The 57150-nt window shown below is 52.9% G+C and carries 55 protein-coding genes (1 of these 55 cut by a window edge); 28 read left to right on the top strand and 27 right to left on the bottom strand.

Annotated features, from left to right (window positions below):
* The first annotated feature begins 46 nt into the window (after positions 1–46).
* From sucC to lpdA, 5 genes are all read left to right on the top strand, one after another.
* Positions 47–1276: an ADP-forming succinate--CoA ligase subunit beta gene (gene sucC, locus HCZ99_RS19920; protein ID WP_368484293.1), complete on the top strand. Its 1230-nt coding sequence runs from the start codon at positions 47–49 to the stop codon at positions 1274–1276.
* Between the two features lie 2 nt (positions 1277–1278).
* On the top strand, positions 1279–2154 hold the full coding sequence (gene sucD / locus HCZ99_RS19915) for a succinate--CoA ligase subunit alpha (protein WP_167448779.1): 876 nt from the start codon (positions 1279–1281) through the stop codon (positions 2152–2154).
* 69 nt (positions 2155–2223) lie between these two features.
* Positions 2224–5136: a 2-oxoglutarate dehydrogenase E1 component gene (locus tag HCZ99_RS19910; RefSeq protein WP_167448778.1), complete on the top strand. Its 2913-nt coding sequence runs from the start codon at positions 2224–2226 to the stop codon at positions 5134–5136.
* A 105-nt stretch (positions 5137–5241) separates the two neighbouring features.
* Positions 5242–6513, top strand: a complete 1272-nt coding sequence (gene odhB / locus HCZ99_RS19905) for a 2-oxoglutarate dehydrogenase complex dihydrolipoyllysine-residue succinyltransferase (RefSeq protein WP_167448846.1) — start codon at positions 5242–5244, stop codon at positions 6511–6513.
* A 24-nt stretch (positions 6514–6537) separates the two neighbouring features.
* Positions 6538–7944 (top strand): dihydrolipoyl dehydrogenase, encoded by a 1407-nt coding sequence (gene lpdA, locus HCZ99_RS19900; RefSeq protein WP_167448777.1) that lies wholly within the window; start codon positions 6538–6540, stop codon positions 7942–7944.
* Between the two features lie 80 nt (positions 7945–8024).
* Here lpdA and HCZ99_RS19895 read toward each other — a convergent pair whose 3' ends face one another.
* Positions 8025–9263: a glycosyl hydrolase family 8 gene (locus tag HCZ99_RS19895; protein WP_167448776.1), complete on the bottom strand. Its 1239-nt coding sequence runs from the start codon at positions 9261–9263 to the stop codon at positions 8025–8027.
* Between the two features lie 123 nt (positions 9264–9386).
* Between HCZ99_RS19895 and HCZ99_RS19890 the strand changes: the two genes are divergently transcribed.
* Positions 9387–9833 carry a methylglyoxal synthase gene (locus HCZ99_RS19890; RefSeq protein WP_167448775.1) on the top strand — a complete coding sequence of 149 codons (447 nt, stop codon included), beginning with the start codon at positions 9387–9389 and terminating at the stop codon, positions 9831–9833.
* 100 nt (positions 9834–9933) lie between these two features.
* Positions 9934–10860, top strand: a complete 927-nt coding sequence (locus HCZ99_RS19885) for an AEC family transporter (RefSeq protein WP_167448774.1) — start codon at positions 9934–9936, stop codon at positions 10858–10860.
* On the opposite strand, the gene HCZ99_RS19880 is transcribed toward HCZ99_RS19885, so the two are convergent.
* Positions 10807–11595: an RluA family pseudouridine synthase gene (locus HCZ99_RS19880; RefSeq protein WP_167448773.1), complete on the bottom strand. Its 789-nt coding sequence runs from the start codon at positions 11593–11595 to the stop codon at positions 10807–10809. The genes HCZ99_RS19885 and HCZ99_RS19880 overlap by 54 nt on opposite strands.
* A gap of 153 nt (positions 11596–11748) precedes the next feature.
* On the opposite strand from HCZ99_RS19880, the gene HCZ99_RS19875 reads away from it, so the two are divergent.
* From HCZ99_RS19875 to HCZ99_RS19865, 3 genes are read left to right on the top strand one after another with little or no spacing between them, the layout of a single operon-like run.
* Positions 11749–12543: a DUF6134 family protein gene (locus HCZ99_RS19875; RefSeq protein WP_175581596.1), complete on the top strand. Its 795-nt coding sequence runs from the start codon at positions 11749–11751 to the stop codon at positions 12541–12543.
* Positions 12540–13307 (top strand): SDR family NAD(P)-dependent oxidoreductase, encoded by a 768-nt coding sequence (locus HCZ99_RS19870; RefSeq protein WP_167448772.1) that lies wholly within the window; start codon positions 12540–12542, stop codon positions 13305–13307. Before HCZ99_RS19875 ends, HCZ99_RS19870 begins: the two co-directional genes overlap by 4 nt.
* Positions 13304–13750 (top strand): nuclear transport factor 2 family protein, encoded by a 447-nt coding sequence (locus HCZ99_RS19865; RefSeq protein WP_167448771.1) that lies wholly within the window; start codon positions 13304–13306, stop codon positions 13748–13750. The genes HCZ99_RS19870 and HCZ99_RS19865 overlap by 4 nt, the downstream gene beginning before the upstream one ends.
* On the opposite strand, the gene HCZ99_RS19860 is transcribed toward HCZ99_RS19865, so the two are convergent.
* Genes HCZ99_RS19860 through HCZ99_RS19840 form a run of 5 tightly spaced genes read right to left on the bottom strand, consistent with a single transcriptional unit; the run spans position 13713 to position 19085 of the window.
* Positions 13713–14261, bottom strand: a complete 549-nt coding sequence (locus HCZ99_RS19860; RefSeq protein WP_167448770.1) for a DUF3833 domain-containing protein — start codon at positions 14259–14261, stop codon at positions 13713–13715. The genes HCZ99_RS19865 and HCZ99_RS19860 overlap by 38 nt on opposite strands.
* 34 nt (positions 14262–14295) lie before the next feature.
* Complete coding sequence (locus HCZ99_RS19855; RefSeq protein WP_167448769.1) at positions 14296–15630, bottom strand: MFS transporter; 1335 nt, start codon at positions 15628–15630, stop codon at positions 14296–14298.
* Complete coding sequence (locus HCZ99_RS19850) at positions 15617–16894, bottom strand: SAM-dependent methyltransferase (protein ID WP_167448768.1); 1278 nt, start codon at positions 16892–16894, stop codon at positions 15617–15619. The genes HCZ99_RS19855 and HCZ99_RS19850 overlap by 14 nt, the downstream gene beginning before the upstream one ends.
* Positions 16891–17745 (bottom strand): DUF1365 domain-containing protein, encoded by an 855-nt coding sequence (locus tag HCZ99_RS19845; RefSeq protein ID WP_167448767.1) that lies wholly within the window; start codon positions 17743–17745, stop codon positions 16891–16893. Before HCZ99_RS19845 ends, HCZ99_RS19850 begins: the two co-directional genes overlap by 4 nt.
* Entirely contained in the window at positions 17742–19085 is a 1344-nt protein-coding gene (locus HCZ99_RS19840; RefSeq protein WP_175581595.1) for an NAD(P)/FAD-dependent oxidoreductase, read from the bottom strand. The genes HCZ99_RS19845 and HCZ99_RS19840 overlap by 4 nt, the downstream gene beginning before the upstream one ends.
* A 166-nt stretch (positions 19086–19251) precedes the next feature.
* Here HCZ99_RS19840 and HCZ99_RS19835 point away from each other — a divergent pair, with 166 nt between their 5' ends.
* Together HCZ99_RS19835 and HCZ99_RS19830 are read left to right on the top strand one after the other, a co-directional pair.
* A complete protein-coding gene (locus tag HCZ99_RS19835; RefSeq protein WP_368484291.1) occupies positions 19252–19890 on the top strand; it encodes a sigma-70 family RNA polymerase sigma factor in 639 nt (212 codons plus the stop codon).
* Entirely contained in the window at positions 19887–20591 is a 705-nt protein-coding gene (locus HCZ99_RS19830) for a ChrR family anti-sigma-E factor (RefSeq protein WP_167448766.1), read from the top strand. Before HCZ99_RS19835 ends, HCZ99_RS19830 begins: the two co-directional genes overlap by 4 nt.
* 89 nt (positions 20592–20680) lie before the next feature.
* Here HCZ99_RS19830 and HCZ99_RS19825 read toward each other — a convergent pair whose 3' ends face one another.
* From HCZ99_RS19825 to HCZ99_RS19815, 3 genes are read right to left on the bottom strand one after another with little or no spacing between them, the layout of a single operon-like run.
* Complete coding sequence (locus HCZ99_RS19825) at positions 20681–21568, bottom strand: 23S rRNA (adenine(2030)-N(6))-methyltransferase RlmJ (RefSeq protein ID WP_167448765.1); 888 nt, start codon at positions 21566–21568, stop codon at positions 20681–20683.
* Positions 21569–21574: 6 nt separating this feature from the next.
* Entirely contained in the window at positions 21575–22384 is an 810-nt protein-coding gene (locus HCZ99_RS19820; RefSeq protein ID WP_368484290.1) for an rRNA large subunit pseudouridine synthase E, read from the bottom strand.
* A 48-nt stretch (positions 22385–22432) separates the two neighbouring features.
* Positions 22433–23167 (bottom strand): SIMPL domain-containing protein, encoded by a 735-nt coding sequence (locus HCZ99_RS19815; protein ID WP_167448764.1) that lies wholly within the window; start codon positions 23165–23167, stop codon positions 22433–22435.
* A 250-nt stretch (positions 23168–23417) separates the two neighbouring features.
* Here HCZ99_RS19815 and HCZ99_RS19810 point away from each other — a divergent pair, with 250 nt between their 5' ends.
* Entirely contained in the window at positions 23418–24092 is a 675-nt protein-coding gene (locus HCZ99_RS19810; RefSeq protein WP_167448763.1) for a D-lyxose/D-mannose family sugar isomerase, read from the top strand.
* A gap of 98 nt (positions 24093–24190) precedes the next feature.
* Here HCZ99_RS19810 and HCZ99_RS19805 read toward each other — a convergent pair whose 3' ends face one another.
* A complete protein-coding gene (locus HCZ99_RS19805) occupies positions 24191–25132 on the bottom strand; it encodes a TPR end-of-group domain-containing protein (RefSeq protein WP_254869776.1) in 942 nt (313 codons plus the stop codon).
* A 230-nt stretch (positions 25133–25362) separates the two neighbouring features.
* On the opposite strand from HCZ99_RS19805, the gene HCZ99_RS19800 reads away from it, so the two are divergent.
* Together HCZ99_RS19800 and HCZ99_RS19795 are read left to right on the top strand one after the other, a co-directional pair.
* Positions 25363–26547: an NAD(P)/FAD-dependent oxidoreductase gene (locus HCZ99_RS19800; RefSeq protein WP_167448761.1), complete on the top strand. Its 1185-nt coding sequence runs from the start codon at positions 25363–25365 to the stop codon at positions 26545–26547.
* Between the two features lie 144 nt (positions 26548–26691).
* Positions 26692–26877 (top strand): PLDc N-terminal domain-containing protein, encoded by a 186-nt coding sequence (locus HCZ99_RS19795; protein WP_167448760.1) that lies wholly within the window; start codon positions 26692–26694, stop codon positions 26875–26877.
* 133 nt (positions 26878–27010) lie between these two features.
* On the opposite strand, the gene HCZ99_RS19790 is transcribed toward HCZ99_RS19795, so the two are convergent.
* Both HCZ99_RS19790 and HCZ99_RS19785 read right to left on the bottom strand, forming a co-directional pair.
* Positions 27011–28768 (bottom strand): TRAP transporter permease, encoded by a 1758-nt coding sequence (locus HCZ99_RS19790; RefSeq protein ID WP_254869775.1) that lies wholly within the window; start codon positions 28766–28768, stop codon positions 27011–27013.
* A gap of 96 nt (positions 28769–28864) precedes the next feature.
* The gene (locus tag HCZ99_RS19785; RefSeq protein WP_217701535.1) at positions 28865–29827 is read right to left on the bottom strand and encodes a TAXI family TRAP transporter solute-binding subunit; all 963 of its coding nucleotides are present in this window, start codon (positions 29825–29827) and stop codon (positions 28865–28867) included.
* Positions 29828–30270: 443 nt separating this feature from the next.
* On the opposite strand from HCZ99_RS19785, the gene HCZ99_RS19780 reads away from it, so the two are divergent.
* Both HCZ99_RS19780 and HCZ99_RS19775 read left to right on the top strand, forming a co-directional pair.
* Entirely contained in the window at positions 30271–31734 is a 1464-nt protein-coding gene (locus HCZ99_RS19780) for an MFS transporter (RefSeq protein ID WP_167448758.1), read from the top strand.
* A 343-nt stretch (positions 31735–32077) separates the two neighbouring features.
* Entirely contained in the window at positions 32078–34270 is a 2193-nt protein-coding gene (locus tag HCZ99_RS19775) for a malate synthase G (protein WP_167448757.1), read from the top strand.
* A gap of 125 nt (positions 34271–34395) precedes the next feature.
* Here HCZ99_RS19775 and HCZ99_RS19770 read toward each other — a convergent pair whose 3' ends face one another.
* The 5 genes from HCZ99_RS19770 to HCZ99_RS19750 all read right to left on the bottom strand — a co-directional run bounded on the left by HCZ99_RS19770 (position 34396) and on the right by HCZ99_RS19750 (position 39846).
* Positions 34396–35244 carry a sugar phosphate isomerase/epimerase family protein gene (locus tag HCZ99_RS19770; protein WP_167448756.1) on the bottom strand — a complete coding sequence of 283 codons (849 nt, stop codon included), beginning with the start codon at positions 35242–35244 and terminating at the stop codon, positions 34396–34398.
* 13 nt (positions 35245–35257) lie between these two features.
* Positions 35258–36250 carry an ABC transporter permease gene (locus tag HCZ99_RS19765; RefSeq protein WP_167448755.1) on the bottom strand — a complete coding sequence of 331 codons (993 nt, stop codon included), beginning with the start codon at positions 36248–36250 and terminating at the stop codon, positions 35258–35260.
* Positions 36247–37248 (bottom strand): ABC transporter permease, encoded by a 1002-nt coding sequence (locus HCZ99_RS19760; RefSeq protein ID WP_167448754.1) that lies wholly within the window; start codon positions 37246–37248, stop codon positions 36247–36249. Before HCZ99_RS19760 ends, HCZ99_RS19765 begins: the two co-directional genes overlap by 4 nt.
* Positions 37241–38758, bottom strand: a complete 1518-nt coding sequence (locus HCZ99_RS19755) for a sugar ABC transporter ATP-binding protein (protein ID WP_167448753.1) — start codon at positions 38756–38758, stop codon at positions 37241–37243. The genes HCZ99_RS19760 and HCZ99_RS19755 overlap by 8 nt, the downstream gene beginning before the upstream one ends.
* Positions 38759–38856: 98 nt before the next feature.
* Complete coding sequence (locus tag HCZ99_RS19750; protein WP_167448752.1) at positions 38857–39846, bottom strand: autoinducer 2 ABC transporter substrate-binding protein; 990 nt, start codon at positions 39844–39846, stop codon at positions 38857–38859.
* A 254-nt stretch (positions 39847–40100) separates the two neighbouring features.
* Here HCZ99_RS19750 and HCZ99_RS19745 point away from each other — a divergent pair, with 254 nt between their 5' ends.
* A complete protein-coding gene (locus tag HCZ99_RS19745) occupies positions 40101–41159 on the top strand; it encodes a substrate-binding domain-containing protein (RefSeq protein ID WP_167448751.1) in 1059 nt (352 codons plus the stop codon).
* A gap of 22 nt (positions 41160–41181) precedes the next feature.
* Here HCZ99_RS19745 and map read toward each other — a convergent pair whose 3' ends face one another.
* The gene (gene map, locus HCZ99_RS19740) at positions 41182–41931 is read right to left on the bottom strand and encodes a type I methionyl aminopeptidase (RefSeq protein ID WP_167448750.1); all 750 of its coding nucleotides are present in this window, start codon (positions 41929–41931) and stop codon (positions 41182–41184) included.
* Between the two features lie 272 nt (positions 41932–42203).
* Here map and HCZ99_RS19735 point away from each other — a divergent pair, with 272 nt between their 5' ends.
* Positions 42204–42839, top strand: a complete 636-nt coding sequence (locus tag HCZ99_RS19735) for a trimeric intracellular cation channel family protein (protein ID WP_167448749.1) — start codon at positions 42204–42206, stop codon at positions 42837–42839.
* A 42-nt stretch (positions 42840–42881) separates the two neighbouring features.
* On the opposite strand, the gene phnF is transcribed toward HCZ99_RS19735, so the two are convergent.
* Positions 42882–43595: a phosphonate metabolism transcriptional regulator PhnF gene (phnF, locus tag HCZ99_RS19730; protein ID WP_167448748.1), complete on the bottom strand. Its 714-nt coding sequence runs from the start codon at positions 43593–43595 to the stop codon at positions 42882–42884.
* Positions 43596–43726: 131 nt separating this feature from the next.
* On the opposite strand from phnF, the gene phnG reads away from it, so the two are divergent.
* From phnG to phnN, 8 genes are read left to right on the top strand one after another with little or no spacing between them, the layout of a single operon-like run.
* On the top strand, positions 43727–44215 hold the full coding sequence (gene phnG / locus HCZ99_RS19725; RefSeq protein ID WP_167448747.1) for a phosphonate C-P lyase system protein PhnG: 489 nt from the start codon (positions 43727–43729) through the stop codon (positions 44213–44215).
* Positions 44212–44820, top strand: a complete 609-nt coding sequence (gene phnH, locus HCZ99_RS19720; RefSeq protein WP_167448746.1) for a phosphonate C-P lyase system protein PhnH — start codon at positions 44212–44214, stop codon at positions 44818–44820. The genes phnG and phnH overlap by 4 nt, the downstream gene beginning before the upstream one ends.
* Before the next feature lie 2 nt (positions 44821–44822).
* On the top strand, positions 44823–45956 hold the full coding sequence (locus tag HCZ99_RS19715) for a carbon-phosphorus lyase complex subunit PhnI (protein WP_167448745.1): 1134 nt from the start codon (positions 44823–44825) through the stop codon (positions 45954–45956).
* A 5-nt stretch (positions 45957–45961) separates the two neighbouring features.
* Positions 45962–46900, top strand: coding sequence for an alpha-D-ribose 1-methylphosphonate 5-phosphate C-P-lyase PhnJ (locus HCZ99_RS19710; protein ID WP_303047871.1), 939 nt, complete (start codon positions 45962–45964; stop codon positions 46898–46900).
* Positions 46900–47682: a phosphonate C-P lyase system protein PhnK gene (gene phnK / locus HCZ99_RS19705; RefSeq protein ID WP_417805514.1), complete on the top strand. Its 783-nt coding sequence runs from the start codon at positions 46900–46902 to the stop codon at positions 47680–47682. The genes HCZ99_RS19710 and phnK overlap by 1 nt, the downstream gene beginning before the upstream one ends.
* Positions 47683–47697: 15 nt before the next feature.
* Positions 47698–48402, top strand: coding sequence for a phosphonate C-P lyase system protein PhnL (gene phnL / locus HCZ99_RS19700; RefSeq protein ID WP_217701534.1), 705 nt, complete (start codon positions 47698–47700; stop codon positions 48400–48402).
* Complete coding sequence (locus tag HCZ99_RS19695) at positions 48395–49537, top strand: alpha-D-ribose 1-methylphosphonate 5-triphosphate diphosphatase (RefSeq protein WP_167448744.1); 1143 nt, start codon at positions 48395–48397, stop codon at positions 49535–49537. Before phnL ends, HCZ99_RS19695 begins: the two co-directional genes overlap by 8 nt.
* The gene (phnN, locus tag HCZ99_RS19690; RefSeq protein WP_254869773.1) at positions 49534–50199 is read left to right on the top strand and encodes a phosphonate metabolism protein/1,5-bisphosphokinase (PRPP-forming) PhnN; all 666 of its coding nucleotides are present in this window, start codon (positions 49534–49536) and stop codon (positions 50197–50199) included. The genes HCZ99_RS19695 and phnN overlap by 4 nt, the downstream gene beginning before the upstream one ends.
* A gap of 70 nt (positions 50200–50269) precedes the next feature.
* On the opposite strand, the gene HCZ99_RS19685 is transcribed toward phnN, so the two are convergent.
* The 6 genes from HCZ99_RS19685 to HCZ99_RS19660 form a co-directional block, all read right to left on the bottom strand.
* Positions 50270–50968 carry a DUF1045 domain-containing protein gene (locus HCZ99_RS19685; protein ID WP_167448743.1) on the bottom strand — a complete coding sequence of 233 codons (699 nt, stop codon included), beginning with the start codon at positions 50966–50968 and terminating at the stop codon, positions 50270–50272.
* 136 nt (positions 50969–51104) lie between these two features.
* Positions 51105–51719, bottom strand: coding sequence for a chloramphenicol acetyltransferase (locus HCZ99_RS19680; RefSeq protein ID WP_167448742.1), 615 nt, complete (start codon positions 51717–51719; stop codon positions 51105–51107).
* A 36-nt stretch (positions 51720–51755) separates the two neighbouring features.
* Positions 51756–52568 carry a phosphonate ABC transporter, permease protein PhnE gene (gene phnE, locus HCZ99_RS19675; protein ID WP_167448741.1) on the bottom strand — a complete coding sequence of 271 codons (813 nt, stop codon included), beginning with the start codon at positions 52566–52568 and terminating at the stop codon, positions 51756–51758.
* 69 nt (positions 52569–52637) lie between these two features.
* Positions 52638–53654, bottom strand: a complete 1017-nt coding sequence (gene phnD / locus HCZ99_RS19670; protein ID WP_167448740.1) for a phosphonate ABC transporter substrate-binding protein — start codon at positions 53652–53654, stop codon at positions 52638–52640.
* Positions 53655–53724: 70 nt separating this feature from the next.
* Complete coding sequence (gene phnC / locus HCZ99_RS19665; protein WP_167448739.1) at positions 53725–54570, bottom strand: phosphonate ABC transporter ATP-binding protein; 846 nt, start codon at positions 54568–54570, stop codon at positions 53725–53727.
* 298 nt (positions 54571–54868) lie between these two features.
* Complete coding sequence (locus HCZ99_RS19660; RefSeq protein ID WP_167448738.1) at positions 54869–55864, bottom strand: Ldh family oxidoreductase; 996 nt, start codon at positions 55862–55864, stop codon at positions 54869–54871.
* A gap of 273 nt (positions 55865–56137) precedes the next feature.
* On the opposite strand from HCZ99_RS19660, the gene HCZ99_RS19655 reads away from it, so the two are divergent.
* Positions 56138–56602 (top strand): META domain-containing protein, encoded by a 465-nt coding sequence (locus HCZ99_RS19655; RefSeq protein ID WP_167448737.1) that lies wholly within the window; start codon positions 56138–56140, stop codon positions 56600–56602.
* Positions 56603–56721: 119 nt separating this feature from the next.
* Here the strand turns inward: HCZ99_RS19655 and HCZ99_RS19650 are convergent, their stop codons facing one another.
* On the bottom strand, positions 56722–57150 hold the 3' end of the coding sequence (locus HCZ99_RS19650; protein WP_167448736.1) for a BCCT family transporter. The gene runs 1242 nt beyond the window's last position; the window shows 429 of its 1671 coding nt (coding positions 1243–1671); its start codon lies beyond the right edge, outside the window; its stop codon occupies positions 56722–56724.

Below are 57150 nucleotides of genomic sequence, written 5' to 3'. Positions count from 1 at the left end.
CCGCAAGTTATGGGACATTGAAATCCCGATTTCTGACCCACCGGAAATCGTACGGAAGGCAAGAAAGCGACCTAACATGAATATTCATGAGTACCAGGCGAAAGAAATTCTTCGCAAATACGGTGTGACCGTGCCTAACGGCAAAGTCGCATACACCGCTCAGGAAGCCATCGAGGCTGCCCAGTCACAGGCTGGTCCAGTTTACGTGGTGAAATCACAGATCCATGCAGGTGGCCGCGGTAAGGGCACCTTCAAGGAAGACAAAGCCGGCGATAAAGGCGGCGTTCGCGTTGTCAAAAGCGTCGAAGAAGTCGGTGCCAACGCAGAACAGATGCTCGGTTCGACCCTGGTTACCCACCAGACCGGTCCGGACGGCAAAGAAGTCAAACGCGTTTACATCGAAGAAGGCTGCGACATCGCACGCGAACTGTATCTTTCGGTTCTTGTCGATCGCGCTTCCTCACGCGTTATCTTCATGGCATCCACCGAAGGCGGTATGGACATTGAAGAAGTCGCCGAAGCAACCCCGGAAAAGATCGTCACCGTTGACATCGATCCGGCTGCTGGCTTCTCTGGCTTCCACGGCCGTAAATTGGCTTTCGCGCTTGGTCTTGAAGGCAAACAGGTTTCCAAAGCTGTCAAGTTCATGTCAGCAATGTACCAGTGCTTCCTTGATACCGATGCTGCCATGGTTGAAATCAACCCGCTGGTCGTAACCGGCGAAGGCGACATCATTGCGCTTGATTGCAAAATGAACTTCGACGACAACGCGCTGTTCCGTCATCCGGACATCGAAAAACTGCGCGACGAAGACGAAGAAAACCCAGCCGAGCTCGAAGCTGCAAAACACAGCCTCAACTACATCAAGCTTGATGGCACCATCGGCTGCATGGTTAACGGCGCAGGCCTTGCCATGGCAACCATGGACATCATTAAGCTTTATGGTGGCGCACCGGCAAACTTCCTTGACGTTGGTGGCGGCGCAACCAAAGAACGCGTAACCACGGCCTTCAAACTGATCCTGTCTGATCCGAATGTCGAAGGCATTCTGGTCAACATCTTTGGTGGCATCATGCGTTGTGACGTGATTGCAGACGGCGTTGTGGCAGCAGCCCGCGAAGTCAGCTTGAACGTTCCGCTGGTCGTTCGCCTTGAAGGCACGAATGTCGAACTTGGCAAGAAAATCCTCGAAGAATCGGGTCTGCCGATTGTTTCGGCTGATAACCTTGCCGATGCCGCTGAGAAAGTGGTCAAAGCTGTGAAGGAGGCCGCGTAACTATGGCTGTTCTCGTCGATAAAAACACCAAAGTTATCTGCCAGGGTTTCACTGGTTCGCAGGGTACCTTCCACAGCGAACAGGCAATTGCCTATGGCACGAAAATGGTTGGCGGCGTAACCCCGGGCAAAGGCGGCACCAAGCACCTTGACCTGCCGGTTTTCAACACCGTTGCCGAAGCGAAACACGTTACCGAAGCAAATGCCTCGGTTATCTATGTTCCGCCGCCCTTCGCTGCTGATGCAATTCTCGAAGCCATCGATGCCAAAATCGAACTGGCTGTCTGCATCACCGAAGGCATTCCGGTTGCTGATATGGTGCGCGTTAAGCGTGCCCTTGACGGTTCTTCGACCCGTTTGATCGGCCCGAACTGCCCGGGTATCATTACCCCGGACGAATGCAAAATCGGCATCATGCCCGGTCACATTCACCGTCGCGGTAAAATCGGTATCGTTTCACGTTCCGGTACACTGACCTACGAAGCAGTTGCACAGACCACGGCCGCTGGCCTGGGTCAGTCGACCTGTATCGGTATTGGTGGTGACCCGGTTAACGGCACCAACTTCATCGATTGCCTTGACCTGTTCCTGCGGGATCCGGAAACCGAAGGCATCATCATGATTGGTGAAATCGGCGGTACCGCAGAAGAAGAAGCATGTGAGTTCCTGAAAGCTTCGGCTGTCAAGAAACCGGTTGCTGGCTTCATCGCTGGTGTAACCGCGCCTCCGGGTAAACGCATGGGCCATGCCGGTGCGATCATCTCCGGCGGTCAGGGCACTGCGGACGCGAAAATGGATGCAATGCGCAGCGCTGGCGTACTTGTAGCTGATTCGCCTGCAAGCCTTGGTTCGACCATGCTGAAGGCTTTGAAGGGCTAATCTGGGTAGTCAGAGGAAAGGCAAGGGGAGGCGTGGTCCTTCATCGGACCATGCCTTCCAAGACCACAAATGAAACCTCAAGATCTCGACACGATTCTAAACGAGTCGAACGCAACCTACATCGCTGAACTTTATGCCCGCTATTCGGAAAACCCGTCGTTGGTTGACCAAAGCTGGGCTGAGTTCTTTGACGGGTTGCAGGACGACGCCTCTGAACTCCTCGCAGAAATGCGTGGGCCAAGCTGGCAGCCGCGGGAAACCAAGGTTGTTGGCGGCATGGAGGGATACGACGTCTCACAAGGGCATGCTGAACGCCCGGCCCCAGTGGGCTATGCGCCGGCAGCCTACGCTGCACCAGTTGGTGGTGCGGTGAATTCCGACGCCATTCGTGCGGCGGCAAATGATTCCATTCGCGCACTGATGCTGATCCGTTCGTACCGTGTGCGCGGACATCTGGAAGCCAACCTTGATCCGCTGGGCCTTGCCCCGCGTGAGCCGCATCCAGAACTTGATCCGAAAACTTACGGCTTTACCGAAGAAGATCTGGACCGTCCGATTTTCATCGCCAATGTTCTTGGCCTTGAAACCGCGACGATCCGTCAGATCGTTTCGATGGCGCGCAAAACCTATTGCGGGTCGATCGGTATTGAATTCATGCACATTCAGGAACCTGAACAGAAAGCATGGATTCAGCAGCGTATCGAAAGCATCGGTAACCAGACGCAGTTTACCGCACGCGGCAAGGAAGCCATCCTTGAGCGCCTGGTCGAAGCTGAAGGTTTCGAAAACTATCTTCACACCAAATATGTCGGCACCAAACGTTTTGGTATTGATGGTGGTGAATCCCTGATCCCGGCAATGGAACAGATCCTCAAACGTGGCAGCCAGCTTGGCGTGCGTGAGGTTGTGTTCGGCATGCCGCACCGTGGTCGTTTGAACGTTCTTGCCAACGTTATGAGCAAGCCGTTCCGTGCGATCTTCTCGGAATTCATGGGCAACCCATCCAAGCCGGACGACGTGATGGGCTCAGGTGACGTTAAATATCACCTTGGCACCTCGGCCGACCGCGAATTTGATGGCAATGTTGTTCACCTCTCGCTGACGGCAAACCCGTCGCACCTTGAGGCGGTCAACACCGTTGTCCTTGGTAAAGTCCGCGCCAAACAGTCCCAACGCAAAGACACCGCACGTGACCAGGTTATGGGTATCCTCCTGCACGGTGATGCGGCGTTTGCGGGTCAGGGTCTTGTGGCTGAAACCTTCGATCTGTCGCACCTTAAAGGCTATCGTACCGGTGGTACGATCCACTTTGTGGTCAACAACCAGATCGGTTTCACGACCAAACCAACCGATTCACGTTCTTCGCCTTATTGCTCGGACATTGCCAAAGTCGTTCAGGCTCCGATCCTGCACGTGAATGGTGATGACCCCGAAGCCGTGGTGCACGCAGCACGTATCGCGACCGAATTCCGTCAGGAATTCAAACAAGACGTCGTGATCGACATGTTCTGCTATCGCCGCTTTGGCCACAACGAAAGCGACGAACCGGCATTCACCCAACCAAAGATGTACGACGTGATCGGCAAACATCCGACCACCAAAGACATCTATGCCGAGCAGCTTGTTAAGGAAGGCCTTCTGACCGAAGACCGCATCAAGGAACTGGACAAATCGTTCCAGGATTACCTTGATGAAGAATTCAAAGCGTCAGAAAACTACCGCCCGAACAAAGCTGACTGGCTTGAAGGTAAATGGTCGGGTCTTGCATCCTCGCACGGCGAAGACGCGGATTGGACCGGTGATACCGGCGTTTCGGACGATCTTCTGGCCGAAGTTGGTCGCGCCATTTCGACCCCACCGTCTGATTATGACATCAACCGCAAAATCCTTCGTCAGTTGAAGGCCAAAGCCAAGATGTTTGAAACCGGCGAAGGGATCGACTGGGCAACAGCCGAAGCTTTGGCATTCGGGACTTTGATGTGCGAAGGCACACCGGTTCGACTGTCGGGTCAGGATTGCCAGCGTGGGACGTTCTCGCAACGTCATGCCAAGCTGATTGATCAGACCAACGAAGCAAAATACACCCCGCTCAATAACATCCGTACCGGTCAGGCCGAGCTTGAGGTTCTCAACTCTCCCTTGTCCGAAGCAGGTGTTCTTGGCTTTGAATATGGTATTTCCCTTGCTGAACCGCATTCCTTGGTTCTGTGGGAAGCCCAGTTTGGTGATTTTGCCAACGGCGCACAGGTCATCATTGACCAGTTTATCAGCTCGGGCGAGGCCAAATGGCTGCGTATGTCGGGTCTGGTAATGCTTCTGCCGCATGGTTACGAAGGCCAGGGTCCGGAACATAGTTCTGCTCGTCTGGAACGTTACCTGCAGCTTTGTGGTGAAAATAACATGCAGGTGGCGAACTGTACGACACCGGCAAACTATTACCACATCCTGCGCCGTCAGATTCGCCGTTCGTTCCGTAAACCGTTGATCCTGATGACGCCGAAATCGCTTCTGCGTCACAAGCAGGCTGTGTCTTCCTTGTCGGAATTCGGCGCAGGCACCAAATTCCTGCCTGTGATCAGCGAATCAGGCAAAATGGTTGCTGACAGCAAGGTCAAACGCGTTGTTCTGTCGTCGGGTAAGGTCTACTACGATCTTCTCGCCGAGCGTGAAAACCGCGGCATCGAAGATGTTGCGCTTGTGCGTATCGAACAGCTTTATCCGTGGCCGGAACAAGAACTTGCCGCGGAACTGGCCAAATATCCGAATGCTGATGTTGTCTGGTGTCAGGAAGAATCCGAAAATATGGGTTCTTGGTACTTCGTCGATCGTCGTATCGAAGGTACGCTTGCCAGCATCAAACATAAGACGGGTCGTCCCGTCTATGTCGGTCGCGCAGCATCTGCTTCGCCGGCAACGGGTCTTCTTAAGGCCCACTTGCGTGAACAGGCCGAACTGGTCGATGCGGCACTAAGCGTCAAATAACTTTACCGGACGGGCGAACAATCGCCCGTCCGTTACGTTCATTTAGAATTCATTCGCATCATGGCAGCCCCACACTGCCTGATTGAAAAAACGGTCGAGGAAAAAATGGCGACTGAAGTTAAAGTTCCCACGCTGGGCGAGTCTGTATCTGAAGCAACGATTGCAAAATGGTACAAAAAAGTTGGTGATGCTGTTGCAGCCGATGAAGCGATTGTCGAACTTGAAACCGACAAAGTGACTGTCGAAGTCAACGCACCGGTTGCTGGCGCGATTGCCGAGCTGGTTGCGCAAGAAGGCGACGAAGTTGAAGTTGGCGCGCTTATCGCCATGATCACCGAAGGCGCTGAAGGTTCTTCTTCGGACGAACCGGCCAAAGAAGAAGCTCCTGCTGAGAAAAAAGAAGAAGCACCGGCGAAGAAAGAAGAAGCCAAATCGGCTCCTGCTGCTGCGCCTGCTTCGACGACCGCGTCAAACAGCGACCATCCGTTGGCCCCTGCTGTACGCAAACTGGTCGAAGACAAAAATCTTGATCCGTCCAAAATTCCGGCAACGGGTAAAGACGGCCGCCTGACCAAGGGCGACGTTCTGAACTTCCTCGAAGGTGGTGGATCCGCCTCACGTGCGCCTGCCCCGGCAGCATCCGCACCGGCAGCGCCGAAACCAGAGCGTGACCTGCGCGACGGTGAAGAGCGTGTCAAAATGTCCAAGCTGCGCCAGACCATTGCGCGCCGCCTGAAAGAAGCCCAGAACACTGCGGCCATGCTGACCACTTATAACGAAGTGGACATGACCAACCTTCTGGCATGCCGTAACAAATACAAAGACGGTTTCGAGAAGAAACACGGTGTGAAGCTTGGCTTCATGTCCTTCTTCATCAAAGCCTGCACCACGGCGCTGAAAGAATGGCCGGCTGTGAATGCCGAAATCGACGGCAACAGCTTCATCTATAAAAACTACTGCGATATCGGCGTTGCTGTTGGTACCCCGCAGGGTCTTGTTGTTCCGGTTATCCGTTCGGCAGAAGAAAAAACCTTCTCTGAACTGGAAAGCACCATTGTCGATTTCGGCAAGCGTGCGCGTGACGGCAAACTTGGCATGGATGAAATGACTGGCGGCTCGTTCACCATTTCGAACGGTGGTGTGTTTGGCTCGCTTCTGTCCTCGCCGATCCTCAATGCACCGCAGTCGGGTATCCTCGGCATGCACAAAACCCAGATGCGCCCGGTTGCCATCGACGGCAAAGTTGAAATCCGTCCGATGATGTATCTCGCGCTTTCCTATGACCACCGTATCATTGACGGCCGCGAAGCGGTTTCGTTCTTGGTCCGCGTCAAGGAATGCATCGAGAATCCGGAACGCATCCTGCTCGACATCTGATCAGACAAAAGGATCACAGAACTCATGAGTGAGAACTACGACGTTGTCGTGATCGGTGGCGGTCCTGGCGGTTATGTATGCGCCATCCGCGCCGCACAGCTTGGCCTTAAAGTTGCCTGCGTTGAAAAACGCGGCACCTTGGGTGGCACCTGCTTGAATGTTGGGTGCATTCCGTCCAAGGCCCTGCTGCATTCTTCGCACCTTTTTGAAGAAGCAAACGAGCATTTCGATACCCACGGCATCGAAATCTCCAAGCCGAAGGTCAACATCGAAAAGATGATGGCCCGCAAGGACAAGGTCGTTGACAGCAATGTCAAAGGCATCGAGTTCCTGTTCAAAAAGAACAAGGTTACCTATGTCAAAGGTGCCGGCGAGATCACCTCGCCGACCTCGGTCAAGGTAGAGCTTCTTGATGGCGGCGAAGAAACCCTGAACACCAAAAACATCGTCATTGCGACGGGTTCAGAAGTGACCCCGCTTCCGGGTGTTGAGATTGACGAGGACAAAATCCTCTCGTCAACCGGTGGTCTGCTTCTGCCGAAAGTGCCTAAAAAGATGGTTGTCATCGGTGCAGGCGTGATCGGTCTTGAGCTCGGCTCCGTTTGGCGTCGTCTCGGCTCTGAAGTCACGGTTGTTGAATATCTTGACCGTATTCTGCCGGGCATGGATGGCGAACTGGCTAAACAAACCCAGCGCATCTTTGCCAAGCAGGGGCTTGAATTCAAACTTGGCCAAAAAGTCACCAATGCCAAAACCAGCAAGTCTGGCGTGACCTTGACTGTTGAACCGTCAAAAGGCGGCGATGCAGAAGAAATCAGCGCAGACGTGGTTCTGGTGGCGATCGGTCGCCGTCCTTACACCAAAGGTCTTGGTTTGGAGAATGCGGGCGTTGAGCTTGACGACCGCGGTCGGGTTAAAACCGACGAGCATTTCCAGACCAATGTTGGTGGCATCTTTGCGGTTGGCGATGCAATCGCCGGCCCGATGCTGGCCCACAAGGCTGAGGAAGACGGCGTTGCGCTTGCAGAAATGCTGGCCGGTGAAGAAGGCCATGTCGATTATGACAAGGTCCCGGGTGTTGTTTACACCTGGCCGGAAGTTGCCTCTGTTGGCAAAACCGAAGAGCAGCTGAAGGAAGACGGCGTTGACTATTCCGTCGGAAAATTCCCCTTCACCGCCAACGGTCGCGCCAAAGCAATGGAAAGCACCGAAGGGTTCGTCAAAATCCTGGAAGACAAGAAAACGCACCGTGTTGTCGGCGCGCATATTGTCGGCCCGGCTGCCGGCGACCTGATTGCCGAAGTGGTTCTGGCGATGGAATACGGCGCATCCGCCGAAGACATCGCACGCACCTGCCACGCCCATCCGTGCCTTGGCGAAACGGTCAAGGAAGCGGCATTGGCAGCAGACGGCCGCGCAATCCACATGTAATTCATCAGACAATTGTCTGATCGATAAAACGGCCGCCAGAGAAATCTGGCGGCCGTTTTTGTTTGCTAGCAAAGACGTCTTTAGTGTCCGGTTGGCGACCGGAAATTGCCCGACAAAACCAGCAAACACAACAACGTCACGCTGTCTTCGTAATAGTCCATATGGCGATCGCGGATATTGTCATACAAATCATTTAGCCAGTCCTGCCCTTCGGGGAGCAACATCGATGCCACCGCGATCGGTGCGACAAAAAGGGTGCTGTTTTCTGTTTCATAGGGCAGTGGCAAGCCACTTAGCATATATCCCGACTGGATTGCGACCGCATTACCTGCCACGCGCGACCGCATCCAACCTGCCATCATGCGTGCAATGTCACGCGCCTTTTTATCATCCGACAATAAGGCATGACTGGCGATGCGCCATGGGACCCGTGCGGCATTAAAATAGAATGCGGTGTCGTAATATCCTTCCAGATAATTCGGCGGTGCCGCATGAACCGTGCCATCGGGCTCAACAACCGCGAAATCGGGAAGCAATCCGGTTCGTGGTGACACGTCGCGCTGCAGGTCTGCCGCGACGTCGAGAACTCGGTCGCGTGCTTTCATCCAGATCGGATCGTTGGTTGCGCGCCCAAAGGCCACAAAATGTTCTGGCATAAAGTCAGACGGACGCGTACCCCACTGATTATATTGTTCGCCATCTATATCGACCCAGTCCCCCAGCATTGGCAGCAAACTGTCTGGTCCGATTGTCCTTTCGCCGATTGCGGAAATTATGGACCGCGCCGCATCCAGATAACCCGCATCCCCCCATTGGTCCGCCGCCAAAAGCAGGGCAAACGCGATATCAGCGTCACCATCAAAGGCACTGTCATTGCTGTCACCCGCAGGGGGGATTTGCCAGCCCATCAATCGTGGATCACGGTCACTGGGCCAGGCACGCGCAAACCGCCACAAACCATCAAAAATAGTTTGGGCATCGGGATCCGCCCCCGCCATCAGGGCGGAAATCATCATGCCGTATCCCTGCCCTTCCGAAACGGTGCGTTCTGGCTGATTGTGACCAAATGTAATGCGGTACTGAACAGCATCGTCATCAACATCACTGGCGACATCAACTTTGCGCAGATAGTCGACTTTCCATTGCCGGTAAAATGCCAGAACATCCTCGTCGCGTTCTTCGGGCGTCCAGCGCGATGGAAATAACGCGTCTGGTGCATATACCTGATGCTGGGCAAACGGCCTTAACGGCGTATCACCCGCCTGTGCAGTACCTTCCAAAACGGGTCCCAGACAAACCCCGACAGCGATCACTGCCATCACCATGTTCAATATTTGCGTCGAATATCTCATCATTTCACAAACTTACCTGCAATGCTGCGTGACCGCTGGGTTAATTGTATGCTTAATAAACATGATTTTACCGTCTTCGGAGAATTTCCAATGACTTTATCCATCGGACTTGTTGCACACGACCGTCGTAAACGTGAAATGGCGGATTGGCTGGAAACCCATAAAGCACAGTTTGAGGGAACCCGGATCGTGGCAACCGGTACCACCGGTCGCGTCCTTCAGGAACGGTTTCCCAATTTTGATATTATCGCATTGAAAAGCGGTCCGTTCGGCGGGGATCAGCAATTGGGATCGATGATTGCGCATCGGGAATTACAGGCGATGTTTTTCTTCACCGATCCGATGACACCCCAACCCCATGATGTCGATGTGCGGGCCTTGATCCGATTGGCGAACATGTATGAAGTGCCAATTGCGTGCAACCGCAGCACCGCCGACCTTTTGATCAGCAATCCGAATTTCGAGGAAATCTGCGAGCAATATCGCGATCATTCCCCGGAACAGGCGTTTGCCGATTACACCAATCGCAAGGTCTGATCCGTCGGCGCGATGATCGCGCAGGCGGCCACCGGCTTCGCGCATCCGCACCTGTACCTGCCGCACACCCCGCATAACCGCAAACATATGTGATCGCCCCATGCAGCTCGCCTATGACTTGTTCGCCGCCATCTTTCCGATCTTTGCCGCCATTTTGGTTGGCGCGGCCTTAAAGCGATTTTTGATCACGGGTACCGATATTTGGGCCGGGATTGATCGGCTGACCTATTATTTGCTGCTGCCGTCGCTTTTGATCGTTGAAATTTACCGTGCGGATTTTTCACGCGGTCATGCCGGAACGGCGGTCACGGTGACCCTGTTTGCGACCCTTGGCCTATCGGCGGCGTTGCTGTTGCTGCGTCCACTCATCACCCGGAACACACCGCTGTTCACATCAATCTTTCAAGGATCGGTGCGCTATAACAGTTATGTGCTACTCGCCGTGGCGGATGCGCTTTATGGAAGTTCCGGTCTTGCCCTGGCCATCGTGTTTGTCGCGGTGATGGTGATTGCCACCAATATGCTGGGCGTTGTCGTGCTAAGCGCGTTTAGCGACGGTAAAAGCAACCTGAAACGCATCCTTGGCGGGATCGTCAGAAATCCGATCATTTTGGCGGCTGGTGCAGGTGCGGTTCTGAATGTCAGTAACATTCACGTGCCGCTTCCGATTGAAAACACGGCTGCTTTGTTTAAGACAGCTGCCTTGCCCCTTAGCCTTCTGTCCGTTGGGGCGGGTTTACGCTTTGTGATGGACAAGCAGGCCTTGGGTGCCATCGCCCTTGCCACCACCATCAAGCTTGCCGTCCTGCCGGTGATTACGGGCATCTGCCTGCATCTGGCGGGGGTAGATGGCATGGTGCTGGCAATGGGGGTTCTGTATGCCGGGATGCCATGTGCCGGGAACGCCTATATCCTGGCACGCCAATTAAATGGCGACCCCGAAGCCATGGCATCCATCATCACACTTGAAACGTTACTCGCGGGTTTCAGCGTCGCCGTCATCGCCGGTGTACTGAGCATCAATTGACGCGGCATGTTCGGCGTAATCGCCGTCATAGCCACAAGCAGACAAGCCAGGACGCATTAATTCCGGCGGCGGTGCGTCGACAATCACCGGTTCACGTTCGGCGTGGAACGGCACAGTGATTTGACGCGATAGCAACATCAACGTTGGTGGTTCGCCAAAGATCGGCGGTTCATCGCCACGCCCGTAAAACGGATCCCCAATCACTGGGTGACCCACATGGTCCAGATGCACACGCAATTGATGGGTGCGTCCGGTATGCGGGATCAGTTCCAGCCACGTAATGTCCGCGCCATCGGCGTCCTTGCCACGGCCCAGTACCTTGTATTCGGTTTTGGACGGCTGGCCATCCTCGTGGACCAGCATCTGCCAGCCACTTTCATCGTTGGTTTTGCCAATCGGCGCATCGATGAAACCATGATCATCGGCCATCGCACCACGCACCACCGCCCAATAGGTTTTACCGATCTTTTTTTCGGTAAACAGGCGGGTGATTTTTTTCGATGATTTCGGATGCCGACACAGCAACAGGCAGCCTGCTGTATCCCGATCCAGGCGGTGCGCCAAAGTCGGTTCGGGCTGAATGCCAAATTTCAAATCGGGTAAATAGGCATCGACATGGAAATAGGTTTTCGGCCCCCCATGAGACGCCAATCCCGGCGGTTTGTTCAGCACGATGATGTTTGAATCACGATGCAGAACATGCGCAATAAGGTCTTCGGCGATTGGATGGAGCATGGTGTGTAGCCTTTCATATCTGCCCCTGCTTTACCCCATCATGGTCAGTGCAGCAACGTTCATGACGTTTGATCTGCAAGCGGTTGCCTTACGTAACAAGGATAAGTCGCAAAAACATGACGTGATGAAACTGTATCAGGGGCACCAACAATTATGGTTCGAAACGCATTGATACGCCGTGCACCCATTATCGCCGTTGGCCTGTTGGCCGGTATTTGCATCGCAAAGCCAGTCGCCGCACAGAGCCAACCATCTTCGATGAACGATGGGGTGACGGAAATTTCCGCCCTGACATCAGCCTTTAAAAGCCCAAACACCTGCGAAAACGTTGATCCCATCGCGCGATATGGCAATGAATTGCGGTTTCAAATCCGTCGCGATGACGCCCCTGTGGGGACGCATATTGTGCAGTTTAATCGCGGTGCCGATGGAATTCAGGTCGTAGCGCAAAGCAAGATCGATATCTCATTCCTTGGCTTTAATGCGTACAGTTTCCGATACCGGTCTGAAAGCCTGTGGCAGAATGGTGCGCTTGCAGCCCTTTCGGTCAAGGTTGATGATGATGGTGATCTGACAAACATCACGGCAAAACGTGAAAACAATGAACTGGTTGTCACCGGACCGGACGGGGAAAAAACCCTGCCGCCGGGAATTTTTCCAACCGATCATTGGAATTGCGGGGTTCTAAGCAGCACGATGGTGCTTAACACCCTGACCGGGAATCCCAATGACGTCACCATACGTCCCCGCGATCAGGAAAAACTGCCATCGGCCAAGGGCCCGCTTGCCGCGACACATTTTACCTATGACGGCGATCTTGTGACCAATGCTTGGTACGATCGGGACGGTCGATGGGTTGGGTTACAGTTTAAGGCGCGGGATGGATCAACCATCGTATATCGCTGCATGAATTGCGCCCCCATGGGCGAGCAAAAGGACCAAGGATGACAAAAAGCTTTAAAACAATTTGGATCGTTGGCGCGTCTGCTGGCATCGGTGCGGCCGTGGTCGAGAAATTTCAAAACCATCCGACCAATGCTGACCAGAAAATCATTATTTCGGCGCGAAATGAAGATGCCTTAAACAAACTGGCCGCTGGAAACGCCAATATCAAAACCATGCCGCTTGATATTACCGATGCGGACACCGTCACAAAGACCGTGGCATCGATTGAAGACGAGTTTGGCCTGCCCGACCTTGTCGTTCTGGCCGCGGGCGTTTATGCGCCGATGAATGTGAAGGACTTTAGCGCGTCGACCATCAAGGACCACATTGATACCAACTATCTGGGCAACGTGAATTGTCTGGAGCCGCTTTTGACCAAAATGCGGGCACGGAAGTCTGGTGAAATCGCGGTTGTGGCGTCTGTTGCCGGATATCGCGGATTGCCAAATGCCGGCGCGTATGGCCCGACCAAGGCGGCATTGATCAATCTGTGTGAAACACTGCATGCCGAGCTTGAAGGAAGTGGCGTTTTGCTGCGTGTGATCAATCCCGGATTTGTCAAAACGCGTTTGACCGAAAAGAATGATTTCGAAATGCCGTATTTGCAAACGCCAGAGCAGGCTGCCGATTTCATCTATGACGGTCTGTGTAAAAATGACAAATTTGAAATCGCCTTTCCACCGCCCTTCGTGCGCCAATTGAAAATTGCGCGACTTTTGCCGTATCGGATCTATTTCAAACTTATGCGTAAGATGGTGACGAAATGAGTGACGTGTCAGAGAACAAACGCCAGATCATGGCGGCCTATAGCAAATATTACTGCGATTTGAATTCTGACAATGTTGATGATCTGTTTGATCTTGTGACCGACGATTTTGAATTTACCGATCCGTTTACGAAAAAACACGGCCCTAAAAACGTGTGCGCCTATTTGTCCAAGACATTTAGCGAAACCAAGAATCCAAATTTTGTCGTCACACATCAGGCCCTTGATGGTGATCTTGGTTTTTTACGCTGGCGCTTTAGCGCGAAACTTAAAGTCATCGGACTTTGGGAATTTACCGGCATGACAGCGCTAACATTCAATGAGGATGGCACCAAGATCGCATCCCACGTTGATCATTGGGACGCATCGCAGAACTTTTATGCCAAAATCCCGGTGCTGGGTTGCATCATTCGGCTGCTTGCGCGACGGGTGGCTGCTGTTTAAAGAACAGCGTCACTTCGCCGATTTCAAATCCCCACTTTGTCACACGCGCCCGGTTCACAAGCACACCATCGGGTTGCAGGAACATCCAATCATCAAATGTCACCCGCCAGGATCCGTCACCGACTTTAAGATCCATATCGTATGACCAGTTCAATGCATTGCCATACTGGCTGCCAACGGCTTCGCCAATAATGTCGTCGGCTTGCCCCTGATAGGAATGATCGCCGGTCTTGCGAATGGTCCAAACACGGCGGTCTTTTTCACCATCGTCATATAAGAACCGCTCGTCGAGTGTTAGGACATCGTCTTCGATGGTTCCGGTAATATCGACGGTAAATTGACGGCGTAGGGTGCCAAACCGATCTTCAAAGATGCCCCAGGCCCGGCTGTCGCCTTTGAAATAGTCAAAGATATCGAACTGGGGTTGTTTTTGCGCAAAATCCTGCGGTTTCATCGACCCACATCCGGTTAAGACCACGATAAAAAGCAGCGCCATCGAATTTCGCAGCATCGGCTTGCTCCTGATTTTGAATTATAGGCCAAGATCAAACGTTGCGGCGTGACAGGCGCCGACGAATTGCAACCTGATGTGATGCATCAAGCGGGAACCCCCACATCATCACGATTGCGCCTATTTTCAATACGATGGGGATCGCCGCATAGATCAAAACCAAGACAATCAATGCCAAAGAATTATTCGCCCCGCCCTTGGTCAGGTCAAACGCCCCCAAGATCGGCAAGGCGATCCCGGCGGCAAGCGCCATCGCAAGCTTGTTGGTCATGTTCCAAAGTGCGAATAAAAGTGCCGTGCGGCGTTTACCAAACCGATACTGGTCCCAATCATCGACATCGGCCTGAATCGCGGGTGGCAATGCCAAATCCGCCCCCAATGCCGCCCCGGTAAAAAGACAAATGACGGCAAAACCGAAACTGTCCCCGGCATCAAGCACAGGCACAAAAACAAATGCCGCGATGGCCATAATCATCGCCGCGCACCAGATGCGATGTTTGCCAAGTCGCCCCGCCAACACCACCCACAGCGGAATGGCAACGATGGCCGCCACGAAGTAAAGCAAAATCAGCAGATTTTCGGTTTCCTGATCAAGTTTTAGGTAGTAGCGCACAAAAAGCGGAAAACAGACCGCGGGAAGACCCGCCGCCAACCCATTGATCATCCACGCCGACAAAAGCCGCACAAACAACCCATTTTGGCGCAGGCTTTTAATCCCGACACGCAGCGTCGTTTGCAAACTGTCGTGATTACCAAGACCATTGGATTTATGTTGCGCAACACGGTCGGGAACCCGCCACAGCATCAAACCAATAAAAACAGCCCCAAGAACGATGGTCACGATGGCCAGCGTTTCGATTTCGCCAGCGCGATCAGAATGGGTCATGACAACCGGAATGCCGCCTGCCAAAACAATACCAAGCAACCCGGCCCCTTCGCGCATGGCGGTGATCGAGGTTCGCTTTTTATAATTCCCCGAAAGATCCGCCCCCCACGCAAGGTAAGGCACCTGAAAAAGGGTCCAACCCAAAAACAGCACACTGGCCCATAACAGCAAATAGCCCGCAGACGGCGTTGGCGGCGGGGTAAATAGGAACCACAATCCGATCCCGGCAACGACCGCACCAATGCCAACCCATATTTTACGTTGGCCACTGCGATCCGAAAGCCATCCAGCCAGCGGATCGGTCATCATGTCGATGATGCGTACCAGCAACAAAACCGCACCGGTAATGGTCAATCCAAGACCAAGGTCGTCACCATAATAACTTGGCAACAGCACATAGGCGGGGATTGTCGGTACAGCCGCCGCCATGGCGGGCAGCGCATAGAAAACCGATGAAAGTTGGCTTTTGTCAGGATGCTGCATTGTTGGGATGTTCAATCACGAACAGACCGACATTGATCGAGCCCTGTTCGAACCCGGTTTCACAATAGGCGAGGTAATATTCCCACATCCGTTTGAACCGCGTATCAAAGCCCTGCTTTGAAATATCCTGCCATGCATGGGCGAAACGCCGCTGCCATTCGGCCAGGGTGCGGGCATAAGATTGGCCAAAGAATTCAGAATACTGCAAATACAAACCTGCATCATTCACAGCTTTGACCAACGCGGTTGGCGATGGCAACATCCCACCCGGGAAGATATAGCGCTGAATAAAATCAGCCCCCTTGCGGTAGGTTTCGAAACGACCATCATCAATGGTGATGATTTGCAAAACGGCCTTGCCCCCCGGGCGCAGGCGGTTGCGGATCATCTCAAAATAGTTTGGCCAATGTTCTTCGCCGACGGCCTCGAACATTTCAATTGAAACGATCTTGTCGTACTGGCCTTCTTCGTGGCGATAATCGCGCAAGACAATATCGGTGCGATCATTCAGCCCCTGCATCAACAAACGTCGACGGGCATAGGTATGTTGTTCGCTCGACAGTGTTAAACCAGTAACATTGCAGCGATACTTTGACGCTGCCAGTTCGGCAAAACCGCCCCAGCCACATCCAACTTCAAGAACGTTTTCACCGGGCTGAAGCCCGGCCAAATCGCAAATGCGTTCGTATTTCGCGGCCTGGGCTTGCTCAAGCGTCATATCGGCGTTTTGATAATACCCAGACGAATAGGTCATGCTTGGATCAAGCCATGTTTCATAGAAACGATTGCCTAGATCATAGTGATAGGCAATGTTGCGTTTCGATCCTTCAAGGGTATTGCTGTTGCGCAAATGCCCGATGCGGGCAATCGTGCGCGACAAAAAGCCACCGGCAAGCCGCGCCTTGACGATTAATTCGTTCATCACCGCCATGCGCATCAGGCGGGAAATATCCGGGCTGCTCCAGCTGCCATCCATATAGGCCTCGGCAAAGGCGACGTCGCCGCCCGTGGCCAAGCGGCGCAAAGCATCCCAATTGTGAATTTGAATGACCGCCTGAAGATCGGTTTCTTGTTGCCCGCAGAAATGCAAGCTTTCGCCGTCTGGCAATATCGTTGTTAGCCGACCGTAATGCAGATGTGAAAGAACATGCCGCAGCATTGCTTTGAGGATGACACGGCTGCCCGTCATGCTGCCCAGCATTGGAACCAGACGGCTGCGCAATGGGTTGCCAAAAACAGAAGCAGTGCGATTGCGGTTGGTCATTGTGATGATCTCTTTCCTGCTTGGGCCGCTTCGTTCGCGTTTGCCAGCACATACGTCACCGAATTGGGTGGCGGGGCTGGTCGTTTGTGAAATTTCATCCCTTTACGCCATAGAAGCAAAGCTTCCCAATGGATTCCAGCGACAACTTTCAAAGTCATCAATGGGTAGCGAATGAATGCACTTAATAAGTTACGATCAGATAACGCATTTCGATCACCGGTAAATGCCGCCGTCAAAAACACACCCTTGGAATCGGTTTCGCGAATGGCCACCGCAACCGTGTCGTCAGGCATCGCAATGCGGAAGTGATAATCAGCTTCCATATCGATAAAGGGCGATACGTAAAACCCCTTGGCGCAGGATTGACGCAGCACACCTTTTTTGTCCGCACCATCCGGCCCCGCCGGGATCAGATAGCTGTGGCGGTCGCCAAACGTGTTGGATACTTCGTACAGCACCGCGCCAACAGAACCGTCAGATCGATGGCAAAAATAAACCGACAGCGGATTGAACACAAAACCAAGCAAACGCGGATAGCACAAAAGTTCAATTTTATACGCACAATCGCCCAAATCATGGGCGTTCAAGACGGCTTCGACCCGGGGGCGAAGATCGGCCGATTTGTCAGATCTCTGACCCTTGGCTTTGATACTGCCGTGGTCTGCATCGTGGAATGAAAACAGGTTAAATCGATTGCGGCTAAACAGACGCAGGCGGGATGAAAGAGCATCGATTTCATCAAGATCAAGCAGGAAGGAAAACACCCGATAGCGTAACTTGTGCCTTTTGGGGCGCAATCGGTGATGGGACACCACACCTTCATATAAAGCTGATGCAAATTTTTGCGTCATGCGGCCTCTTGACCCTGATTGGACGGACGTTCGGTAACGTGAATGCGTCCACTTTCATTTTCCACTGTCCACGGACGGCGCACATTGCCAAGTGCCTCAGCCACCGCAAGGCCAGATTGGATGCCATCTTCATGGAAGCCATAGCCAAAGTAACTGCCACAATACCAAATATTATCCACACCCTGTATCGACCAAAGGTCTTTTTGGGCGGCCATTGCACCCGCATCAAACAGCGGGTGATCATATAAAAAGGATCGGATCACGCTGCCTTCGCGGGGATGTTTGGGGGGATTGAGGGTCACGAAAAGCGGATTGCTTTCATCAAGATGTTGCAGGCGGTTCATCCAATAGGTGACACAGACCTTTTGCTCCCCATCCTGTTCTTCGGCCAGATAGTTCCAGCTTGACCAAACCTTGTGATTTTTCGGCATCAGGGTTTTATCATTGTGCAAGATCGCCAGATTGCGTTCGTATTTGAAGGCTGACAGCAATTCATGCACGCGCGCTTTGGGATCATCTTGCAGCGCCAGCGCCTGATCACCGTGACAGGCCAAAACAACATGATCATATTCATCCCGCTTGCCATAGCGGTCTTCAACATATGCGCCGCCCGTTGCGCCCCGTCCGACTTTTGCAATCGCACGATCCAACACAACACCGCCTGAAATGCCCGCGGTCATGCGTTTCACATATTCGCGGGAACCACCGACAACCGTGCGCCATTGTGGGCGATCCTTGATTTGCAATAGTCCGTGATTTTGGCAGAACCGCACAAACGCCGCCAACGGGTAGGCCATCATGGTATCAACCGGCGTTGACCAAATGGCCGCCCCCATCGGCAAAAGGTGGTCGTTGATAAAGGCCTTGGAATAGCGATTATCGCGCAGATAGTCGCCCAGACTGGTTGTCTCGGCGGTGCCATCGTCAAGGGCGCGGGGGGCTTCGCGGTAAAACCGTAAAATATCACGGACCATTTTCCAAAAGCGCGGGCGCAGGATATTGCGTTTTTGCGCAACAAGGGCGGACAGGTTTGCCCCACCATATTCCAGCCCACCATTTTCCATTGATGCCGCAAACGACATGTCAGTTTCGGTGGTTTTGACATCAAGGTGATCAAACAGCGCGCACAGGTTGGGATAGCACCGCGTGTTATAAACAATGAAACCGGTATCAACCGGGGTATTTCCCGCATCTACCGTATTTGAATGGCCGCCCAGACGGTCATCCTTTTCATACAACGTCACATTATGGGACTGGCTTAAAAGCCAGGCGGCCGACAGGCCAGAGATGCCCGAACCGACCACCGCGATGTTCATTTTCCCAGAAGTGACTTTGTTCATATGCGTTCGGTCCGCTTGCAGTGTTAAGGTTAAACCTACATATGATTACGTAGGGTACCAGATGCTGGATCACTTAGCCGTATTGTATAGGTAAGTTTGTAAGCCGCTGGTAAATAACATATTATTTTTAGTGATCCGATAGTTCTTAGCCGCCGTAAGATTTTCCATGATGAACATGATCTTGGCGCGGCCCCAAGGGGGACCTGAAACCAAAATGACCGGCACCGTTACCAAACGCCCCGGACCGGCTGACCCGGTTGAGGCCAAAAAATGTGCCGATTGGATCGTTTCGATCGCGGCAACCCGCGATCGTGAAGCGTTCGCGCGGTTGTTTGCCCATTTTGCCCCGCGCGTCAAAGCATACATGTTCCGGTTTGGTGGGAATTCGGAAACGGCCGAAGAACTTGCGCAAGAAGCAATGATGCAGGTGTGGCGTAAGGCGCATCTGTTTAATCCGTCAAAGGCCGCTGCCAGTACATGGATTTTCACCATCGCCAGGAACCTGCGGATTGACAGGTTCCGGCAACGAAAACATATCGAGGTTGATGATTCGGATACGGCGCTGATTGTTGATGGTGATCCATTAGCCGATGAAGTCGTAAGCCGTGACGAACATGCCGTTCTTGTGAAATCGGCGCTGGAAGACTTACCCGCCGATCAAAAGACTGTTGTTGAATTGTCTTTTTTTGAAGATTGCTCGCATAGCGAAATTGCAGAGCGCCTTGATATCCCGCTCGGAACAGTAAAATCCCGATTGCGGTTAGCACTTGGAAAGATGCGTAGCGGACTGGAAGATCTCGCATGAATATTAAACATCATCCGACCGAAGAAACGTTGATGGCCTATGCCAGCGGCTCGATGTCGCAGGCGATGGAACTTCTTGTGGCGACGCATATGACCGTATGCCCGGCGTGCCGCAAAAAGGTTGCCGAGTTCGAAGCCATGGGCGGTGCTGTTCTTGAATCCGCGACCAGCATGGATATGACGGACCATTCATTGGATCACGTCATGGCGATGCTTGAGCGCGAAACAGCCAATGAAAATCTGGCGGTCGAAGAATTACCGATAACGCGCAAAGTTGCCGTGGGTGAAAGCATCACCGGAAGTGCAATGCCATCGATCCCTACACCTTTGATCGAAATGTTGCCAGAAGGTGTGACCTCGCTTGAGGACATTCCATGGAAAACATTGGCGCCAGGCGTTAAGCACTATCAGCTGAAATCAGTTGAAAGCAAAGGCACCGTGCGCCTGATGAAAATCGCGCCGGGTGTTTCCATCCCTGATCACGGCCATCACGGCCATGAAATGACCTTGTTGATCAAGGGATCTTATATTGATGATATCGGTCGGTTCCGGGCCGGCGATGTTGCCGATCTAAGTGACGACGTTGATCATCAGCCGATTGCCGATACGGCAGAAGAATGTATCTGCCTGATCGCGACCGACGCCCCGATGAAATTCAGCGGGTTTTTGCCAAAACTGTTGCAGCCATTCTTTGGCATCTAAGCAACCCGGCCAAAGTCCCATAGTAATAACAAAGCCCCGCAGCATTTTGCTGCGGGGCTTTGTTTTGTTTGGCATCCGTCGCAACGATCTTAGGCGGCGGCGACCAGCCAGCTTATTGAATGATGGGTCGGTCCGGGGAACTTGCAGGTTTTTGCAAGCCAGGTACCAATCGCATCAAGGTCCTGATCAAATTGCCATGGCGGGTTAATCACCAACAGACCAGTTCCGCGCATGCGCCCCTTTGCGCCACCATGTTCCGCGGCAAGTTCAGCACACAAAACACCACCTTTTGCCTTGATCGCGCCGATCGATTGACGAAGCTCTGCATCAAAGCCGTCCTCAAGGATGGGGTACCAGAGCATAAAGGTGCCAGTTGGCCATTTATCCCATGCCTGCTTTATGGCGTTGGCGGCTTTTTGATAGTCCTGTTTTACATCGTAGCTGGGGTCCATCAAAACCAAGCCACGCCGGATGGCGGGCGGCATCATCGCAACCAGGCCTTCATATCCATCGCGTTTATGCAGATGAATGCGCGGATCGCGTTTCACGCGGTGATGCAGGGTTTTGTGTTCGCGCGGATGCAGTTCCATCAGAACCAGTTCATCGTCTTCGCGCAGCATTTCGCGCACAATAAAGGGTGATCCGGGGTAAAACGGCCCGGTATATTCATCGCTTTCGCGCACCCCATAGTCACGTCCGTGGCCCACGGGATCAAACCGTGCAACATGGTCCATATAGCCTTGCAGCATTTCGGGTGCGTTTTTACCCGCCTGTGCCGCACCAATGCCGCCATGCCATTCGCCGGTTTTGGCGGCCTGTTCACTGCCAAGATCATACCATCCCGACCCTGCGTGGGTATCGATCACGCAGAACGGTTTCTTTTTCTTGCGCAGATGCGCCAGAATAAGCCATAGGGCCGCATGCTTATGCAGATCGGCGAAATTTCCGGCGTGAAAGCCATGCAGATAACTCAGCATCTTGGCTTATCCTTTCTTCGGGCGTGACCGATTGCGGCCCGGCTTTTGCGATTGTTTAGATTGATCAGGCGCGGCATCCGCCTTGCCACGCTGTCCACCGCGTGCAGCCTGACCACCTTGCGCAACATGGGCCCCCTTGGCGGCCTTATGACTTTTGCGCGGCGGCTTGCCCGATCCTGGTAAAACACGGCGATGCGTTGCCGGCGGTGCATCCACCTCAATCGTGCGATATTCACCGGGCGCAATCCCATCAAGCGTCCAATCCCCAATCGCATAACGGATCAGGCGCAAGGTCGGGAACCCAACGGCCGCCGTCATTCGACGCACCTGCCGATTGCGGCCTTCGGTGATGGTAAGCTCGATCCAGCTTGTCGGGATTTCTTTGCGATAACGCACCGGTGGATCGCGTTCCCACAGATCTTCCGGCTCTGCGATGCGACGGACCTTTGCCGGAAGCGTCATACCGTCTTTAAGCTCTACCCCGCGCCGCAGGGCATCAAGTGCTTCGTCGGTCGGCTCCCCATCCACCTGAACCCGATAGGTTTTTGGTTTTTTATATTTCGGATGGGCGATTTGGGCATTGAGCGGCCCATGGTCGGTCAATAACAGCAAACCTTCGCTATCGCGGTCAAGGCGCCCGGCAGCATAAACACCAGGCTGCTTGATATAGTCCGCCAGCGTCGCCCGACCGTTTTCACGGTCGGTGAACTGTGTCAGCACCCCATAGGGCTTGTTAAATAGGATCAATTGCGCCATGGCGCGCATAAAACCAGCTTTGCCGCGACTGTCAACATATCCGCCGCATTCGACCGGCAATTTTTCATCACCGGATTACGACCAGACGCCCCGCAAGCCAGCCAAACATCAGTCGCGGATCAGATATTCCATGGTGGTGACCACGCGCACGGTTTTGGTGATCTGGCTTAATTGATTAATGTTTGGTACGCCGTCTGCGGCCAATATCTGGAAAAATCCCTGCGTAGCGCGGCGAATTCCGCCCACTTGGCCACCAGAATCTGCGGCAAATTGCTGGGCGGCTTCGCGTGCATTGGCCGTGGCAGCGGCAATCATTTCCGGTTTGATATCATTCAACCCGGTAAACAGGTAACTTGGCCCCGGGTTATATCCTTGGCCGCCCAGAACAATCCCGTCCTGCAGCAATTTTCCGATATCCTGCGACGCCACCACAACGGCCTGGATGTCATCGGTTCGGACCTGAATGGTTTGATTAATGATATAGCGGCTTTCAATCGGCCCCGACCGATAAGCTTGGGCGAGCTGGTCGGTAACCTGAAGATTTTGTAGTTCGGTCATGTCCTTGGAAATGCCGTGGCTGCCGAGAAAATCCATCAAGGTCTTTGTATCGGCTTCGATTTTGGCCTGTGCGGTTTGCAAAACATCATCAGTAGCAGAAATTGTAATTGGCCAAACGGCACGGTCCGCCTGAACATCGCGTTCCGCCAGCCCCTTAACCGTGACATACCGATCAAGGGAGCGCATGTTTTCAATACCGGCACCAACAAACCACCCTGCCCCTGCAATCGCCACACCGACAATCAATGCTGCACTTACTTTGACCAAACCAGACGACTGAACCATGTATTTGCCTTTTGATGTGTATGTCGGAAGGAACGATATTCGCGACGCTTTACGCATCATTTATCACAATCAAAAGCGGCATGAACGAGGCAAGATATTCACCAGAAAAGCATCATCACATACCGGGATTGAATGCATTCAAAACCTGTCGCAATCTTTGATGCCACATGATAAAACACCCGATAGAACCCAATAGAACAAAGGGGCGGATATACTGCCCCGCCACAGTCAAACGTCATAAGAGGTCACCATGCTGCGTTCGGAAATCAATGCCTGCATCGAGCATGCAAAGGAACTTTACGCGTCCATTTCCTTTAAGCTTCCGGCTTGGGGGCATTACAGCCCGGACCAGTGGGCCGCCGAACCGGATTTGGCCAAATGGTGCCGTGGGCATCAAATGGGCTGGGATGTGACCGATTATGGCGAAGGTGATTTTGCCAAACGGGGTTTGATCCTGTTTTGTCTGCGGAACGGCATCCTGCGTCAGCCGGGCGAAGTACCCTATGCCGAAAAGATCATGATCGTCGGTGAAAATCAGGAATGCCCATGGCACTACCACAAGGTCAAAATGGAAGACATCATCGTGCGCGGTGGCGGCAACCTTGTGATTGAGCTGTGCAACCTGACCGAAGATGGCCAGATGGACCGCGTGAATGATGTTCAGGTGCACACCGATGGTAAGCTTAATATCCTGCCTGCTGGCGGCAAGGTCGTCCTTGAGCCGGGCCAAAGTGTTACATTGCCGCGCACATTAGTGCATCGTTTCTACGGTGAAGAAGGCAAGGGACCGGTCATCGTTGGTGAAGTATCCCAGGTGAATGACGATCTGACGGATAACTATTTCTTTGATTGTGATGCGCGCTTTACCGAGATCGAGGAAGACGTCGCACCGATCCATCCGCTTTGGAATGAGCTGCCTGCTTAATAAGGCCACTTATACCCAAGTAAAATTAAAGCCCCGCAAGTCAGTCTTGCGGGGCTTTTTGTGTTTTAGCGGACAGAATAATCGCGCATGGCCAAACCTTACTCAGAAGGTGGCAAGTCGTTTTTGTCACCCAGAATATGATCAAATTCCGGCATGTCGCGTAGGGGTTCAAATTCTTCTTCGGTCCAGGCGGGTTGGCGCATGGATTCAGAAAGTTCGACCGCACGCTGCAAATCGGCAAGGGCTGCTTCGCGGAAACCAAGACCGGCATTTGCACAGGCGCGCTGATAGTGACCATTTGCACTGCCCGGTTCCTCAGCCAGCAAGCGGTTACATAAACTAAGCGCCCAGTCACGATCACCAAGTTGAAGCGCCGCATCGGCCTTATAGGCCATGACTTCTGGGTCGCCCGGTGCCAGTTCAAGGATCTTGTCATAGGTTTCGATTTTTGAACGCGGGTTCGTGACCTGATTGGCCTGAAGCCAAAGCGCATGAATTTCTTGGGTGCGCTCGATTTCATGCTGATGTTCGTTGATCACTTTGGACTTCAAACGCAACTCATCTTCGAGCGAGGTAAGGCGACGTTCAAATTCCTCAGACAGGCGCTGTAATTCTGTATTGGCGAGATTGCGTACACTTGATTTCAATTCACGCAGAGATTGCCAGCCAAGCATGGTCAAAAGGGCACCAACGGCCGCAACGAAATAGAAGAAATACGTAACCGTGTTGGACGAATAAGAAATCGCCTTGTCGATGGCTTCGAGTTGGCGGTTGACGACTTCGCGCATCAGTTCGGCGCGCATGCCCTGCATTTCTGTGCGCAGGGATTTTAGTTCATCAAGGACATACCGTTCCATCAGCGGCGGCATGTTGCTGCGTTCTGTTTCATCCAGGCGCCGAAAATCGACTTCCGGCGAAGCATCAAATGCCTTACTTGATTCTGCGGCCTCGTCCGACGATTGGGCAAGTCCCGGCTGTGCGGCAAACATGCCGATTGCGATTAAAAGTGACGCAACAAACGTTGCCAGTCGCTTGGACATTTTCCCCATCCCTTTGTTTCGTATTTTATAATCTGCGCACGATACCTGCGAAGGCGTTAGAATCCCATCAAAAGCGTTTCGAAATTGCGAACATCGTTCATCAATTGGCAAAACAAGGAATAGCACACTTGGTGTTTTCATTGCTGCCTTGCACCTATGCGCACTGACAAACCGTGCGATTATCCGTATAAGCGGGGCACTATTTACAAATTCAAACGGGTTGGTTCGGCGTGAAAAAGATTGAAGTCCTTGTAATCGGTGCGGGTGCTGCGGGCCTTATGTGTGCCATCGAAGCTGGCAAACGCGGCCGATCTGTCGTTGTGGTCGATCATTCCGATAAGCCTGCCGAAAAGATCCGTATTTCCGGGGGCGGGCGGTGTAATTTCACCAATATCCATACCAGCCCGGAAAACTTCATTTCGCAAAACAAGCGGTTCTGTGTATCGGCCCTTAAACGCTATACCCAGCATGATTTCGTTGAAATGGTGAACCGCCACAACATCGGCTGGCATGAAAAAACACTGGGACAGCTTTTCTGTGATGAAAGCTCATTCCAGATCATCGACATGCTGCTTGATGAATGTGATGACGCGGGTGTTACCATCCGTATGAACACCGAAATTTCCAACATACTCGCGCGCGAGGATGGCGGATTTGACGTTACCACACGCACCGGCGCGCAATGGACCTGTCAGTCACTTGTCGTGGCGTGCGGTGGGCTTTCAATCCCGAAAATCGGTGCCACCGGTTTTGGCTATCAGATTGCGCGCCAGTTTGGCCTGAACATCATCCCGACCCGTGCGGCTTTGGTGCCGTTGACATTTGATCCCGACCTTCGCGCCCAAATGGGTCAGCTATCGGGGATTTCGGTCGATGCGGTGGTTCAATGCAACAAAAAGCAATTCCGCGAAGGGTTGCTGTTTACCCACCGCGGCCTGTCAGGTCCGTCGATTTTGCAGATATCGTCTTATTGCGATGAAGGTGATGGCATTGTCGTCAACCTCAACCCCGATGAAGACGCGTTTGACGTTTTAAAATCGGCCAAATCTGAAACACCCAAACAAGCGGTGCATACGGTTCTGTCACGTATTTTGCCAAACCGTTTGGCGCAACTGATTGCCGCGCGCCATGAACTGGAACGCCCGATAGGCGAAACCGGGGACAAGGCACTTCGGAAGTTGGCAATGGACGTTAATCAGTGGGCCGTTATGCCAAATGGCACAGAAGGATATCGTACCGCCGAGGTCACCCTAGGCGGGGTTGATACCAACGAATTGTCCTCGAAAACCATGGAATGCCGCAAGGTCCCTGGCCTGTATTTCATCGGCGAAGTCGTTGATGTTACAGGGCATCTTGGGGGCTTTAACTTCCAGTGGGCATGGTCATCTGGCTGGTCCGCAGGACAGGTTGCGTAAAGTCGAAATTCAATTGCCGAACCCAACCATTAGGCGCATATTTATCCAGTGCGTTTCGTCATGAGGGAACAAATTAGGTCCTAAGCCGTTTCATGATCAAGCGCGGTGCTGAATGCCGTTGCAATTAATAAATGAGGTTTGGACATGTTTGAATATGGTGGGATACTTGGCTTAATTATCCTGATCGCTGATATCTGGGCGATCATTAATATTATGGGCAGCGGTGCAAGCACCGGCTCAAAAGTACTTTGGATCGTCCTTGTTCTGCTTCTGCCGATCTTGGGCCTGATCATCTGGCTTATTGCCGGTCCGCGTAGCGGTAAGGTCTAGCATTACCTTATGACAGATGGATCTGATCGCTAATGCGTCGGACCTAAGTCATAAAAAGCATGCCAAAAGTTAAACAAAAAGGCCGACAGGATTATTCCCTGTCGGCCTTTTTGCGTGTTCATGTTTGGTATCGTCAAACGCCAGCAGCGAAAATCGCAACCCCACCCGCCAGCACAAGCCCAGCACGGATCAATATCGAACGCGGCGAAATCAGACCATATGAAATGGCGGTTAAGCCAAGCGCCACTTTAAGGCCAGCAACAACCGCCCAAAGCGGATCATTACCAAGATCAATAAGCGATGCATTCGCCACCATGGCCAGCGGAACGATATAAAGCCCGATACCAAGTGCCATCGCGGTGCCTGCAACCTTTAGCCAGTTTTCTTCGACCATGCCTGCTGCAATGAAAACAGCGCCACACACGGGTGGTGTGATGGTTGATAACAGGGCAAACCAGAAAATAAACAAATGCGCCTGAAGCGGATCAAGGCCAAGTTCGATCAAGGCCGGTCCAGCAACCGACACACAAATCACATAGGCCGCCGTTGTCGGCACTTCCATGCCCAAAATCAAACAGGCCAGTGCGGTCAACAGCAAGGCGGGCCAAAGCATCCCGCCAGAGCCCGACAGCAACAAGGACGTGATTTTTACCCCAAGGCCGGTCAGACCCAGCACACCAATCACAATTGATGCACAGAGAATGATCGACCCGATCATCGCCACCTGCCGTCCGGCATTCAGGCACACATCGATAAACCGATCCTTGGTGCGCGCCCGATCAAACGACAAATTACCATCAAGAAACAGCAGTCCCGCCCCAACAATCAGGGCCAAACATGCGGAATATTGCGGCGTGTAGCCCGCGCCGAACATTCCCCACAACAAAATGGTAAACGGCACAAGGAAGAAGCACGAGGTGATCAAAACCGCGTGCATTGTCGGTCGGTCTTCCTTTGGCACACCAGGAAGATCAAACCGCATGGCAAAGGCATTGATCCCAACCCAAACCGCAAGGAAATACAAAAAGGCCGGTAAGGTCGCTGCGACCATAATATCGACGTAGGGGCGACCGGTCAGTTCAACCATGACAAAGGCCCCTGCCCCCATCAAAGGTGGCATGATCTGGCCACCAGAAGATGCCACCGCTTCGACCGCGGCAGCAAGACGTTTGGGATACCCAAGACGGGTCATCGCGGGCAAGGTGATGGCGCCGGTGGATGCAACATTTGCCGATGCCGACCCGGAAATAGAACCAAACAAAGCCGATGACACCACAGATACCTTTGCCGCACCGCCCTTAAGACGCCCAGCAGCCGCACCGGCAACATTCATAAAGCCCTGCCCGGCTTCACCGCCGTTCAAAACAGCGCCAAAAATCACAAAGATCGAAACAATGCTGACTGAAACACCGGTCAAACTGCCCCAAAGGCCGCCTTCGGCGATGGTCAAGGTGCCCAGCATGCTTTCCACCGGAAGCCCCGGATGGCCAAACTCGCCCGGGACATATTCACCAAACAGCGCATAAAGCAGTGCAAGACTTGCGACCAATGGCAAAGGCCAACCAATTGCACGACGCGCCATTTCAAGGACAATGACCAACAGAACGGCTGAAATCGCAATCTGATCATTGCCCATCAGGAAACCATACTGATCGGCAAGAGCGGCATGGTTAAAGACAATCCAACCACATCCCAAAAGCCCAATGACGGTCAATATCGCGCCTGAAACCTGCTGCGCGCGGGTTTTGGCGACAAAGATCAACGCCCATGGCAATGCCAGCGCCATATGGATCGGGCGGCTGACAAGATTGGGAACGAGGCCTGAGAAAATCAGCCATAGGTGAAATGCAATCGAAATTGCACCAAGGATAATCCAGAAAGGGCGAGACATGGCCGACATGTTTGATCAGTTTTTTCGTATGAAGATTGAATAAAGAACGGCCCGGCAGTTTTGCCGGGCCTGTCATATTGAGATGGCAATCAGGCCTTAGCGTTGATCGTCACGCACCGGGAAGCCAGCTTCGGCGTAGTAGCGCAGCGCACCGGGATGAATTTTACCCGGAATATTGCCCAGCATTTCCGGGTCCACACCATTCCACCAGGATGAGCTTTCACCCATTTTGGCTTTCTGCTCCCAAAATGCCTTGGTCAGTTCATACGCCGTATCGTCATCCATCTGGGTGGTTGCAAAGGCAACAACCGACAGCGACGCGGTGGTGATGTCTTTGTCCTGACCATTATAGGTGCCAGCCGGAATAACCGTCTTGTCGCGTTTGGTCAGGGCAAGCTGATCATCCGAAAGGGATAGGATATTCACATCCGTACCCGCCGCGGCTTCGATCACGTTCGGGGCCGGCCACGAGCCAGCCGTCACAAACCCATCGATCTGACCGTTTTTAAGGGCCGCAACCGCGTTGGAAAGTTCGGCATCAGCCAATTTGACCTTGTCATCAAGACCAAACAGCTTGAGGTACTTTTCGCCTTCACGCGCGCCAAAGGACCCTTTACCCAGAAGAATGGTTTTGCCTTCAAGACCTGCAAAATCGGTTACACCGGATTCACGGCTGGTGACGAAATGCATGGTCAGTGACGGGATTGGAAACAGCGCGCGAACAGCCTCAAATTTTTCCGTCGGTCGGCCCTCAAACGGACCTTTACCCTGTTGGGCCAATCCAACCAAACCGGGGGGGGACGTGAACACGTAGTTGCCGGAACGGACCATGGCTTCCATGACGTTCTGAACTGAACCCTGGCTTTCTTCGACCGTGACGATCACGTCACCATCGGTTCCGATTTTCATTGCTTCGGCCAGCTGTGCTGCCATCTGATAATAAGACGACGCGGCTTTCGCTGATTTAAGGGTGACGCGGGTTTCGGCCTGTGCAGCAGTTGCAACAGATAAAGCCATAATACCGGCAGCCATCACGCCGAGTGTTCGCAAAATTTTCAAGGTTTCCTCCCCTTGGGTAATAGGATTGCTTGTCAGCTTTGAATGCCGAACTTAAAAGCGCCCCGTTCACTGGTCCGATAAACGCAAAATCCAACCCCGATACGGGGCGGTTTTGGCAAAAATGAACTAATTTCTTCGCCATAGAAAGCATCACGCATGTGAAGGTCAAGGTGCTTATGCGTATTTGCCGCCCCGGCGTGGTGAAATTCTCATTACGTACGGGCTTGTTTTCACATGGCAGTTGTGCAAAACGGACGCTGTTCGCGGCCAAGCTTCGCGCTTAAAGGGTGCAATCGCTTACTGCGGGAACATAACTTACGAGGTGACGTTGAGCTTCTGACACGCTGTTAATCGTTTGAGCTCAATACGTTGTCGTATCTGATAGCGGTCGCACCTTTACTGCAGGCTTACCCCTGCATCACCAGAATATTGTTGAGGACACCATGCCGCGTTCGCCGGTCGCCCTGATTATTGCATTGTCTGCGACGCTTTTTGCCGCCTTTGCGCTAAATAGCGGTTCATCTTTGCAATCATCCCTGTTGGCGCTGCGTGCATCGTCAGAAGGATTCGCACCGGTCTATACCGGTATCATCATGGCGTCCTACTATATCGGTTTTGTCGCCGGGATTGTCTGGGGCGCAAGCCTTGTGAACCGGGTGGGCCACATCCGGACATTTGCGGCACTGGCATCGACCGGGTCGGCGATCACGTTGCTGCATGCGGTGTTTGTTGATCCGATCACATGGGCCGTTTTTCGTGCCATGACGGGTCTTTGTCTTTCGGGTTTGTATCTGGTGGTCGAAAGCTGGCTGAATGAGCAAGCCGACAATACGTCACGTGGCAGCACAATCGCGATCTATATGACCGTATCTTTGGGCGGCCTTGCCATTGGTCAGCTGTTGCTGAACATGTCGCCGATCGGAAGCTTTGAGCTGTTTACCATCGCGTCTGTTTTGCTGTCGCTGTCACTGGTCCCACTGGCCTTAACCCGCCAACCACCGCCCTCAGCTGTTAGTGGCGACCGCATGACGTTCCGTCGTCTATATAAGATTTCCCCACTGGGATTTGTCGCTGCATCCGGGGCGGGTGTTTTGTCCGGGGCCATTTATGGTGTTGGACCCGTTTTTGCCGCCGATCTTGGATTAACCACGCAAAGCGTGGCGTACTTCATGTTCTTTGTCATTCTGGGCGGCATGATCATGCAGTTCCCGATTGGTAAAATATCGGACATTGTACCGCGTCAATACGTGATGATCGTTGTGTTGCTGGGGCTGGTTATTTGCGGTTTGATCCCGCTTGTTCTTCCCAATTTGGTCCGCGACAATCTGACAGTTTGGGGCGGTATTATCGGCGTTTTCATTATGCCGATCTATGGGCTGGCTGTTGCGTATGTGAACGACTACCTCGAACCAGAGGATATCGTACCCGCATCGGGTGGTCTGTTGATTATTTACGGTGGGTCTGCGGCGGCGGGTCCGCTGTTGGGATCAAGTGCGATTGGTCATTTTGGCCCATGGGCATTGCCTTTCATGTTTTCCGTGATTGGTGCCTTGGTTGCTGGATTTGCCATTTACCGTGCCGGTTTTGGTCGCCGTATCTCCATCGAGGAACAAGGTCAGTTCGTTGCTGTACCGCGCACAACCCCTATGGCGTTTGAGCTTTCCCCGATCACCGATGAACTTGTCGAAGACGGTGAAGAAGGCAGCACCGAAACCACACAGCCGGCAGGCTATAACGAGGAAGATTATTTAACACCTGATGGCACCGCACATCCGGATGATTACGGCTATGTCGCGGTCGAAGAGGTTGTCGAAGATCCCGTAACGGATCAGGACGCGGATACGGACGACGACACGGACAAAACGTCCGATGCATCCGAAGAAAAGACAAAACCTGAAACGAAATAAGACTCTATCGCTGGCGTGACATCATCGCGCCAGCGATTTTCGTTTCAGCACTTAATCAAGCCATACCAATACACCAACCAACCGTGGCGGCCGTTGGCAACGGTCTGTCCCATGAGGAAACGCCAGCAACCGTTTGACGGCGAAAGTTACGCAATTATCAGGACTTAGTCAGGCTGTCGGCACATTGGGCTGCCTTCCATAATGCGGAAAACATCCCAAAATAATAAAACCTGCTGTGGACCCACCGTGGTTTCAGACCGTATTGTTATGACTAACGTTATCGCGGGCCTGAGAATTTTTCATGCCGGTTCCCGTGACGGTCCCAAGTCTGGTGAGAGTACACATGACCCAACGCATCCAAAAAGGTGGCCTTCAGATTGCAACGGTTTTGCATGATTTGATTGCCAACGAAGTTATCCCCGGAACCGGTATCAATGCCGACCAGTTCTGGGCGTCGTTTGAAAAACTCGTCACTGAGCTGGGACCACGCAACAAAGCACTTCTGGCAAAACGTGATGAGCTTCAGGCCAAGATCGATGAATGGCACCTGTCGCGTCAGGATCAGGCACGCGACCCTGCGGCCTATAAGAACTTCCTGACCGAGATTCGCTATCTTTTGCCGGAAGGCGATGATTTTTACATCAGCACCACCAATGTTGATCCGGAAATTGCCCGCGTGGCCGGACCGCAGCTTGTTGTGCCGGTGATGAATGCGCGCTACGCGTTGAACGCGGCAAATGCGCGTTGGGGCAGTCTTTATGACGCGCTGTATGGCACTGACGTTATTGACGAGGCCGACGGCAAAGAAAAGACCAAGGAATTTAACCCCAAACGCGGTGCAGCGGTTGTTGCCTATGCGGCAAACTTCCTTGATGAAGCAGCCCCACTTGCCACGGGCAGCCACGCGGACGTCACCAAATACGAAGTGCGTGATGACGGTGCGGGCTGGTGGACATTGGTCATGACCTTGGCCGATGGCAGCGAAAGCGCGCTTGTCCTGCCTTCGCAGTTCCATGGTTACAATGAAAAAGACGGTGTTCTTACGGAAATTCTGCTGCGCAAACACAGCCTGCATATCGAAATCCGTATTGATCCGACCCACCCGATTGGCAAGGAACATGCCGCGGGCGTTTGCGACGTGATCATGGAATCGGCTGTTACAACCATTCAGGACTGCGAAGATTCAGTCGCCGCCGTTGATGCCGAAGACAAAACCCTTGCCTATCGCAATTGGCTTGGCCTGATGAAAGGCACGCTCGAAGAAAAGTTCGAGAAGGATGGCAAAACCATCACCCGTCGCCTTAACCCAGACCGGACTTATCAGGGCTGCGACGGTCATGAGGTTGTCCTGCCTGGGCGTAGCTTGATGTTGGTGCGCAATGTCGGTCACTTGATGACGACCGATGCGGTTCTGGATGCCGATGGCAACGAAGTCCCCGAAGGGTTCCTTGATGCCATGGTGACCAGCCTGATTGCCAAGCATGACGTCGAAGGCAAAAACGAACTGGCCAATTCGCGCCATGGCAGCGTTTATATCGTTAAACCCAAAATGCATGGCCCCGAAGAAGTCGAACTAACCAACGATCTGTTTGCCTTTGTCGAAGAGGCCATTGATCTGCCCGAACATACGCTGAAAGTCGGGATCATGGATGAGGAACGCCGCACAACGGTGAACCTTAAGGAATGTATCCGTGCGGCCAAAGACCGGGTTGTTTTCATTAATACCGGCTTCTTGGACCGGACTGGCGACGAAATCCATACCAGTATGGAAGCCGGCCCGATGGTCCGAAAAGATGCGATGAAAGATCAATACTGGATCGAAGCATACGAAAACGCGAACGTCGATGTTGGACTTCAGTGCGGCATGAAGGGCGTTGCCCAGATTGGCAAAGGCATGTGGGCGAAACCTGATCGCATGGCAGAAATGATGGAGGCCAAAATCGGCCATCCAAAAGCCGGCGCAAAATGCGCATGGGTCCCGTCACCGACCGCGGCCACATTGCATGCCATTCACTATCATCAGGTGGATGTGCGCGCCGTACAGGATGAAATCGGCAAACGCGAACGTGCAAGCCTTGATGATATTCTGTCGATCCCGCGTCTTGGCGACATGAAACCGATGCCCAGCGAAATTCAAGAAGAACTCGACAATAACGCGCAAGGTATCCTTGGCTATGTTGTGCGTTGGATCGACAGCGGCGTTGGCTGTTCAAAGGTGCCAGACATCAATAATGTTGGCCTGATGGAAGACCGTGCGACGCTGCGCATTTCAAGCCAGCATATCGCAAACTGGTTGCACCATGGTCTTTGCACCGAAGAACAGGTTCTGGAAACGCTTAAACGCATGGCCGCTGTTGTCGACAAACAGAATGAAGGCGATCCAACCTATCGGAACATGGCACCGAATTTTGATGACAGCATCGCGTTTGCGGCGGCCTGTGATCTTGTCTTTAAAGGCCGCGAGCAGCCAAACGGCTATACGGAGCCGGTTTTGCATGCCCGCCGCCGCGAAGCCAAGGCCAAATACGGCGCGTAACTCAGCGGTAGCCGTCAAACAAAGCAAAAGCCGCCCAATTGATTTGGGCGGCTTTTTTTATGCAAGGTTGACGCGACCTCAGCCCTATTGGCGGATTGCAAACAGCCTTTCTGATCGGAAAGCTATTAGAGCAATCCGTATTGCTCAGCCTTGTGACGCAGGAACGGCAGGCCATTGCCCATCACTTCTTCCTCGTCTTTTGCGACAGGACGCCATACAGCCAGGCCATAAGCGATTTCTGGCGGCATATTGATGAAGCTTTCCATTGCAAGACCACCTTTGAAGTTGATGGCGGCCAATGCGGCATAGATTTCATTCCATGGGCAGTTGCCATAGCCAGGGGTGCCACGGTCGCTTTCGGACAGGTGGATGTATTTCAGGTGCTCGCCAGCTTCGATAATGCCGTTTGCAGCACCCTTTTCTTCAATATTCATATGATAGGTATCGAGATGGACAAACACGTTGTCGGCGCCGACACGCTCAATCATGTCAACGGCCTGGCTGGCAGTGTTGATCAAATGGTTTTCATAACGGTTGACCGCTTCAACACCCAGTTCGATACCATGTTCTTTGGCCACTTTGGCCGCCGCCTGCAGAACGCGGGCGATGTTGTCATATTCTTTTTCCGTTGGCGGAACACCGGTACGTTCACCGATGCCACCGTAAATCACGCCCGAAAGGGCTTCGGCGCCGATTTCGGCAGTCTTTTTGATCGCAACGGTCAGGTGCTCAATCGCCGCTTCCGGATGAACGGATGCCCATGCCTCCTCCGGCAGGCCTAATGAGCAAACAGCACGCAGATTGTTAGCTTCAAGAAGCTTGCGGCTATGTTCGGCATCAACTGCCGGCGCATTGAGCAATGCGATTTCGATGAAATCCATCTTGTAGTGCGATGCCGCACGGATTGCTCTTTCAGCACCTTCGCGGTCCCAGTTCATGGTCCACATGCTGGTATGCACGCCAAATCCTTGCATTGGCTTTCCTTCCTTATTTTTTATGACTCAAGAATGTGAAGTGTGTGGCGACCCAACGCAGAACCATCACGCCAAGCAACAAAATGCCCCACACGGCTGTCGCCAAATGCTGATTGGCACCGATAAGGTTGAGGCCGGAAGACAGAAGCTGCAGAACAATAAGCGCCACAAAAACGGGGAGAACTTTGCCAAATCCGCCAAAGGGATTTACGCCCCCAAGGAAACAGGCCAGAACCGTGATCAGCAGGTAAGATTCCCCATGTCCAACGCGAACAGAGTTGAAACGCGAAAGCATGATGATCCCAGCGACCGCACACATCGCCCCCGAAAGGGTGTAAACCAGCATCACGACCCGGCGGGTATTGATCCCGGAATAACGCACGGCCTCGATATTCGAACCGATCATATAGGTGTTAAAGCCAAGCTTGGTTTTCTGAAGCACGATGTGCCAAACGGCCACCCCCGCACACAGAACAAGAAGCGGGATCGGAATCCCGATGATGCTTCCATGGCCCAAAGGCTGAACAAAATCGGGGAAGCCTGAAATATCACCACCACGTGTTAGGAATTCACCCAAACCGCGGACAAAGATCATCATCGAAAGCGATACCAAAATCGGATGGGCCTTTGTATAGGCCACGACAACCCCGATGATCAGGCCGCTCAGCGCGCCAACAGCAAGGGCCAAAACGCAACCAAGCGCAAAGGCCTCAGGGCCGGCATCGGCGCCACCGAAATAAAACATCGTCCAAGCCAGTGTCAGCCCAGAGATATTCGCGGTAAACGTCACAGCAAGGTTAAGTCCGCCGGTCAGAACCGGCAGCAACATCGCCAAGCACAGCAAACCAAGTTCTGGCAACTGGAACGCAACGGATCCGAATGTTGCCGAGCTTAAGAAGCGCGGGCTTGCAATGCTGAAAATAACGAGCACTGCAACAAGTGCTGCCAGTGGGCCGGTCATTTCCGGACCAACAAAAGAGCGAAGGCGTTTGATAGCGGTGCTCATTTTGCTTCTCCCTTATTTGCGAAGACGGGAAGAAGGCGTTCAAGCCCAGTGTTGGAAAGCGTGATCGCAGCCAGAATAATGGCACCGATGATCATCTTGAACGCATAGGGAGACACCCCAAGCAGGTTAAGGCCATTTTGCGTCACCGAAATCAGCAACACACCAAGCACGCAACCCAGAACCGTTCCGCGACCACCACCAAGACGCGCACCGCCAAGGACAACGGCGGCAAGCACATCAAGTTCGCGGCCATAAAGGGCGTTTGGAACCACTTCCTGCACGTAATGCGCCTGAACCAAACCAGCGATACCCGACATCAGTCCCAGCCAACCAAACGCAATAAACTGCATGGCGGCGATGTTGATCCCGAAACGACGGGCACCTTCCGGGTTATCGCCAAAGGCAATAATCTGGCGGCCGGTCGTGGTGCGGGTGATCAAAAGCCAGGTCGCCAAAACGCACCCCACCATGATCAAGCTGGGCAGGGTAATTTCAGACCAGCTGCCATTGGCGGCCTGATGTTCAAACAAGATAACCGGCGTAACCAGCCAATCAGGAAGGTCGTAAATCGACACCCCGCCGGTCAAGAACATCAACATGCCGAAATAAATGTTGAATGTCGCAATTGTCACGACAATCGAAATGATCCGGAAATAGTGGATAAAGAAAGCGTTGAAGGCCCCAAACAGGATACCAACACTGCCGGCAATGATAAGACCAATCGCCCAGTTTCCGCCACCAATCGCACCAAGTGCAAGGGCGGTAATATATTGAACCACAGATGCCGCGACGGCGAACGAAATGTCGATCCCGCCCGCAATCAAAACAACCAAAAGCCCGACTGCAAAAATAATATTCACGGCACTGGTATTCAGAAGGTCGAACACATTACCAAGGGTGAGAAACCGGTCGGTTGATAGCGATAGAAAAATTCCTATCAAAAGCAGCACGCCGATCAGGGCGACCTCTGTCGCGTTTGAATTGATCATTTTACGCATAGACAGCCGCCTCTATTTCTTGAAGAGTACATTCGTTGGGAGAAAACCATCCAGCGGCCCGGCCATTGACCATATGCAGCACGCGGTCTGCATTGAAATAGACCTCGGGGACCTCGTCCGAGATCAGAATGATCGCAAGTCCGCTTTCGGCAAGCTTTGCAACGATATCGAAAATCCCTTTACGGGCACCGACATCGACGCCAACAGTTGGCGCATCAAGAATCAAAAGCTTGGGATTGGTGGCCAGCCATTTGGCAATGGCGACCTTTTGTTGGTTCCCGCCAGACAGGGTGGAAATCGCATCTTCTGGAAGACCAATCTTCACGCCAAGGTCACGGCACCATTCCGAAACCACTTCGTTTTTGCGGCGTTCCGACAGGAAAACACCATCGCGAATCCCATCAAGGGAAGCAATCACAAGGTTGTCGGCAATTGATTGCGGCTGCAGCAAACCAAGCGATAGGCGATCCTCTGACAGATACGCAACGCCGGCATCGATTGCTTCGCGATTGTTCGAGAATTTAACACTGGCGCCATCAAGAACGATTTCACCACTGCTTGGTTTACGCATGCCAAACAAGGTTTCCGCCAACTCGGTACGCCCGGCACCAAGAAGCCCGGTAATGCCAACGGTTTCGCCCTGCCCAACGGTAAATGAAATATCGCTAAATTCACCAGCGCGGCTTAGGTTGCGAAGCTCGATCACCGGTTTGACGTCCGGCTTTGGCGTCGCACGGACGACATTGTCAAAGCTTTTGCCGGTCATAAGCTCGGTAATGCGCGACTGGGTCAGATCGGTTGTCGGATAGACACCTTCCAGTTTGCCATCGCGCAAAACCGTCAGCCGGTGCGAAATCTCCAAAACCTCTGCCAAACGGTGGCTGACGAACACGACAGCAACACCCGCATCAGAAAGCATGCGCACAATATCAAGAAGGTAATCTGTTTCTGACTGTGTAAGCGAGGCGGTTGGTTCATCCATGAATACCAGCTTGGCCTCACCGGTCAGGGCGCGCGCGATGGCAACGATTTGTCGCTGGGCAATGGGGAAATCGCGCAGGGGTTTGTCGACATCCATTTCCACGCCAAGGCGCGAAAGGGCTTCCAGCGCGATTTTGCGCATCTTGCTGTAACTGACCAGACGGGGACGACGGCCTAAAACACTTTGAAACGCAATGTTTTCGGCAACCGTCATTTCAGGGAAAAGAGCAAGGTCTTGCCAGATAACCTGAATACCCTCGGCCTGCGCAATCACCGGGGACATTTGCGTGTACGTACGCCCGTCATAGATGATTTCCGCACCCGGCTCTGGCTGGTAAACGCCGGTAATGATCTTAATCAGGGTACTTTTACCGGATCCGTTTTCACCGGCAAGGCAATGAACCTCTCCGGGAAGAACCTCGAAATCGACCTTGTCGAGTGCCTTCACGCCACCGAATGTCTTGCTGATATTTCGCAATGACAATACCGGTGCCGGACCAGACACATTTAAGCTGGCATCTGCCGACATGGATTGACCCATACATTTTAAACGTTAGAAAAATCCAGCCGACCCGGCTTTAAAAATATGCAGGATCGGCTGGCTTCATGAGGGAGGCCTAAGGGACCTTAAAGCCCCATCGCGGCAAGCTTATCCACAGTGGATTTGTTAATCGCGACAAGCTGATCAACGATGATGTTGCGGTTTTCAAAATCTGGATGCACGACACCAAGACCTTCAATGGTCTCACCATCCTCGATTTTTTCGCCCTTCATCAGCTTATCAGCCAAGGTGACAAACACTTCACCCGCCTGTTTCGGGTTCCACATGAACCCGCCTGCAAGTGCGCCACTTTTGATCAGACGACGGCTCTGCCCGGGGGAGCTCGGTCCAACAACAAAGACGTTGCCGATCATGCGGCGTTCCTGAATGGCGCGGCCCGCGCCGATCGGACCTTGGCTACCGAATGCCATAAAGCCCTTAAGATCAGGATGGGCAGACATCAAATCCAATGCCGTGCTGCGGCTTTTATCAACGTCCTCGGCAACGCCATAGCGATCGCCAACCACTTTCATGTCCGGGTAGTTTTCAGTGATATATTCAATCGCGGCATCGGCCCATGCGTTATGCAACGGACCGGTAAGCGAGCCAACGAAAACGGCATATTCACCTTTACCGCCCATTTTCTCGGCCAACAATTTGCCATGTGCTTCACCGAAGCCCTGCGCAGATGCCAGCTCAAAATCCCAGGTCGCGCCCTTTTGGCTCGGGGACTCGTGGGTCAGAACGATAATGTTATTGTCTTTGGCTTTTTGAAGAACCGGTTCAAGAACCTTGGCATCGTTGGGAACAACCCCAATCACCTTGACCCCCTGCGCAATAAGGTCTTCGATCGCACGAACCTGAAGTGCCGGATCAGCACTGGTTGGGCCGATCATGGTCGCATCAACACCAAGCTTCTCGGCTTGTTCGTCGATACCGGCATTCATCGCGTTGAACCACGGAATGCCACCGATTTTAACAACAACACCGACTTTGCCGGAATCGGCTGCAAAGGAAGGTGAGGCAGACGCAATCGTTAGAGATGCAGCAAATGCTGCGGCAAGAAGTTTTTTCATCATATTCCTCCCAGTCAACAGGTGAAAAGCGGGCAAAAAGGCATAATCACCAGCCTTAAGAACGCGATTTCCACAACTTGTAGAAACAAAGGTGCAATGCACCTGATTTCCCGACCCCATCGACATTATTTTTTTGATTTTTATGGATGCACAATCGATATTTCAAAATTGCACAATCGATGGTGCAATCAATATTGGATAGTTTTTTTCTTCCGTCAAGGCTATTCTGGCCGTATACAACCCTAAGAGGTGAAATGAAAAAATCGACGAAGAAAAAAGCAACAATTTATGACCTGTCGGTCCTTTCGGGGTGCTCTGCGTCAACTATAAGTGCTGTCTTGAACGGGACATGGCGCCAACGCAGAATCAGCGAAAGCACGGCAGAACGTATTTTGGGTCTTGCCCGCGACCACAACTACACCACGAACATGCAGGCCCGGGGGCTTAGAAGCTCTCAGTCGGGGCTTGTCGCGCTTTTGCTGCCTGTCCATGACAGCCGGTATTTTTCGTCAATGGCGCAAACATTCGACGCCCGGGTGCGCGAACGCGGCCAATGTCCGATCGTGATCAGCACCTGCCGCGATCCCAAGGAAGAATACCAAACTGTCGAAACGCTGATATCCTATTCCGTCGATACCCTCTTGATTGCCGGCGCGACAGATCCAGACAGCATCCATCGCCTGTGCAAGGAAGCTGGTCTAAAGCACATCAATATTGACCTTCCCGGGCGCAGCGGCCCGTCGGTAATTACCGACAACTATGCCGGTGCCGTCGAACTGACCTGGTCGATCATTAATAGCTTTTCTGATGACGACTCGATTACGCCATCCGACATTTACATGTTTGGTGGACGAGATGATCACAACAGCCGAGAACGCAACAGGGGCTTTCGCGACGTCAAGGACGCGCACTTCAAAACAAAAACCGAAGAAACCATTGTTCCGACAGGATATGCGCCGGGATTCGCGCAAAAAGCGTTTGAGGAGTTCTACGAAACACACGGTAACTTGCCGCGCGGCATTTTTGTCAACTCGTCGATCAACTACGAGGGGTTATTGCGCTTTATGGCCAAGCATCCCCCAGAAACGTTTGAAAATCTGGTTATCGGATGTTTTGACTATGACCCATTCGGGTCGTTTTTGCCGTTCCAGGTAACGATGGTCCGACAGGATGTGGAAAAGATGATCGACCGCGCATTTCAGTTGATTGATGCGGGCGAAATGACGCCGCGCACCTATCTAATCCCACCACAATTTGTGCCGCAAAGAACCGCGCTAACCGGGCCCTTGGATTTGCTAAAGGACGTTCCTTAAAGCGCCAAGATCGCAGACAGCCTTAGCCACCCAGCGTCATAATCTCATAACCCTTATCGGTCACAACCAGTGTGTGCTCGTACTGCACCGTGGCGGCACCGGTATCGGCAAACAAGGTCCAACCGTCTTCGCCCTCTAGCGCCCATTTGGCCCCGCGCGACAGGAACGGTTCAATTGTAATGACCTGTCCTTTTTTCAACGAACGCCGTTCTTTTGGATCATCCCAGGTGGGGATGGTATGTGGATGCTCATGCAGGGATTTGCCAATGCCGTGACTGGCAAGGTTGCCAATCAGACTATAGCCGCCTTTGCGGGCAAAATTTTCAATCTTAAGGCCAATTTCGCGGATCGGCGCCTTATCGCGCACAACATTGATGCCAACCCACATGGCTTTTTTACCGTCTTCGCACAATTTGGCGATTTCCGGCTTTGCTGTGCCGCAAATAAAGCTGGCACCCGTATCTGAAAAATAACCATCAAGCGATGCTGAAACATCAATGTTCACCAGATCACCGTCACAAAGAACCTGATCGCCAGGGATGCCGTGGGCGACTGCTTCATTAACACTGATGCAGGTCGCGCCGGGGAAGTTGTATTCGCTTTCCGGTGCCGAAATCGCCCCAGCATCTTCAAGGACTTTGCGCCCGATATGGTCAAGTTCAGCTGTCGTGATGCCTGGGACAGCAGCAGCCCCCATAACATCGCGTGCACGGGCACAAATGCGACCAATACGGCGCAGATGATCGAGTTCTTTGTCAGATGAGATTGTCATAAGGTGGTTATTGCGGCGCCATGCAATGAAGTCAAGAAAAGCTGCGTCACCCTTAATGAGGGAAAAGGTTAAAGATATCATCCCGCACAACTTGCCCGATCAACAGCATATCGGAGCTTGGGCTCCTCAACGCATATATTCGGAAATCCACAAAATGAGGTTGAGCCCTTATATTTCTGGTTTCGCGTTATAAATTGACAAATTGTGCGTGCTAAAACCGTGATAAAGACGACAGTACAACAGCGACGAAACCGACGACATGATAGGGCGAAATGGATATTACCCAGATTATTTATTGGCTTGAACTTGCGGGTGTTGCGGTTTTTGCAATCACAGGTGCGCTTGAAGCGTCCCGTCGCCAAATGGATGTTGTCGGCTTTGTCCTGATCGCGACCTTTACCGGTATTGGCGGGGGAACGGTACGCGATGTGATTACCGGTGCCACCCCGGTTTTCTGGATCAAAGACCCGGCTTGGGTGATCACCTGTATTGCTGCAGCGATCTTCACATATTTCACCGCACATTTGGTCGAACGTCGCTATGTCGCCCTGATTTGGCTTGATGCACTTGGGCTTGCGCTTTTTGGCGTAACGGGTGCTGCCATTGGGTTAAACCTTGGCGTATCGCCACTGGTTGCGATTATTTTGGGTATGATCACCGCAACATTCGGCGGCATGGTGCGCGATGTGGTGTGTAATGAAATCCCGCTGATCCTGCGCCAAGAGATTTACATCAGTTGTGCGCTTCTGGGTGCCAGCATCTATGTCATCGGCACAGACATCCTTGAGCTCCCGCGCGGGCCAATTGCGATTATCGCGTTTTTTGCCGCCTTTCTACTGCGCGCCAGCGCCATCCGGTTCAAGCTTAGCTTTCCGGTATACAAAGCCCGCCCAGGCCGGGAATACTGATACCTTAAACAACCCGAAGTTACGCAAGATAACCGCAGTTCATTATTCGACAATCAACTGAACCCGATCACTCGAAAAGGCCGTGGTGCCGAATTCTATCGGCACTCCGTCCGCATCGACATCGATGCTTTCGGTCGAAATTACGGGTCGATTTTTGGCCTGCTTAAGCAGACTTGCCACCCGCGATGATGGCAAGGTTGCGGAAATGCGGGTGGTTTTGCGGCTATAATCATCAATGCCAAAGCGCTTGAAGGCCTCGGTCAGGGATTTGGTTTCCTTGAAAATCTCGACAATGCCATCGAAACGGCCGGCTGGCAGATAGCTTGTTGCGACGGCCAAAGGCACACCGTCGGCTTCTGAAACCGAGAAGAGTTCGATCACCCTTGTCCCGGGCTTAAGGTCAAGATACCCAGCAATTGTTGCGTTTGCCTTGATCACCTCAGAAGAGACAAGACGTTTGTCAGGCAGCCGGTGCCGACCGGACACAATCTGGGAAAACCGGGTTTTAGCGCCGAGCGGATAATCAAGGATCTGCTCCTGAACAAACGCCCCCCGACCCTGTTCCACCCGAACCACATTCGTATCGACAAGTGCAGCCATGGCACGCCGTACCGTATGCCGATTCACGCCAAAACGGCGCACCAGTTCCATTTCAGTCGGCATTTTATCACCCGGGGCGAAGACCCCGTCGGCAATATCACTAAGAAGCTGTTTTTCGATTTGCTTCCAAATAGATAGCCCCGGTTCCCAATCCATAATCTTTCCCGTTCACAAAACTTTCACCGCAAGACCTTTGCCAAGATCAATAAATCGGCTTATAACGTAAATATGTATAGACGTCTAGACAAATATTGCATTTGTCGACATCCATAAAAAGGATCAGACATATGACCGCCAAAGCCGCCCCGACCAAGGCAACCGACCACCTCCGAACAGACGATGATGCAATTGCTGCACGCCAACGCTGGATGGGCGTTCTGGCGCGTACCGATCAAGCAACGCTTGAAGCCGAGTGGACCGACAAGTTTGGCGATGTCAGCTGGAAACACCTGCGCGAGCCTCAGATCGGCATGGTCATGGTGCGCAGTCGTGCCGGCGGCGCAGGACAACGATTTAACCTTGGCGAGATGACTGTCACACGTTGTGCTGTTACACTGGCGGACGGAACGGTTGGCCATTCCTATGTCAAGGGACGCGACCGTATTCAGGCGCAATATGCGGCCCTGTTTGACGCCGTAATGCTGCGTGATCAAGCGGCCAGCACTTTCATAGATACCCTCGCAGAAAAACAAGCCACCGCAAAACGCGACCATGCCCGCAAGGTTGCCGCGACCAAAGTCGATTTCTTTACCCTTGTCCGCGGAGAAGACGAATGACCCTAAACGCCCAGACAAGTGATCTGCTGCCCGGCTTTGACCACGCTGCGTTTGATTCAAACGCTGTTTTTCGTGTGCTTTTGGATGCGATGTCACGTCCCGGACGTATTTACGACCTGCCGGTTCATATCACCGCACCAGATGGGTTAAACGCGTCCGCAACCGCGACATTGCTTGCAATGGCGGACATGGACACCACGATATGGTTATCACCCGGTTGTGCGACCAAGGCAGCCACGGCGCATCTGAAATTTCATTGTGGCAGTCCGATAACAACCAACGTCGCGAAGGCTGATTTCGCCGTTGCGCGCTGTGACGAAGACCTGTCCTTTATCACCGAGCTTTCGGTTGGCAATGCCGAATACCCGGATCAATCGGCAACCTTGATTCTGTTGGTTGATGATGTTTCCGAAAGCACAGAAATGATTTGTCGTGGCCCGGGGATCAAGGACACGCACAACCTTGCCGTTGCGGGCCTGACGCCAGCATTTCATGCGTGGCGGGCCGAAAATCATCATTTATTCCCGTGCGGTGTCGATGTGATTTTCGTGACCGACACCAAAATCGCCGCCCTTTCACGCACCACCCGGATTGAGGTCAAGTAACCATGTATGTTGCCGTAAAAGGTGGCGAACGCGCCATCAACAACGCCCACCGGCTTCTGGCAGAACAGCGCCGCGGCGACAAAGACGTCAGCGAAATCCAAACCGATCAGATCGAACAACAATTATCGCTATCCGTGACACGCGTTATGGCCGAAGGATCGCTTTATGATCGCGATTTGGCAGCCCTTGCGATCAAGCAGGCACGCGGCGATTTGATCGAAGCGATTTTCTTGATGCGTGCCTATCGCACGACCTTGCCGCGCTTTGCCTTTTCCAATCCGACCAAAACAGCGGAAATGGATGTTTCGCGCCGCATATCCGCAACGTTCAAAGACCTTCCCGGTGGTCAGATATTGGGCCCAACCTTTGACTACACCCACCGGCTTTTGGATTTCACCCTGATGGCAAATGGTGAAAATCCAGCCGACGCGCCAAGTGCAGAAAATCCGGTAGATGACCATATGCCGCGTGTTTTGGATGATATCCTAAACTATGAAGGGCTTATTCAGGACGAACCAACCCCCGTTGACGAAGACGCCCCAGTTGCCGACTTAACCCGCGAACCGGTCAAATTCCCAGCGGGCCGCGACCTGCGTCTTCAGAACCTGTCGCGCGGTGATGAAGGGTTCATTTTGGCCCTTGGGTACTCCACCCAGCGCGGCTATGCCAACAGCCATGCGTTTGTTGGTGAAATTCGCTATGGCACTGTTTCTGTGGAAATAGAGCCCGAGGAACTCGGTTTCCCCATCGATATTGGCGACATCGAACTGACCGAGTGCGAAACCGTCAACAAGTTCAAGGGATCGAAAACCAAGCTGCCGCAATTTACCCGTGGCTATGGGCTGGTGTTTGGTCAGAACGAACGCAAATCAATTTCGATGGCATTGGTTGACCGGGCCATGCGGGCCGATGAAATGGGCGAACAAATCATGGGCCCGGCCCAAGACAGTGAATTCGTTATGGAGCATAGCGACAATGTCCAATCCACCGGCTTTGTCGAACATATCAAGCTGCCCCATTACGTCGATTTCCAGGGTGAACTTGAACTGGTGCGCCGCATGCGGACCGAAGTCGAAGCCCGCCTTGCCAAGGCAGAAGCCGACAATAGCAATCCCCAAACCGAAGCCGCGGAGTAATCGCCATGGAACAGACTGTAAACCAAATGGACGATACGGCTTCGGCCTATAATTTTGCTTATCTGGACGAGCAAACCAAACGCATGATCCGGCGCGCTCTGCTTAAGGCCGTTGCCATTCCGGGCTATCAAGTCCCGTTTGCCGGGCGCGAAATGCCAATGCCCTATGGTTGGGGCACGGGCGGGGTTCAGGTAACGGCTGCTGTCATTGGCCCCCAAGATACCCTTAAGGTTATTGATCAGGGGGCTGATGACACCACCAATGCGGTATCCATTCGCCAGTTCTTTGCCAAGACCGCCAATGTGGCAACCACCGAAAAAACCGCCGACGCATCGATCATTCAAACCCGTCACCGTATTCCCGAGAGGGAACTGCGCGAAGATCAGATTCTTGTCTATCAGGTGCCTATTCCCGAGCCCCTTCGTTTCCTTGAGCCGCGGGAAACCGAAACCCGGAAAATGCATGCACTGGAAGAATACGGACTGATGCATGTGAAGCTTTACGAAGACATCGCGCGCCATGGACATATCGCGACCACCTATGCCTATCCGGTGATGGTCGATGATCGCTATGTGATGGATCCATCACCAACTCCAAAATTTGACAATCCGAAAATGGATAATATGGCCGCCCTTCAGCTTTTTGGGGCGGGTCGTGAGAAGCGTATTTATGCCCTGCCACCCTATACCAAAGTCCGAAGCCTTGATTTCGAAGACCACCCCTTCGAGGTGCAATCGTGGGACGACGAATGCGGGATGTGCGGTGCGCGCGACAGTTACCTTGATGAAGTCATCCTCGATGACAAGGGCAACCGGATGTTTGTTTGTTCCGACACCGATTATTGCACGGAGCGACAAGAAGCAGGCCATCGCGGCCCACAACATCATGACCAACCGCTTGGCAGCACCAAAAGCAGCCCAAACAGCGAAAAGGCAGCAGAATAATGACCAAGATGAATGATCCGCTTCTGCGTGTTGATAACCTGACCATGATGTATGGCGACCGGGTTGGCTGTAAGGATGTTAGCTTTGACCTGCGGCCCGGTGAAGTCCTTGGTATTGTCGGAGAGTCCGGGTCCGGCAAGTCAACTTTGCTGCGCAGCATTTCCGCACAACAGGAACCGACCAAAGGACGGGTTGAATACCAAACCCGCATCGACGGAACCCGCGATGTTTATGAAATGTCCGAAGCCCAACGACGCTTGTTAATGCGTACAGACTGGGCCTTTGTGCATCAAAACCCACGTGATGGCCTGCGCATGAATGTGAGTGCAGGTGCAAACATTGGCGAACGCCTGATGGCCGTTGGCGATCGCCATTACGGCAATATCCGAAATGCCGCGGATACCTGGCTGGGCAAGGTCGAAATTGCGTCCGAGCGCCTTGACGATTTGCCGTCCACCTTTTCGGGGGGCATGCAGCAACGTCTACAGATCGCCCGCAACCTAGTCACCAGTCCGCGCCTTGTCTTTATGGACGAACCCACGGGTGGTCTGGACGTTTCGGTCCAGGCGCGCTTGCTCGATCTGCTGCGCGGGCTGGTTCACGATCTTAATCTGGCGGTGATCATCGTCACGCACGATCTGGCCGTTGCGCGGCTTTTGTCGCATCGTTTGATGGTGATGCAGCAGGGCAAGGTCATCGAAAGTGGCCTGACGGATCAGGTTCTTGATGATCCGCAGCATGCCTATACACAGCTGCTTGTTTCTTCCATTCTTCAGAACTGATACCGGGGCGAAAAAATGTCTGAAATGCTTCATGCGCAAAACGTCACGAAAAGCTTTACCTTGCACACGCAAGGCAGTGTGACGATCCCGGTTTTTGACGGCGTTAATTTTAGCCTGTCGGCTGGGGAATGCATCGCGCTGACTGGGGAATCCGGGTCAGGAAAAAGCACCTTTATGCGCATGCTTTATGCCAATTACACATGTTCAAGCGGGTCGATTAAGGTCATGCATGATGGCGACTGGATGGATATCACCACCGCCAGTCCGCATGCGATCCTTGATATGCGCAAACGCACGATGGGCTATGTCAGCCAGTTTTTGCGCGTCATCCCGCGTGTCCCCACCCTTGAAATTGTCGCGGAACCTTTGGTGGCGCTTGGCGCATCACGCCCGGACGCCACCGACAAAGCACGCGATCTGTTAACCCGCCTTCGCATTCCCGAACGACTGTGGCAGTTATCCCCGCTGACATTTTCTGGCGGCGAACAACAACGCGTGAACATTGCCCGTGGCTTTATTGCCGATTATCCGGTCATGCTGCTTGATGAACCAACAGCATCATTGGATGCAGACAACCGGGCGACAGTTCTGGCATTGATAGAAGAAGCCAAATCACGTGGTGCGGCAATTGCCGGCATTTTCCACGACCATGAAACCCGCGATGCTGTCTGCACCGGGGCATTTGATGTCACATCGTTTAAAGTTGGGGCCAATGACTGAACAAATTTTTACCAATGCCAAAATCGTTCTAGCCCATGATGTCATTGACGGTGCCGTGCAGATCAAAGACGGGATGATTGCCGATGTCTCAGACCAGGCCTCTCACCTGCCCGGTGCGCAAGACTTGGACGGTGATTACCTGATGCCGGGTCTTGTCGAGCTGCATACTGACAACCTCGATAAACATCTGACACCCCGCCCCAAAACCCGTTGGCCGGCAACGGCGGCCGTTGTTGCCCACGACAACCAAGTTGCCAGTGCCGGCATTACCACGGTGTTTGACGCGGTATCGATTGGCGACGTGAATGAAGGGTCAGAGCGCGTTTTACGACTGGTTGAATCGGTCGAAGCCCTTGGCCATGCGCAAGACAACAACCTTTTGCGCGCAGATCATAAATTGCATCTGCGGTGCGAAACATCGTTTCCGGGCATGATCGATGCGCTTGGCAAGCTGGTTGATATTCCGCTGGTCAAGATGTTGTCGGTAATGGACCATACCCCCGGGCAGCGTCAGTTCGTCAGCTTGGAAGCCTATTACACCTATTATCAGGGTAAATATGGCCTGAATGACGAGGAAATGCGCAAATTCGTCGCGACCCGAAAACGCGATTCTGAGCTTTACTCGGCAAAACACCGCCGCCATGTGGTTGAAACCGCCCACGCCAAGGGCCTTGCCCTGGCCAGTCACGACGATGCCACCACCTCACATGTCGCCGAGGCCGTTAATGATAAAATGACGGTGGCCGAATTCCCGACCACACTAGAGGCCGCCAAAGCATCCCACGAAGCCGGACTTGGTGTGATGATGGGCGGGCCAAATTTGGTGCGCGGCGGGTCCCACAGCGGCAATGTCGCGGCGGGCGATCTGGCCAAGAATGGATATCTTGATATCATTTCCAGCGACTATGTACCGCACAGCTTACTGCACGGGGCGATGAAGCTGTTTGATGATTTTGCCGAATATGATTTACCCGCTGCCATTCGGACAATTTCGCTGAATCCGGCAACGCAAGTGGGCCTGACGGATCGCGGCGAGATTGCCGTTGGCAAACGTGGTGATCTTATTCGCGTTCATCATTCCCCTCATCACCCGATCGTGCGCGGGGTGTGGCGTCAAGGTGTTCGGGTGTCATGACCAAGCCCGCAAATGGGTGCGCCATACCGGATGAAGTTCCTGATGAAATGCCTGACAAAATTCCTGGTAGCGCACCCAAAACCGGATTGCTGATTCTTGTCGTGGGCCCCAGTGGTGTCGGCAAGGACAGCCTTTTGGATGGCGCGCGAGAGCGCCTTGCCACAGCAGAACAATTCTGCTTTCCCCGACGCTGTATCACCCGGCCTGCAGGATCGATTGGCGAAAACCATATTCCCGTGCGGCCAGAAGACTTTCCATCCATGGCCAAACAGGGTGCTTTCTTGCTCAGCTGGCAGGCACATAACCTTTTTTACGGCGTTCCGCGACATGTTCAGGATGATGTCATTCAAGGGAAAACGGTCATCGTCAACGTGTCACGTAGCGTGATTAACGATGCCCGCAGCCTTGTCGGGATGGATCATGTGCGGGTGATTAATATCTGCGCAACGGCCGAAGTCCTGCGTCAACGCCTTGAAGCGCGCGGCCGTGAAGATCGATACGATATTGCGCAACGTCTGGCCCGTGCATCGGCCTATCAGGTTGAAGGACCCAATATCATTGAGCTTCACAATGATGCTGATTTGGAAACCGGGATCCGGCGATTTATTGATGCAGTACAGCACCAACAAGATACAATCCTATCAGAATCCCAGCCCGATTAAACAGCTACTTAAAACCGCCCCGGCAAACATGCTCCCGGAAAAAATGCTGCAGCTTTAACTGCAGCATTTTTTATCCGCGCAGCGCAAATCGCCTTAGCAATCTCAATGGCTTTCCATCTCCCGGATCACCAAAAAGGCAGATATCGTCGACCACGAACGGCGCCTTGCATAAAGGGGCAACAAGCGGTGCAAGCGATGCCTCAAACCGTTCAAGCTGATCAGGATCAAGCTTATTACTCAGTGTCAGATGGAACCGAAATTCATCCATCACATAGGGATAACCCCAGGCAACCAAATAGCTTTCTTGGCGCGCAGTCAAACCAGCTGCACGGCGCTTATTCATCGCCGCCGTATCTTCGGGTTTTCGAAAATCATCAAGGCCCCGCACAAGGGTCCCTGCCAGGTCTTCAAGCGCTGCCACCGGATCGTTCGGCACCAACGCCAGAAAGCGGCTGATCGATTTAAGCACCAGCGGACCGCATGTTACTGGCGCAATATCTGCGCAGAGGTTTTCCACTGCGTCCTCAAGCGCCGCCCGTGTTTGTCCATCTTTTAATGCGAATGGCGGTTTTAACGTTCCGTGCAAGCCATATCGGGTGGGTGATGTGGTCGCCGCAATGATTTCATCCTGATCAAGACCATCAATCATAGGCCGGACCAGTTCAACATCCCGGACCGGGTCGCGACCAAGCCACGCATTGCCAAACAGGCCAAGGTCACTTTGGGCAGACGGGGCATAATAAAGTGCGTAGCGGTGATAGTCGGTCATGAAGACTTTTTAACTCACGGGCTTAAGACAGACAGGCATCTTGAGAAGCCCGTGCCAATTGCGCAACAAAGAAGTGATCCGCCGCGCCCATAAAAAGCGCAGAACCACGGATAGCAGGCTCTGCGCGATAACTCTGTCAAACGGTATCGAATTTCATGCAAAAATCGCGGACCGGAAGGGTGCGAAAATCGTTAAGGTGTTCAGCCAGCATATCGTGGCTCCAATCCCACCAGCGGATCCGCATCAACGCATCAACGATGTCCGCATCAAAGCGAGGCCGCAGCGGCGCGGCTGGGATGCCTGTCACAATCGTATAGGGCGCAACATCCTTGGTCACCACGGCCCCCGATCCGACAACGGCCCCGATCCCGATGGTAACACCACCTTGCACAATGGCCCCATGTCCGATCCAAACATCTTGATCCAGCTTGACCCGCTTTTCACGGCGCCAGTCAAAAAAGGCCGGATCATCATCCCCCAAATCATAAGCACTGGATCGATACTGAAAGTGATGCATGGATGCCCGGTCCATCGGATGCTGGCCGGGATTAATCCGGGTATGGGCGGCGATATTTACGAATTTTCCGATGTCTGAATAGATGATCTCGCTGTCATTGACGACATAGGAATAATCGCCCATCACCGTTTCGCGCACACAGGTGCGTGGTCCAATTTCGGTCCAAGCCCCCAGTTCGCAATCGACAACCACCGCGCTTTCATCAATCGTTGGCTTCTTAGACAATTGCTTCATGGCCGGTTTGCTCTGCGTTACTTTAAAGCCCACTGATCAGGTCACCAATTTACGCAGGCGCTGCGACACAATGTCGAGCAAGCTGACAGAGATGATAATAATGATCATGACGGCGGCGGTTTCTGCGTAATAGAACGCGCGGATATATTCCCACAAAACCATGCCAATGCCGCCCGCACCAACGATGCCAAGAACCGTGGCGGACCGCACGTTGCTTTCAAACCGATATAGCGAGTATGAAATCCAAAGTGGCAACACCTGGGGGATCACCCCAAATATAACTTCCTGCAGGCCATTGGCCCCGGTGGCACGGATACCTTCGACCGGTTCAGGATCAATTGCCTCAACCGCCTCGGAAAATAGTTTTGCCAATACGCCCGTCGTATGAATCCAAAGGGCAAGCACACCGGCGAATGGACCAAGCCCCACCGCGACTACAAACAACATGGCAAAAACCATTTCGTTGATCGCGCGAAAGGAGTCCATCAAACGACGCACCGGCTGATAGACCCAGAACGGTACAATGTTTTCAGAACATAAAATGCCAAACGGGATCGAACACACAATCGCAAGCGCCGTCCCCCAGATCGCGATCTGGATCGTGATCCACATTTCACTGACATAGCTTTTCCACATCATGAAATCCGGCGGGAAAAAGCCATCTGCGAAATCGACCATATTGCCGCTGTTTTCGATCAGGGCCATTGGGCGCATATCCGCCCCTTCCCACGACAATGCCAAAAGACCAAAAATAAAGGCCCAAAGAAGCATACTTCCCATCGACCGTTTCAGGTCACGCGGCGGAAGAACCGGTGCGGCAAGTGATGTCGAAGAAACGCTGCTGTTCATCGTGTTAATCCCGGATGGTAAATGCAAACAGGGAGCCCGCAAAACGCGCGCTCCCTGTCGAAAGGTCGATTATTCGTAAGAAACCAGTATGTCGAGTTCAGCCAGTTTCTTATCGATGAAGGCAATACGTTCTGCTTTGTCGTCAGCAGAAAGTTCCTCGGTGTTCTGGATTTTCAGCTTGTCTTTGAACAGGGCAAGCTGACGGATCGGGTAAAGCTGCGCGTTGGAGCTTTCCATGAATTTACCCATGCCGTCTTGAATACCAGCCAAGACCTTGTTGGCTTCTTCAACATTGCCAATGCGACCATAGCCCAGGAAGAACGCCTTGATTTCAGATTTCAGTTCGCGCGACAGATCCTTACGATAAACCATCGGGTCAGACGGGATCAGCGGCGATGTCCAGATCACTTTGACTTTGTCGGTGATTTCCGGCTTCACCATGTTGGTCCGTGCAAGCTGCTCTGAGTTGTTGGCGGCTGCATCAACCTGTTTGTTGGCGGTCGCCATCAGGTTGGTTTCGTGGTTCGCATTCCGCACGGTTTTAAAGCAATCTTTTGGATCAACACCGTTCTGGGCGAAGACGTAATAAGACGGCACCAAGAAGCCCGAGGTCGAGTTCGGATCACCAATACCAAAGTTCAGCGAACCATCGCATTTCAGCAGATCTTCAAGCGAGTTTAGCTTGTCGTTATCGGCCTGGGTAATGATGTGGGAATAATAGCCGTTGCTGCCATCGCTTTTTGATGTCTGAACGAAAACTTCGCCACCTGCACGATCAACGGCTTCCATTGCGGATTTGTTGCCGAACCACCCAACATGCACTTTACCAAAACGCATGCCTTCGATGATGCCAGCATAATCAGGGGCAAAGAATGCATCGACTTTTTTGCCAAGTGCTTCTTCCATATCGTCGATCATTGGCTGCCACTGAGCTTTCAGGTTTGCGCTCGACTCAGTCGAGATGAAACCAAACACAATGGTATCGGGATCTTTTTCAAGCGGCTTAAAGTCGACGTCGGCTTGTGCTAAGCCCGAAGCAAGCATGCTGGCTGCAAGTGCAACAGACGCAATTGTTTTACGGATCATGGGAAGTCCCCTGTCAGATTTGTTTCGGCATGAATTTAAAAAGGTAAGGCAGTTCACATCAGTGACCCGGCTAGCTCGTCGCCACAGCCAGATCCTTTCTTGCAGCCGGTTCGGCCACGGGCTTTGCCGCGTCATCGGAACCATTTGCAAAAAGCTCGGAAGAATATTCACCGTAAAGTTCTTGTAAGAACGCCGGTGTCAGTTGTGTCGACGGCCCGTCAAACACAACTTCACCATCGCGCATGGCGATGGTGCGTTTGCAATAATCCTTGGCGTAATCAACTTGATGGAGCGATACGATCACGGTCACGTTGTCTTCGCGGTTTACCCGATCAAGCGTATTCATCACCTTGCGCGACGATGCCGGATCAAGGGATGCAATCGGCTCATCCGCAAGAATAAGACGTGCACCTTGGGTAATCGTGCGTGCGATTGCTGCGCGCTGCTGCTGCCCACCTGAAAGATGACGCGCCTTTTTCGTGGCGTGCCCATCAATACCGACACGGGCAAGTGCCCCCATGGCCCGCATGCGTTCGGATTTGGTGAACATACAAAATGATCCGCGCCATGATGGCACACGACCAAGCAAGCCCATCAAAACGTTGGTCAAAACCGTAAGCCGGCTGACAAGATTGAATTGCTGAAAGATCACACCGATATCGGCCCGCACCTTGCGCGCGCCACGGGCGATTTTGCCATTTTCCTGAATGGTTTCGCCAAACACGGCAATCTTGCCGCCATCACGATCCCCGCGCAGCAATCCGGCAATGTGACGAATAAGGGTGGACTTCCCCGAACCGGACGCACCAATCAGTGCAACCATTTCGCCTTCCCGAACTTGCAGCCTGACATCCTTCAGGGCACGCTTGTCACGGGTAAAGCTTTTGTTCAGTCCAGAGATATCTACAACCAGCATCAAACAATCGCCTGCATATGTTTCGCTGGAAGATGAAACTACGCACGAATGGCGACTCTACGGTGACACTGATGTTACAGTTCGATGATTACGCGGGAATAATTCCCCCAACAACAATCAAACTTGTCTATACATCAAATTAAACCGAAACGAAAAATCGTAATATTCATGTTTAAAATTAAAAATACGACATTACGATTTATGAAAAAACATCCCAACTCAGAATAAATGAATACAAATAATATCAGAACGCGAAAAATATAGTCGAATGACTATAAAACGTCGCCACCGCCCGAAATTATTCTATTTTATTAATTTCATTAAGGATGTCGTCTTCGACATCAAGTCCATCGAGCTCTGCTTGTTGCCTTGCGATCTTTCCACGCCGCCCCGGAAGTCTGACACCTTCTTCGGCGGAAATCTCGTTGGCAATCTCGGCCAAATGATCGGAAACATTTGGTCCACCGGTTGCTTGGGGATCAATCGCAATAATCATCTGCCCCAACGCGGGTGGCTTACCTTTGTCATCAAACAGCGACGAAGACTGATGCCCGAATTGAGCCCCGGTAAGACCGGCCGCCAAAAGCTCCACCATCATGGCAAGTGCTGCGCCCTTTACACCGCCCGCAGGAACCATTGTGCCATCCAGGGCCTTAATCGGATCGGTTGTCGGATTGCCATCCGCATCAAGCGCCCAGTCATCGGGAATGACCGCACCTTTTTGTTTGGCTGCCATGATTTTACCACGCGCCACCTTGGACAGGGCCATATCAATAACAATCGGGTCACCCGCATCACCAACCGGCACCCCAAAGGCAATCGGATTGGTGCCAAACATCGGACGGCGTCCACCCCAAGCAGCCATTGCCGACGGGGCATTTGCAAACATCATTGATGCCAAACCCATTTCGGCCAGCCGTTCAACCGTCAGGCCCATCACCCCCGCGTGGTGGGATTTGTGAATTGATGCGATCGCAATCCCCTGACGGCGCGCCATGTCGGGCAAATGTGCCGCCATCAAATCCAAAGCCGGATAGGCAAAACCAAATTGTGCATCAATGCGCAAAACGCCGGGTGTTGGCTTTTCCAGTATCGGGACCGCAAAACCATCCACTTTTCCCGCACGCGCCTGTGCGCAATACGCAACGACACGGCGAAAACCATGCCCGCCCTGCCCGGATGCCTCAGCCGTCACCAAAGCATGCGCGACCGAATGTGCGTTTTCTTTACTGACCTTGGAACGGATCAGGGCATTGCTGATAAGCGCATGGGCATCAGACAGGGACATTTTCATAATGATGTGGCCTTGGGCATGGGGGCATGGATGTTCGAAGGCAGGCTGCCGCGCAAAGAACGCTTCAGTATCGCTGAACCGACACAATAGCCAGAAGCAGCCATCTTGCGCAAAGGTGTTTTCTGATGCGGGGTTTAACGGGGCGAATTGAGCGTTTTCGACACAGTGCTAAATTCTTGCCGCAAAGTTGTGACAGGCACTTGTCGCTCAAGAACAAACCGTGGCGCCCAAAATGACGTCGCGGAACAGCGATATAATACGGGAAATATGAATATGCCCACCGTTAGAACGATGATGCTTTCTTCCGTTGCTGTTGCAAGTGCTTTGTTACTGGCAGCCTGCAACACGACAAATCCAAATGCGCAGAACGACATTGCGACAAATTGGTCTGCCGTGGCCGACAAGGAATGGCAACTTGCCATGGTGTCGGACGGCGATCATACGCTTCGCCCAATGTCACCGGTTCTTGCCAGCGTGAATTTTGCAACAGGCGGCAAAGTCAGTGGATCAACCGGCTGCAACCGGTACTTTGGAACGTATAAGCAAAGTGGCAGTAAATTGGACCTGTCGCCGCTTGGTTCGACGCGGATGATGTGCGTCGAGGACGCCATGGCGATTGAAGATGCCTTTACCAACGCAATGGCGAAAGTAACCCATTGGCACAAAGATAATAGCACGCTCGTTTTGGATGACACGGACGGGAAAGCCATCCTGAAATTTGAACCGATTAGGCCATAAGCCAACGTCCACGGCACCACCGCGATAGCGACTTAAAGCGGCAAGAAAGCAAAACGGGGCGCAAATTTGCGCCCCGTTTTTTTATGATGTCATTTGTTCACAACGTCCCGAAACGGGGATCAGTTGTTGTCGTCGGTGGCCTCGGAATTTGCACCAACGGCTTTGGGTTCCGAACGCAGCCCTTGAATGATCGAATAACACGCCAGCAACAGCACGATCGCAAACGGGAAGCCTGTTGAAACGGCCATTGCCTGCAACGATCCAAGACCACCACCCAGAAGAAGCGCAATCGCAACCAAGCCTTCAAAGGTACACCAGAAGACACGCTGTGGAACCGGCGCATCAACCTTACCGCCAGCCGTGATCGTATCGATCACAAGTGACCCGGAATCCGACGAGGTGACAAAGAAAACGATCACAAGAACAATCCCAAGGAAGGACGTAATCGACTGCAATGGCATCTGTTCAAGCATGGTAAACAGCTTAATCGGTAGACCTGCCTCGGCGATTGCAGAAACACCTTCTTGCACCATGTGCACGGCCGTACC

Origin of the sequence: Thalassospira lucentensis (assembly GCF_011806425.1) — a bacterium.
GTDB lineage: Bacteria > Pseudomonadota > Alphaproteobacteria > Rhodospirillales > Thalassospiraceae > Thalassospira > Thalassospira lucentensis_B.
The sequence above is the reverse complement of the archived record's forward strand: the minus strand, read 5'-3'. Positions and strand labels throughout refer to the sequence as shown.

What these genes read in the sequence shown, in the direction of transcription:
- sucD (WP_167448779.1), top strand. Translation starts at nt 1,279, where the DNA reads ATGGCTGTTCTCGTCGATAAAAACACCAAAGTTATCTGCCAGGGTTTC.
- HCZ99_RS19910 (WP_167448778.1), top strand. Translation starts at nt 2,224, where the DNA reads ATGAAACCTCAAGATCTCGACACGATTCTAAACGAGTCGAACGCAACC.
- odhB (WP_167448846.1), top strand. Translation starts at nt 5,242, where the DNA reads ATGGCGACTGAAGTTAAAGTTCCCACGCTGGGCGAGTCTGTATCTGAA.
- lpdA (WP_167448777.1), top strand. Translation starts at nt 6,538, where the DNA reads ATGAGTGAGAACTACGACGTTGTCGTGATCGGTGGCGGTCCTGGCGGT.
- HCZ99_RS19895 (WP_167448776.1), bottom strand. Translation starts at nt 9,263, where the DNA reads ATGGCAGTGATCGCTGTCGGGGTTTGTCTGGGACCCGTTTTGGAAGGT.
- HCZ99_RS19890 (WP_167448775.1), top strand. Translation starts at nt 9,387, where the DNA reads ATGACTTTATCCATCGGACTTGTTGCACACGACCGTCGTAAACGTGAA.
- HCZ99_RS19885 (WP_167448774.1), top strand. Translation starts at nt 9,934, where the DNA reads ATGCAGCTCGCCTATGACTTGTTCGCCGCCATCTTTCCGATCTTTGCC.
- HCZ99_RS19880 (WP_167448773.1), bottom strand. Translation starts at nt 11,595, where the DNA reads ATGCTCCATCCAATCGCCGAAGACCTTATTGCGCATGTTCTGCATCGT.
- HCZ99_RS19875 (WP_175581596.1), top strand. Translation starts at nt 11,749, where the DNA reads ATGGTTCGAAACGCATTGATACGCCGTGCACCCATTATCGCCGTTGGC.
- HCZ99_RS19870 (WP_167448772.1), top strand. Translation starts at nt 12,540, where the DNA reads ATGACAAAAAGCTTTAAAACAATTTGGATCGTTGGCGCGTCTGCTGGC.
- HCZ99_RS19865 (WP_167448771.1), top strand. Translation starts at nt 13,304, where the DNA reads ATGAGTGACGTGTCAGAGAACAAACGCCAGATCATGGCGGCCTATAGC.
- HCZ99_RS19860 (WP_167448770.1), bottom strand. Translation starts at nt 14,261, where the DNA reads ATGCTGCGAAATTCGATGGCGCTGCTTTTTATCGTGGTCTTAACCGGA.
- HCZ99_RS19855 (WP_167448769.1), bottom strand. Translation starts at nt 15,630, where the DNA reads ATGCAGCATCCTGACAAAAGCCAACTTTCATCGGTTTTCTATGCGCTG.
- HCZ99_RS19850 (WP_167448768.1), bottom strand. Translation starts at nt 16,894, where the DNA reads ATGACCAACCGCAATCGCACTGCTTCTGTTTTTGGCAACCCATTGCGC.
- HCZ99_RS19845 (WP_167448767.1), bottom strand. Translation starts at nt 17,745, where the DNA reads ATGACGCAAAAATTTGCATCAGCTTTATATGAAGGTGTGGTGTCCCAT.
- HCZ99_RS19840 (WP_175581595.1), bottom strand. Translation starts at nt 19,085, where the DNA reads ATGAACAAAGTCACTTCTGGGAAAATGAACATCGCGGTGGTCGGTTCG.
- HCZ99_RS19835 (WP_368484291.1), top strand. Translation starts at nt 19,252, where the DNA reads ATGATGAACATGATCTTGGCGCGGCCCCAAGGGGGACCTGAAACCAAA.
- HCZ99_RS19830 (WP_167448766.1), top strand. Translation starts at nt 19,887, where the DNA reads ATGAATATTAAACATCATCCGACCGAAGAAACGTTGATGGCCTATGCC.
- HCZ99_RS19825 (WP_167448765.1), bottom strand. Translation starts at nt 21,568, where the DNA reads ATGCTGAGTTATCTGCATGGCTTTCACGCCGGAAATTTCGCCGATCTG.
- HCZ99_RS19815 (WP_167448764.1), bottom strand. Translation starts at nt 23,167, where the DNA reads ATGGTTCAGTCGTCTGGTTTGGTCAAAGTAAGTGCAGCATTGATTGTC.
- HCZ99_RS19810 (WP_167448763.1), top strand. Translation starts at nt 23,418, where the DNA reads ATGCTGCGTTCGGAAATCAATGCCTGCATCGAGCATGCAAAGGAACTT.
- HCZ99_RS19805 (WP_254869776.1), bottom strand. Translation starts at nt 25,132, where the DNA reads ATGTCCAAGCGACTGGCAACGTTTGTTGCGTCACTTTTAATCGCAATC.
- HCZ99_RS19795 (WP_167448760.1), top strand. Translation starts at nt 26,692, where the DNA reads ATGTTTGAATATGGTGGGATACTTGGCTTAATTATCCTGATCGCTGAT.
- HCZ99_RS19790 (WP_254869775.1), bottom strand. Translation starts at nt 28,768, where the DNA reads ATGTCTCGCCCTTTCTGGATTATCCTTGGTGCAATTTCGATTGCATTT.
- HCZ99_RS19780 (WP_167448758.1), top strand. Translation starts at nt 30,271, where the DNA reads ATGCCGCGTTCGCCGGTCGCCCTGATTATTGCATTGTCTGCGACGCTT.
- HCZ99_RS19775 (WP_167448757.1), top strand. Translation starts at nt 32,078, where the DNA reads ATGACCCAACGCATCCAAAAAGGTGGCCTTCAGATTGCAACGGTTTTG.
- HCZ99_RS19770 (WP_167448756.1), bottom strand. Translation starts at nt 35,244, where the DNA reads ATGCAAGGATTTGGCGTGCATACCAGCATGTGGACCATGAACTGGGAC.
- HCZ99_RS19765 (WP_167448755.1), bottom strand. Translation starts at nt 36,250, where the DNA reads ATGAGCACCGCTATCAAACGCCTTCGCTCTTTTGTTGGTCCGGAAATG.
- HCZ99_RS19760 (WP_167448754.1), bottom strand. Translation starts at nt 37,248, where the DNA reads ATGCGTAAAATGATCAATTCAAACGCGACAGAGGTCGCCCTGATCGGC.
- HCZ99_RS19755 (WP_167448753.1), bottom strand. Translation starts at nt 38,758, where the DNA reads ATGTCGGCAGATGCCAGCTTAAATGTGTCTGGTCCGGCACCGGTATTG.
- HCZ99_RS19750 (WP_167448752.1), bottom strand. Translation starts at nt 39,846, where the DNA reads ATGAAAAAACTTCTTGCCGCAGCATTTGCTGCATCTCTAACGATTGCG.
- HCZ99_RS19745 (WP_167448751.1), top strand. Translation starts at nt 40,101, where the DNA reads ATGAAAAAATCGACGAAGAAAAAAGCAACAATTTATGACCTGTCGGTC.
- map (WP_167448750.1), bottom strand. Translation starts at nt 41,931, where the DNA reads ATGACAATCTCATCTGACAAAGAACTCGATCATCTGCGCCGTATTGGT.
- HCZ99_RS19735 (WP_167448749.1), top strand. Translation starts at nt 42,204, where the DNA reads ATGGATATTACCCAGATTATTTATTGGCTTGAACTTGCGGGTGTTGCG.
- phnF (WP_167448748.1), bottom strand. Translation starts at nt 43,595, where the DNA reads ATGGATTGGGAACCGGGGCTATCTATTTGGAAGCAAATCGAAAAACAG.
- phnG (WP_167448747.1), top strand. Translation starts at nt 43,727, where the DNA reads ATGACCGCCAAAGCCGCCCCGACCAAGGCAACCGACCACCTCCGAACA.
- phnH (WP_167448746.1), top strand. Translation starts at nt 44,212, where the DNA reads ATGACCCTAAACGCCCAGACAAGTGATCTGCTGCCCGGCTTTGACCAC.
- HCZ99_RS19715 (WP_167448745.1), top strand. Translation starts at nt 44,823, where the DNA reads ATGTATGTTGCCGTAAAAGGTGGCGAACGCGCCATCAACAACGCCCAC.
- HCZ99_RS19710 (WP_303047871.1), top strand. Translation starts at nt 45,962, where the DNA reads ATGGAACAGACTGTAAACCAAATGGACGATACGGCTTCGGCCTATAAT.
- phnK (WP_417805514.1), top strand. Translation starts at nt 46,900, where the DNA reads ATGACCAAGATGAATGATCCGCTTCTGCGTGTTGATAACCTGACCATG.
- phnL (WP_217701534.1), top strand. Translation starts at nt 47,698, where the DNA reads ATGTCTGAAATGCTTCATGCGCAAAACGTCACGAAAAGCTTTACCTTG.
- HCZ99_RS19695 (WP_167448744.1), top strand. Translation starts at nt 48,395, where the DNA reads ATGACTGAACAAATTTTTACCAATGCCAAAATCGTTCTAGCCCATGAT.
- phnN (WP_254869773.1), top strand. Translation starts at nt 49,534, where the DNA reads ATGACCAAGCCCGCAAATGGGTGCGCCATACCGGATGAAGTTCCTGAT.
- HCZ99_RS19685 (WP_167448743.1), bottom strand. Translation starts at nt 50,968, where the DNA reads ATGACCGACTATCACCGCTACGCACTTTATTATGCCCCGTCTGCCCAA.
- HCZ99_RS19680 (WP_167448742.1), bottom strand. Translation starts at nt 51,719, where the DNA reads ATGAAGCAATTGTCTAAGAAGCCAACGATTGATGAAAGCGCGGTGGTT.
- phnE (WP_167448741.1), bottom strand. Translation starts at nt 52,568, where the DNA reads ATGAACAGCAGCGTTTCTTCGACATCACTTGCCGCACCGGTTCTTCCG.
- phnD (WP_167448740.1), bottom strand. Translation starts at nt 53,654, where the DNA reads ATGATCCGTAAAACAATTGCGTCTGTTGCACTTGCAGCCAGCATGCTT.
- phnC (WP_167448739.1), bottom strand. Translation starts at nt 54,570, where the DNA reads ATGCTGGTTGTAGATATCTCTGGACTGAACAAAAGCTTTACCCGTGAC.
- HCZ99_RS19660 (WP_167448738.1), bottom strand. Translation starts at nt 55,864, where the DNA reads ATGAAAATGTCCCTGTCTGATGCCCATGCGCTTATCAGCAATGCCCTG.
- HCZ99_RS19655 (WP_167448737.1), top strand. Translation starts at nt 56,138, where the DNA reads ATGCCCACCGTTAGAACGATGATGCTTTCTTCCGTTGCTGTTGCAAGT.